Origin of the sequence: Mesorhizobium sp. C416B, assembly GCF_030323165.1 — a bacterium.
Classification (GTDB): Bacteria; Pseudomonadota; Alphaproteobacteria; order Rhizobiales; family Rhizobiaceae; genus Mesorhizobium.
In genome coordinates this window covers 952,282-1,009,952 of the sequence record NZ_CP100471.1, presented here as the reverse complement: position 1 = coordinate 1,009,952, position 57,671 = coordinate 952,282, and the positions used below count along the sequence as shown (strand labels likewise).

The window sequence follows — 57,671 nt, the reverse complement described above, 5'->3', positions numbered from 1 at the left end:
ATACGTCATCACCGCCTGTTGCGTGGTCACCATGATGCCGTCGATCTGCTGATCCTTCGTGATCTTTATTCCTGTGTCCGAACAGAGTTCGGCCGACAGCACCGATTGGCACTCGATCGTCATTCCGCTCGATCCGGTATCGAGCAGCAAAGGCTGGTTTACTGTGTGATCGCCGAGCGAAAGGATTTTCACATAAAGCATGCGAATGTTCCTTGGCTCTCCGGGATACTCCAATTTGATCAAAGGCACGATCAACGAGTGTGCATCTTCGCATTGGGCCGGTGGCAATGTGGCCCCGAGTGCCGCGGCAATTGCCATCAGGCGTGCAAACCATTGAAAGCGAATCCCCAATGCATCCCTCCCGCAGAGCTGAACTACTGGAGGAAAGTCTAGTTTCCGCATGCCAAAGTAAAGCTCTGAAGCTGGCCGACTCCGCAAATTGCGGCGAACCAAGGCCAGATGGTCATGCCGCCCTAGACTTCGACAGGCTTCGCCCACCGAGTGTCATGCGGCAACAGCGTGCCGAAGAAATCTACCGGCGCCGCAGCGATTCAAGCACCAGAAGCGGACAGCGTTCAGCCAGCCCATAGGTCCCTGTCGGCGCGAGGCGGACACTGTCAAAAAACCGGCTCGCCTCTTCGACCAGCGTCGCCGCCGGGGCGAAACTGTAGACAGTCTGCGAATTCGCATAGACATCGATGGTGCCGATGACCGGCATCTCCCATCCGGTCGTCGCGGCAAGGGCCTCCCGGTCGGCAAACAGCGCATCGAAGGCGTCGAGGATCGCCCGCACCGGAATGGCGCGGTCGGGATCGCCGCCGGCACAAGCCATGGCAATGCGCCATTTGAGTTCGTGGAAGGTCGCGACACCACCGGACAGCGTCAGCGCCCGGACCTCCTGCAGATCGTCCGGCACCTGAGGGCTTGCATAGGCGCGCAATGCAGCCCGCCCATCGGACTTCAGCACACGCGCGATCTCGGCAAGCAGCGCCTGCCGTGTAACCGAGGAGTCCAGCGCCGACAGACAGCCGTCGCCGATCACCGCCCCGGCGCTTTCGTCGCCCAGCGGCAACTCCAGCCAGTTGCCGATCACCGCCTTGCGTGAGGCGGTATCGCCCGGCCAGATGCCCGATATCATGGCAGTGGACTCGTCGATCGCGAGCATGGTCCTTCCGAGGCCGGCAAGCTCCGGCGTGACCCCGAGCAGCACCACATCGACTGATTGCAGGCTAAGTTCGCGCTCATAGGCGGCGACAGCTTCCGGGGGCGGACACAGCGGCGACCCGAGAAGCCGCCAATGACGGCGAATTGCGTCCCAATGCTCAGTCATGCGGAACGGTTTGGGGAAAGGCTGGACATATTTCCTTCCAGGCTGTTGGTTGCCTTGCGAGTTACCTCATGCAGGAAAGGCCATGGCCCGCATTGCCGTCATAACGCATGAATTTGACCGCTTCCAGAGCCGGCGGGGCCTCCTGCTGCGCCAGGACAGCCCCTACATGCTGTTCGACGTCCTGGCGGAGCTGAAACGGCGCGGTCACTCCGTGCAGATCATGCGTGGACCCTCGGCAAGTCATAGCGCCGATATTGCCGTCCTGCATGTCGACGCGACAGTGACGCCATCGGACTATGTCGACTACGCGCGCGGATTTCCGATTTGTCTCAATCTTGGTGCAACCGACATTTCCAAGCGCCGCATCAGCGGTGCTATCCTCGAGGAGGGTGCCAACTGGAGCGGCCAGGTCATCGTCAAGAGCAACCTCAATCATTGGGGGACGCCCGAGGAGCAGCTCAACCGAAAATCCGTTCGCGCCGGCAAGGCAGTGCCTTTCCCGGGCGCGCAGACCTTCGACCGTTATCAGGTGCATGCCTCGCTGGCCGATGTGGCGCCGGAGATTTTCAGGCGTGCCGACCTGATCGTGGAAAAATTCATTCCCGAAATCGAGCCCGACGGGTTTGCGGCGCGGTTCTGGATATTCTGCGGCGATCGGGAGCGCTGCACCCGCTATGTCTCGCCGCAGCGCCTGGTCAAGGGCGACGACACCATCCGCCGGGAGCCGGTTGCGGTTCCCGACGAATTGCGCGCCTTGCGTCGGAAGCTGGGCTTCGACTATGGCAAATTCGACTTTGTCGTGCATGAGGGCAGGGCCGTGCTGCTCGATGCCAACAAGACCCCGGGTCGCGCCAGAAACCTGTCGAAGATCGTCGCCGCCGGCGCCGCAAACCTGGCCGACGGCTTCGAAAACCTCATCCACCAGACCGGACGGGGTCGAATCGGGCGCTAGAGAAACAACCCCAGCTGCGTATGGATGATCGACCGGTAGTCCTCGATGGTGTGGCGGCTTTCCTCCTGGTCCTGGGTCAGCGCCATGCGCACGACGCCGCCGGCCAGCTGGAAGATCAGGAAAACCATACGGCCGAACTCATTGCGTCGCTCTGGCGCGAGAAAGGGGCCGACATGGTCGCAGAACATCGTCGCCTGGTGCCGGGTTTCGGCGATGTCGAGATTCTTCAGCGCCTTGTCAGCCTGGATGGCGTTTTGCAGGTCCTGAATGGCGGGGTCGCCGGCGACGCGCTCATAGTAGTCGTCGAGCAGCCGGTCGGCCGCAGCGATAACGTCGCTCAGCCCGCCGACGTCGGCAACGATCGCGGCAAGCCGGGCGCGGCTCACTTCGGAGAATCGCTCGTAGAGCATCGCCAGGATCGCCGACTTGTTGGGGAAGTAATGATAGACGGTGGCGATCGGCCCGCCGGCCTGTGCGCCGACTTCCTTCATGGTGACGGCGTCGATGCCTTTCTCGCCGATCAGCCGCATGGTCGTCGACAGGATGGCGTCGATGCGCTCGCGGCTGCGCTCCTGTTTGGGCCTGCGCCTCGGTTCGGTCGTCATCTGCACTGCTTCGTTCATGCCGCCATCCTCTCGATCGCCCAGACCATTCGATCGCCAAGACCATCCCCAGCCTTGTTGGTGCCAAGTCCCGCTACTGATTGACAAACGAATATGATCGAGTATCAGTTTCTAAATGCTGACAGACTGTCAGTTTTTTTGCCGCCAGGCAAGGACGTTGGGAGGCGACCGTGACTTCTGCTGGTAACGCCGATGCCGGGAACGGCGACTGGCTGGTCGGCAACCCCACTGGGGCGCAACTCGCCTCGGCATTGTGGATCGGCTCGGTCGGCCTGCTCATTCTCGGGCTGCAGCCGGTGCTGCTCGGCGCGCTCTATACCGAGGGGCATGTCAGCGGCGACGAACTCGCGCTGGTCGCCACGGCCGAGATGATTGCCATCGGCATCGGATCGGCGGTCATCGCCATGATGCTGTCCGCCCACAATATGCGCTCGAAAAGTGCCTGCCTTTTGCTCTTGCTGGCGCTGGCTAACTGCGCGACCGCCTATGCGCTGACCTCGACCTCGCTGATTGCCGCCCGCGCGGTGGCGGGCCTCGCCGAGGGTGGGCTGGTGGCGGTCGCCACGGAACTGATCGCCCGTTCGCGCCGGGCCGAGCGCATCGGCGGCTTCTTCGTCACCCTTCAGACCCTGGCGCAATGCGCCCTTGCCCTGCTGCTGGCGCTTTACGTCATCCCGGCCGCCGGATCGGCAGGCGGCTTCATCGTCCTTGCCGTCGTCTGCATCGCTTCGGTGGCGGTCGCCTTCATCGTCCCCGATAGCTATGCCGACCTGCCCAAGGAGGAACAGTTCAGCAATGTGCTGACCGTTCCTTCGCTTGCCGCTTTGCTGTGCGTCTTCTGCTACTTCATGTTCTTCGGCTCGGTCTGGGCGTTTCTCGAGCCGCTTGGCGCACAATACGGCATCGATGGCCGCAGCGTCGGCCTGATCGTCTCGGCCAGCCTCGCATTGCAGGTGCTGGGCGCAATGACGGCTACCGTCTTCGAGGCGCGTATCGACTACCGCTTCGTCATCGTGGCGATCGGCGTGGTCGCCGTCGCCAGTTCCGTGGTGCTCGCCGGCAGCCCCGGCCTGACGGTTTTCTGGGTCGCGGCCTTGATCATGGGCTTCATCCTTCTGTTCATCGTGCCCTATCAGATCCGGCTGGCGATCACCGCTGACGAGACGCGCACGGCCGTGCTTCTGGTGCCGGCGGCCCAGCTTTTCGGTCTGGCGATCGGCCCGGTCGCGGCATCGCTGCTGATCGACGGCAAGGATTTTCGGCCGGTGCCGGAATTTGCCGCCGCCAGTGCTGCGGCTAGCGTCGTGCTGCTCGGCCTGTTCGTCCTGATCGCACGGCGCCGCCGCGCCATCGCCTGAGACACGACCGGGGGAGCATCTCCTCGATACTTGACTAAGTCAAATAAATGACCGATCGTTGATGGGCAGGAGGCTTCCCATGACGATCCATCATCAACCCGGCAAGGAACGCATCGACGCGGTGCGGGCTTTCAACCGCTTCTACACCCGCCAGATAGGTCTGCTCGACGAAGGCCTGCTGAAAAGCGCCTTCTCGCTGACCGAGGCGCGGGTGCTCTACGAACTGGCGCATCGCGATGGCCTGACCGCCAGCGATCTCATCCGCGATCTCGGCCTCGACGCCGGTTATGTCAGCCGGCTCCTGAAGAAGTTCGAGCACCTGCAGTTGATAGCGCGCGCGCCGCTGGCGTCGGATGCGCGGCAGTCGTCGATCACGCTGACGCCGGTGGGGCGGCAGGCCTTCGCGCCGCTGAACCGGGCTTCGCACGACCAGGTCGCGGCCTTGCTGGAGCGGCTTCCTGCTGCCGAACAGGACCGGCTGGTCAAGGCCATGCAGACGGTGCAGCAACTCCTGGGCGACAGCCCGGAGTCCAAAGTGCCGTATATGCTGCGCCCCTTGCAGGTCGGCGACATCGGCTGGGTGGTGCGCCGCCAAGGACAGATCTACGCACAGGACTATGGCTGGGACGAAACCTACGAGGCGCTGGTCGCCGAAATCCTCGGCGCCTTCGTAAAATCCTTCGATCCAGAATGGGAACGCAGCTGGATTGCCGAACGGCAAGGGGAGGTGGTCGGCTCGGTCTTCGTCGTGCGCAAATCCGACGCGGTGGCGAAGCTGCGCCTGCTCTATGTCGAACCATCGGCGCGCGGCCTCGGCATCGGCAAGCGGCTGGTTCAGGAGTGCATCGGCTTTGCTCGTGCCAAGGGCTACACGACGCTGACCCTATGGACCAACGACATCCTGACCGCCGCCCGCCACATCTACGAGAGTGCCGGCTTCAGGCTGGTGGACGAAGAGCGCCATCACGCCTTCGGCAAGGATCTGGTCGGCCAGAACTGGAACCTGGAGCTGTAGCGGCGTTCAGGCCACCGGGACCCATATCTCCAGTCCGCCATTGCCGCTGCGCGGATCGAACTCCGGGCCGTAGCGCTCGAATTCGGGGCCGTCGGCTATATCGTGCCCCGAGGCCGGCAGCCATTTGTTCCAGATCGTGTTGACGGTGCGGCGGATGGTGGAGATGTGCTCGGCATGGGTGAACACGGCGTATTTCTGCGCCGGCACCCGCACCCGCGAAAGCTCCTTCGGCAGGTCCGAGAAATCCGAAACTTCGACCCCGGCGATATAGTCGAAATTGCCGGCATCGTCGCCATTGACGCAGACGCCATAGGCGACGTCGCCGGTCTCGCCCGGAATGTTGCCGATATATGGACCGAAACGCTGCCACTGCATCGGAATGGCAGCGCTGGTCTCGCAGCTGTAGCGTTCACCGAGCCCGGCAATGAGGAAGGGGCGGCCGGTCTCGAAGCGCGGCGGCGGCAGTGAGGCGAGGAAGGACTGGTCCATCAGGATCGGCTCCACGAGGTCGAGATTGCTGAGGCTGCCCTGCGCGCGCACCAGTTCCGGCGTCGTGCCGAACTGGTCGCGGAAGGCACGGGTGAAGGCTTCGTGCGAGGCGTAACCGGCATCGAGCGCGACCGCGAGGATGTCGGGCGCGCCGGAGGCCAGCTTGCGCGCCGCTTCGGTCAGCCGGCGCGCGCGCATATAGCCCATCACCGAACGGCCGGTGGCGGCGCTAAAGGCGCGCGTCACATGAAAGCGCGAGACGCCGCTGCTTTGCGCGACATCTTCAAGCGAGATCGCTTCCGGCAGATGGCTCTCGACAAACCACAGCGCTTTCTCGGTCGGGTTCATAGGTCTCCTCGCATTTGGCGGCACATTTTGTCGGCTTTTTGCGAGGCCAGTTTGATCGAAATTGCGCCTGTCGTAAAATCGAAGGCGCTGGTCGACTGTGGCAGGTCACCATCGTGGAAAGCCGTTGCTGGGCGGCCTCGGCCTGGCTCGCTGGGACAATATCTGGGCGCGCTAGGTGCGGGCACCACCCTTGCCTATGCGCTGTGGAACCACCGCCGGCTCGATGCCTTCGCCGCCGGCGAAATGCCGCCGAAAGCCTAGGTGTGCCGGTGGCGAGGACGCGCAAGACGACATTTCTTCTCACGGCGTTCTCGACGGCAATTCACGTCTCGGTCGGGAGGTCATCCGCAACCGTCATTGCCTGTGCCATGACCGCATCTGCATGGCTGCCATCCCTCTTTTTCGGCTCTGGTGCAATGCGGCGCCTTGAATGGTAAGCACGCTTAAAATATATACCGCTCATGATTTCCGACGGCATAGATAGATTGGGCTTTTTGATCCACGACGTGCAGCGCCTTATGCGCAAGCGCTTCGAGGCGCGCGCCAGCGGACTTGGCCTTTCCTCGGCACAATGGCGGCTTCTGGTTCGCGTTGCCAAGGAGGCGGGCGTCGCCCAGGCTCGCCTCGCCGAACTTCTCGAAATCGAGCCGATCAGCGTTTCACGCCTCGTCGACCGGATGGAGGAGGGCGGCTGGATCGAGCGGCGCTCCGACGCAACTGACCGGCGCGTGCGTATGATCTTCCCGACAGCCAAGGCGAACGCGGCCTATGCCGAGGTCAAAAGCCTTGCTGGCGAAGTTTATGAGGAATCGCTGGTCGGCGTTTCGCCGGACGACCGCCGCGTCCTTATCCGGGCGCTGGACACCATCGTGCAAAACCTGGCGGACGGCGAGACGTCGTCCTTGAAGAGTACGGAAGGGGCAGCAGCATGAACGCGGCAGCCAAGCTAGACGAGAATGTAACCAAGATCGAGACGCCGGCAAAGCCGGCCGCCGAAGCGCCTGCACAGCCGGCCGCAGCACCTGTCGCGGTGGCTCCCCCGGTGCAGCCCACTCCGGCTCCGGTCAAGAAGCGCCGCCTCGGCCGCTTGCTGCTGATGGTCGTCCTGCCGGCCGCGCTGGCCATTGGTGGCGGTTATGTCTGGGTGACCGGCGGCCGCTATCAGGAAACCGAGAACGCCAATTTGCAGCAGGCCAAGGTGTCGATCGCCTCGGACACCGCCGGCCGCATCGTTCAGGTCGGCATCTCGGACAATCAGCAGGTCAAGCAGGGCGATGTGCTGTTTGCCGTCGACCCCGAGCCCTACCGGATTGCATTGGCGCAGGCCGACGCGGCGGTCGCAGTCGCACGCGTCGGTATCGAACAGCTGCGCGCCGCCTACAGCCAGGCGCTGGCGCAGGAAAAGTCCGATGCCAGCCAGGTCGACTACGCGCAGTCGCAGTATGACCGCGCCGCCGACCTTGCCCAGAAGGGCATCAACGCCAAATCGTCGCTGGACGAGGCCAAGAACGATCTCGACAAGGCCAGGCAGCAACTGGCCGTTGCCGAGCAAGGCATCATCAGCGCCAAGGCGGCTCTCGCCGGCAATCCCGATATCGAGACCGACAAGCATCCGACGGTGATGGCCGCACTCGCCGCGCGCGACAAGGCCGCCTACGATCTGGCGCAGACCACGGTCAAGGCGCCGGCCGACGGCGTCATCAGCCAGGCCTCCTCGTTCAAGATCGGCCAGTATGTCGGTTCCGGCACGCCGCTGTTTGCGTTGGTCGAGACCGGCGACACCTGGATCGATGCCAATTTCAAGGAAACCCAGCTTACCCACATGGAGCCTGGCCAGAAGGCCGAGATCGTCGTCGACACCTATCCGGGCAGAACTTTCGAGGCCACCGTCAAGGCGATCGGCGCCGGCACCGGCGCGGAGTTTTCGCTGCTGCCAGCTCAAAACGCCACCGGCAACTGGGTCAAGGTCACGCAGCGCATTCCGGTGCGCCTGGAACTGACCGATGCCGACGCCAAAATGGCGCTGCGCACCGGCATGAGCGCCTCGGTTACGGTGGATACCGGCGTTGCTCGCGGGTTCCCCGCTATCTTCGGCCACGCCACCGCAGGCGAAGCACAATAGACTGTGAATGGACCGTGATCTCGAAAAGCAGGATCACGGCCCGGCAGAACGCCCGCCGCAGGCGAGGTGAAGTTGAGATGACAGGATCGGTCCGACGGCAGGTTGAACGAGGGGTGGATTGGACCGGGCCGCATCGCGGCCTGCCCAGAACCTGGACCATCTCGGCGCCCATCCTTCGGACCTTGGATTTCCGGGCGGCAAGCGCCTGATGTGTCGAGACCTTCGATCGATGTAACCCCCACATCGATAGATCGCGTCCCACCGCGATGAGGGTCTCTTCACCAGAGAAGGCCTCGCCGCCCGGAAACCTAATGTACACGTTTTTGTAACCTGTCGGAAGTTCCGCATCATGACCACACCAGAACCTTTCAAGGAAGTGCCGCATCGCGGCCTGATCACCGTGGCGCTGATGCTGGCGACGGTCATGCAGGCGCTCGACACCACGATTGCCAATGTCGCGCTGCCGACCATGACCGGCGACCTCGGCGCGTCGCCCGACAACATAAACTGGGTGTTGACCTCCTACATCGTTGCCGCCGCGATCATGACGCCGGTGACCGGCTGGCTGGCCGACCGCTTCGGCCGCAAGGAACTGTTCCTGGCGGCGGTTGTCGGCTTCACCGTGTTCTCGATGCTGTGCGGCATTGCCTGGAGCCTGGAGAGCATAGTGTTCTTCCGGCTGATGCAGGGCGTGTTCGGCGCAGCCATCGTGCCGCTGTCGCAGACCTTCCTGCTCGACATCAACCCCAGGGAACGCCACGGCCAGGCGATGGCCATCTGGGGCGCCGGCATCATGCTGGGGCCGATCCTGGGTCCGACGCTGGGCGGTTGGCTGACCGAGAATTTCAACTGGCGCTGGGTGTTCTTCATCAATTTGCCGGTCGGCATCATCGCCTTCCTCGGCATGGCAGCCTATTTGCCGGTCGTTGCCCGGCGGATCCGCAGCTTCGATTTCTTCGGTTTCGCCATGATTTCGCTCGGCGTCGGCGCGCTGCAGCTGCTGCTCGACCGCGGCGGCGAGGTCGACTGGTTTTCCTCGGTCGAAATCTGGATCGAGCTTGCTCTTTCGATCACCGGCTTCTGGGTTTTCATCATCCATACACTGACGGCGGAACGTCCTTTCATCGACCCCAAGATCTTCCTCGACCGCAATTTCGTCACCGGTCTGGCTTTCATCTTCGTCATGGGCGTGCTGATCCTGGCCTCGATGTCGCTGCTGCCGCCGATGCTGTCGACCATCTTCGGCTATCCGACCGTCACCATCGGCGTCGTCCTGGGGCCGCGCGGTGTCGGCACGATGATTTCGATGCTTGTCGTTGGACGGCTCATGAGCAGGATCGACGCCCGCATCCTCGTCGTCATCGGCTTTCTGCTCACCGCGCAGTCGCTCTACACCATGTCCTCCTTCACGCCGCAGATGGACAATTGGCTGATCCTCAGCTCCGGCGTCATCCAGGGCCTCGGCATGGGCATGGTGTTCGTGCCGCTGTCGACGGTGGCCTTCGCCACGCTCGACGTGCGCTTCCGCACCGACGCCACGGCCCTGTTCAGCCTGGTTCGAAATCTCGGTTCGTCGATCGGCGTGTCGGTGGTGACGGTTCTCATGGTGCGCAACACGCAGGTCAATCACACCGAACTGTCGGCTTTCATCAACCCGTTCAACCCCAATTTGTGGGCGGCCTCGCCGGCGGCAGCAGGCGGCGATCCGACGGCACTTTCGCAGGTGGACCGCATGGTCAACATCCAGGCGATGATGATCTCCTACGTCAACGACTTCAAACTGCTGATGGTGATGACGCTGGTTGCCATTCCGTTTGTCTTCCTGCTGCGCAAGCCGAAGACCGCTCCGGCCGGCGCGGCCGCTCCTGCCGCGCATATGGATTGAGGCGGGCGCCGGTAGCGCTGGCAGCAAGCTGGTTGCCCCTGATGATTGTTGCTCGGATGATCGTCAAAACCCGCGTGTGCAAAAGAATATCGATAATGAGCCGTTGGAAGTTGATTTGAAATGACATTTGCACCTTTGGTATCTGGTTGCTGACGCCTCCAATTCCGTTACAGTTCATCTTGAATTAGCACATCTGTAACATTGTCAGTCGACTTTCGTCTGGCACGACAGAGGCCCTTTCTTGTTTCAGGTGCCAAACCGGAGGAGGTCTGTTTGGTCACGAAGTCATCCAGAAGATCCGTCGGGGCGCGCCGGCCGGTGGGCGTAGCCGCATTGGCAAGACTGGCTGACGTTTCCTACGATACGCTCGAGGGAGAACTTCGCACGACCATTGCGGGTCTCGAAGGGCAGACCCTGCGCTTCGAGACTGCGATCGAGAATATTTCGCAAGGCATCTGCTTTTTCGATGCCGATGAACGGCTGATCCTGAGCAACCGGCGCTATGCGGAAATCTACCGCATTGCGCCCGAGGAATTGCGGCCTGGCGTGACACTGAGCGAAATAGTCGAACGCCGCGTTGCCGCCGGCACGGCGGCGACGGCCGCCGACACCTATCTCGCAACGGCTCGCTCGATCAATTCGGCCAAGGCTTCGCGGCTCTGGACCGCCAAACTTGTCGATGGTCGCACAATCCAGATCCGTAACCAGCCCATGCCCGATGGCAGTTGGATCGCCACGCATGAGGACATCACTGAACTCCTCGCCAATCGGCAGATCGTCGACGAGCGCATTTCGCTGCAGGCGCTGATCGACTGGGTGCCCGATTATCTCTGGGTCAAGGATACGCAAAGCCGTTTCGTCGTGGTCAACAGCGCCCTTGCGACCGATAGCGGCCGCAACAAGACCAGCGACATGATCGGTTTGACCGATTTTGATCTCCACCCCCCGGAATTTGCGCGGAAATTTCGCCTGGTCGAGCAGCGCCTGCTCAAGAGCGGACAACCAATGATCGACGCGGAAGAGTTTGTCGTCGATGCGTCGGGCGCCGGCAAATGGCTTTCGTCGACGAAGGTGCCGCTGCGCAATCGTCAAAATGAAATCTTCGGCCTGGTTGGCATCGCCCACGACATCACCGCCCGCAAGCAGGCGGATGTCCTTCGCAGCGGGCAGGCGCAGATCCTCGAAATGATTGCCACGAGCGCGCCGCTGGAGGACGTGCTCGACCGCCTCATGCGCTTCGTCGAGTCTCAGTTGAAGGGGATATTCGGTTCCGTCCTGCTGCTCGACAAGGACGGCATTCATTTGCGTCACGGTGCGGCGCCGGGCCTGGCGAAAGCCTATACGAGCGCCATCGATGGGGCCGCCATCGGTCCCAAGGTGGGATCCTGCGGAACCGCCATCTACCGGCGGGAACCGGTCATTGTTACCGATATTCTGCAGGATCCGCTTTGGGACGATTACCGCGAACTGGCGGCACCCCATGGCTATCGTTCGTGCTGGTCAACCCCGATCCTGTCGCATCGGGGCGTCGTGTTGGGCGCCTTTGCCATGTATTCGATGACCGTGCGCGAACCCACCCATGCCGAGACCCGCCTGATCGAATTCACCACACACATTGCCGGCATCGCAATCGAGCGCAAATTGGCGGAAGACCAGATCCACTTCATGGCCAACCATGATGCGCTGACCGGCCTGCCCAATCGCGCTTTGCTGGAGGATCGGCTTTCCCAGGCGGTCCTCTACGCGCAGCGATACAATCGCTGGATGACGGTGGTGTTCATCGATCTCGACAATTTCAAACTGGTGAACGATACGTTTGGCCACAATGCCGGCGACGAACTCCTCAAGACCGTCGCCAGCCGTTTGGTTGGATGCGTGAAGGCCACCGACACCGTCGTGCGGCTTGGCGGCGACGAATTTGTCATCGTCCTGTTCGACCAAACCACCAATGTCGATGTGGTCTCGGAAACCCTGCAGACGATCAGGGATGCGATCGCGGAACCGGTTCTTGTCGGAGAGCATCGGCTGAGAACGACGGCCAGCATCGGCATCGCAAATTACCCGAAGGACGGGACCAGCCCGGATACGCTGTTGGCCAATGCCGACGCCGCCATGTATCGCGCCAAGGAATTCGGCCGCGACAATTTCCAGTTCTATGCCCCGGGGTTCAACTCAACGGCACATGAAAAATTCCTGCTTCAGGAGGAATTGCGAAACGCGCTCGCCCGGTCGGAATTCGCTCTGCACTATCAGCCACAGGTGGATCTGCGATCGGGGCAGGTTTTCGCCGTCGAAGCGCTGGTGCGCTGGAACCACCCGACGCGAGGCCTGGTTTCGCCGGCGATGTTCATCCCGACCGCCGAGGAGACCGGGCTGATCGTGCCGCTCGGCGACTGGATCCTGCACGAAGCCTGCCGGCAGAACAAAGCCTGGCAGCGCGCCGGTCTGTCGCCCGTAACCGTCTGCGTCAACGTGTCGGCGCGGCAGTTCCGGGAGAAGAACCTGATCGACCGCGTCGTCAACGCATTGAAGGAAAGCGGCCTGGAGGCGAGGTATCTCGAGCTCGAAGTGACGGAAAGCCTGATCATGCAGGATTCGAGCTGGCGGTCGCAACGATGAACGGACTGCAAAAGCTCGGCGTGCAGATATCGATCGACGATTTCGGAACAGGCTATTCCAGTCTCAGCGCCCTCAAGACGTTTCCGGTGGCGCGGCTGAAGATCGACAAGTCCTTCATCAACGATCTCGCGACCGACGAGAACGATCAGGCGGTCACTGGCGCCGTGATTTCCCTAGGGCAGAAGTTGAACCTTCGGGTGCTGGCCGAAGGTGTCGAAACGGAAGACCAGGTCGCCTTCCTGCGCAAGAACAATTGTGACGAGGTGCAGGGCAATTATTTCAGCAAACCCCTGTCGGCTGGGGATATCGGCGAGCTGATCGCGAAAGGCTGACGGCTGGCTCGCGCCGTAACCGCTGGCTGCTATTTTCCGAGCACCAGGCTCCAGTAGCGGATGGCGCTGTCGCGTCCGTCGCGTACATAGGCGAGGCCGAAGCGGCTAAAATCCGGATCGAGCATGTTGCGGCGGTGGCCAGCCGAATGCATCCATATGTCGAACAGTTTCTGCTGGTCGAAGCGGCCCTCGGCGATGTTCTCGGCGGCGGCGCCCCGCACGCCATTGTCCTTCATCCGCGACGCGAAATCCTTTCCCCAGCCCGTCGTGTGGCTCATGCGTTCGCGTGAGGCCATATAGCCGGCCTGCTGCCGAGCGGCCTGCTCGAGCTGGGCGTCCGGCACCAGCGCCGGCAGTCCGGCCGAAGCTCGGATGCCGGCCAGCGTCGCGGTGGCGGAGGACGAGACACCGGCGCCTTCGCCGGTCGGCACCGAGACCGTGCTGCAAGCAGCGAGGCCGGCCATGGCTGCAAGGCCGATCAGCAGCAGGCGCCTGTTTGGTTTTGGACTTGCTGCGCCAGAGCGGGTTTGCGCGAGCGGATGATTGGTGGTGCAGATCATTGTCATGCCTGCCTGACTTAGCGGCGATCATGGCTTTTGCCGGGCAGGGCCGCGAAAATCTCAATCGCTGGCCTCCGTGCAGGTTCGGCCGATCGATTGAATGGGAAGGTCGGCGGCCGATGTAGTCTCGGCGCGCTGCGTCCGATCAGCGTTGCGCGTCGGTCGCCATTTTAAGCGCCAGCGCGGCGAGCACCGTGCCCATCATCCAGCGCTGGATGACCATCCATAGCGGCCGTCCGGCAAGGAAGGTGGCGATCGAACCGGCCGTTACCGCGATGATGGCATTGGCGGTCAGGCTGATCGAGATCTGCGTGGCGCCGAGCACCAGAAGCTGCGACAGCACATGGCCGTTGCCCAGCGAGATGAACTGCGGCAGCAGCGACAGATAAAGCACCGCCACCTTGGGATTGAGGAGATTGGTCATCAGGCCCATCGCGAACAGCTTGCGCGGCCTGTCCTTCGGCAGTTCGCGCACCTGGAATGGTGAGCGCCCGCCGGGCCGCACCGCTTGCCAGGCGAGCCATAGCAGATAGAGCGCGCCGGCAATGCGCAGTGCGTCATAGGCAAACGGCACGGCAAGCAGCAGCGCGGTGATGCCCAGCGCAGCCGATACGACATAGAACAGAAAGCCGGCCGCCACGCCGCCGAGCGAGATCAGCCCGGCCTTCGGGCCTTGCGACAGCGAGCGCGAGATCAGGTAGATCATGTTCGGCCCGGGCGTCAGCACCATGCCCAGGCAGACCAGCGCGAAGGCGAGATGGTTGGCGGTTTCGGGCACTGGCAATCTCCGGGAAGCGGTGACGATACCCACCACGCGTTTTGACTCACCGCAAGAGCATGATGGCCGGAGACTTTGCGCCAGCGTCGAAAAAAGACGAAAGCGAAGCCGCCAATTTCCCCCGCAAGGCGGGGAAGATCAGCAGCTTCAACCCTCAGCTCACCACGCGCAGGTTCGAGAGCTCGTTGGCGATTTCCTTGAAATTGTCGGACAGCGTGGCGCCGGTCGCGTTCCAGAACAGTTTTGCAGGCTTGCTCGGGTCGGCCGGATCCTTGCGGAAGCGCGAGTCCGACGAGCACGTCTTCAGTGCCTCCATCGCGCTCTTGTCGCCGGCGTCGGTCGTCGACATATCGAGCGCCACCGTCATCACCATGATGTTGGCCGCCTTGGCGTTGTTGCACAGCGTCGCCATCTGCTCGTTGAGCGCGGCGGTGTAGTTGCTCGACGAATAGTTGAGCTGGCCGATGGCGCTCGACGTGCCGCCGAACAGGCGGGTGACCGCAGTGCCGTTGTAGCCGACGCCGGTATAGCCATAGCCGGCATAGGTCGACTTGTTGCCGGCGGGGTCGGAACTCACCGTCGAATAGGTGTTCTCGCCGTCGGTGAGCACGATGACCACCTTGTCATTGCCGCGCTCCGTCTCAGGACGTCCTCCTGTGAAAGGCTCCGTGCTGGAGACGGTGCGCCAGCCCCAGGCCATGCCTTCCGGCACATTGGTGTTGCCGTTAGGCGCCATAAGGTCGATCGCAGCCTTGATCTTGGTCAGCCCCGCGGCGTTGGCGACGTCGGTCAGGGGTGTGATCGGCGTGGTGGTGCAGCTGTAGTTCGGACCGGCACCCGTCCCCAGCACCGGCGCGTTCATCGGCCGTGGCTGAAAATACTTGGCCATGTTGGACTGGCGCGTCTTGCCGGTGGTGCTCGCCGGATCGTCGTTCCACCAGCTGTTGGCTGCGCCATAGGTCTTGGGAGCCACCTCGTCGGGGTCCTGCGTTATGTACCAATGATTGCCCGGCTCATCCGGCGCGAACATCGGCACGAACATGGTCGCGGGATCGCCGGTGCCGGTGCCGGTGTTGTTCGGTCCGCCGGAGGCCGGCGCGTCGGTGACATTATAGGGGTAGGGACGGACCTCGACGCAGCCCTGCCAGCTGGCGAACGGTCCGTATGTGTCGTTGTAGTCGTATTCGTTGTGGCTGTCCGAGCATGTATGATTGGCACGATATTTGTCGCACACCACGCGTTTGCTGCCGACGATGCGCTCGTGGCTGGTGACCACCTTCATGTCGCGGTAGAGCGAGAAGCGGGTCAGCATCTGCCCCTCCTGCTCACCCCAGCCAGTGCCTTTCTTGTACCAGATGCCGCCGATCTTCTGGGCATATTTGTCGGCTGCATTAAGCGTGGACCAGGCGAAATTCTCATTGTGGATGGGCGACAGCCCGTAGGCGTCGATCCACGACGCGTTGTCGTTGCTGGCGCCGACATTGACCGAGGCGGCGAACGGCACAAGGCTGAACTGGACCGGCTTGTCGATCTGCTTGATCATCGCGGCCTGCAAGGCAAGCGTGTCGACGAGCTGCTTGGCGGCTTGCTTGAGAAGGTCGATGCGCTTTTGTCCGGCACCCGTGCCCGTGTTCGACATCGACCCCGAATTGTCGAGCACCATGGCCACTTCCAGCGTGTTCTTCAGCCGGACTTGCGAACACACGGAGTAGGTGACGTTTTCCGACGTCCTGCCGATCAGCATCGCCGCTGCCGGCAGGAAATAGGGCTTGTAGACCAGGCTGGCGCACAGCTTGACGATGCCGCCGCCGGTCGTGCTGCTGGGCAGCGTAACGCTGAGCGTCGTGTCGGCGGGATCGACGTGGTTGAGGTTTGCCTTGAAGAAGTCGAGCGCATAGGCCCGCAACTGGTCGTCGGTGGCGCCTTCCACCAGCCGGCGCGCTGTGGCGAAGTTGGCGGCGTCGAGCGCGTTGACCACCCTCTGCTTCTCGCTGACCACGCCGGTGTAGTCGACAGCCATTGCCACGCCGCCCATCAGTGGCACCATCGCCACAACGGTCATCAGAGCGTAATTGCCGCGGCGGTCACGCCAGAAGTCACGCCGGAATGTGCGCCAGAGTTCACGCATGTGATGTAAGCGGCCCCGCCTGCGGATTCTTCAATGCCGCCACACTTTCACAAAACGTTGAAGGACGGGTTGGGGAAACTGCTCGATTGCGCGGATAGCGCTTCACCAGGCGCTAACCAAATGCACGGACACGTGAGCAACGCCGCAACAAAACGCCTCGCGAGGCGGAGCGCCTTGTTCGAAAGATCGCGCCGATCAGCTGACGATGCGCAGGTTCGACAGTTCGTCGGCGATTTCCTTGAAACTTTGCGACAAGGTGGCGCCGGTCGCGTTCCAGTACAGCTTCGCCGGCTTGCTCGGGTCGGTCGGATCCTTGCGGAAGCGCGAATCCGAGGAGCATTTCTTGAGCGCGTCTATGGCAGTCTTTTCCGCCGGCTTGGTGGTAACCAGGTCAAGCGAGACCGTCATCAAGAGAATGTTCGAATTCTTCGCATTGGTGCAAAGCGTTTGCATCTGCTGGTCAAGCGCGGTTGTGTAGTTGGCCGCCGTATAAGTTGTCTTGGCGACGGTCGTGTTGACGAACAGGCGGGTCGCAGGCTCGACTGGCTTCGGAAAATTAGGGCCGGTGTAGCCGTAGGCGGCGTAGGTCGATCCATTCTTGGCGTAGTTGCTGGTCATGTCGTTGCTAGGGCCGATGCTATAGGTGTTTGCGCCGTCGGTCAGGACGATGACCACTTTGTCGTTGCCTCTTTCGGTGTTCGGCCGGCCTTGCGTAAAAGGCTCGTTGCTCGACACCGTCCGCCAGCCCCAGGCCAGCCCTTCCGGCACGTTGGTGTTGCCCGTCGGGGCCATGGCATTGATGGCATCCGTCAGGATTTTCTTGCCATCGGTGGTGGTTATGTCCTGCAACGGCGTGATCGCGGCGGTCGTGCATGCCGAATTGGGTCCATCATCGGCCGCAGCGGCTGCTGCGTCCCAGGGCTTTGTCAGAAAATACTTTCGCATATCCGCTTGGCGTTTGGGGACAGTCAGCGTGTCGGAATAATCGATCCACCAATTGTTCGCGTAACCCCACGTCGATGTGCTGGTGCGAGTTGTGTCGGTCCAGAAATTGCCAGCTTCGTCCGGCGCGAACATCGGCACGAACATGGTGGCGGGCGTGCCCGTGGTCGGCGATGTGTCGTCGTCATTATAGGGATACGGCCTCGCCTCCACGCAGCCCTTCCAGGCTTCGTATTTGGCGACGACGGAGGTCTTGCAAGTGCCGTTCGGGTTTTTCGTCGTACAGGTCGTTGCCGTCATGTCCTGATAGAGAGTGAAACGCGTCATCTCCTTGTCTTTGTCAGTGCCCCAGCCCGTGCCGCGCTGGTAGTAAACGCTGCCTACTTTTTCGATCCATTTGGTGGCATTTGCCGCCGCTGTCATCGTCGACCAATCGAAGTTCTGATGATGGATCGGGGAAATGCCGGTCGTGTCCAGCCACGTCGGCAATGGAGCCGGGGGGATCGGAGCGCCGACATTGACCGACGCAGAAAACGGGACCAGCGAGAACTGCACCGGCCTGGTGACCTGCCTCATTTGTGCGGCTTGGAGCGCCATCGTGTTGACAAGCTCGGTAGCGGCCTTCTTGAGCAAATCTATTCGTGGCTGGCCGGTGCCGGAGCCGTTGATGCTCATGGAGCCGGAATTGTCGAGCACGAGAGACACTTCCAGCGTGTTTTTGAGGCGGATCTCCGAGCATGCCGACGTTGTGACGTCGGCGGCGGTTCTTCCGATCATCATGGCCGCTGCCGGCAGGAAATAGGGGTGGTACGTCAATTCGGCGCACAGCTTCAGCGTGCCACCACCTGCGTTGTTGTTGGGCAGCGTCACCGTCAGCGCCGTATCGGCCGGACTGACGGCTCTGAGATTGGCCTCGAAGAAATCCTTCGCATAGGCCTTGGATGCCGTGTCGGTCGCCCCGGTGACGATCTGCTGTGCCGTGGCAATTCCGGCGGCATCCAGCGCGTTCAGCATGTTCTGTTTTTGGCGCAGGAGGTCGGTGTAGTCGATGGCAATCGCCAGCGCGCCCATCAAGGGCACCATGGTGATCACTGTCATCAAGGCATAGTTGCCGCGTCTGTCGTTCAGAAATCTGCGGATCATGCCTTCAGCACCCCTGCCAGGACCCAATATCGGTCCGAAGATGCCCACAAATCGTTAAATTTCAGGTTGCTGAAATGCGTTCAACATAGGCCCATCTTTTCAAGGCTCGTTAACCACTCGGCCCTGGTGATCAGCGGTGCGACATTGTTTCGATCGACCGAAGCTCGGAGAAGGGTGGTTCCTGCCTGTGCAACCTTCGATCAGCCCGTTGCGCAACAGCCTGGCAAGTGCCGAAAAGCTGGTGACAGGATGAAACGCTTCGGTTAATGCGGGGCCGGTTGCGGCGGACCGTCGGCTGCAGCTCTCGCAATGATCGTCACAGCAGGAAAACGGCATGGCGGATTCGCCTGACATCATCGGCTCGCTCGCGGATTTGTCGGGCGCCTACTCGGCCATCCTGTGCGATGTCTGGGGCGTGATCCACAATGGCGAATGGCATTTTCCGGCGGCTGCCGAAGCGCTTGCCGCCGCGCGTGCGGCGAAGGTCCCGGTCGTCCTGATCACCAACTCGCCGCGCCGCAATGCCGATGTGGTGGCGCAGATGAATGCGATCGGCGTTCCCGCCGCCGCCTACGATCGCGTCGTCACCTCAGGCGATGTGACCCGCGACCTTATCGCCGAAGGCCCACGAAAAATCTTCCATATCGGCGCCGACCGCGATTTCACCCTCTATGACGGTCTGGACGTCGAGCTCGTCGAGGAGTTCGAGGCCTCCGGCGCGGTCTGCACCGGGCTGTTCGACGACGAGGTGGAAACGCCTGAGGATTACGCCGATCTGCTGCGCCGGCTGCGCGCCAGGAACCTGCCTTTCATCTGCGCCAATCCCGACATCGTGGTCGAACGCGGCGAGCGCATGATCTGGTGCGCCGGCGCCTTGGCGCGCGACTATGCCCAGCTTGGCGGCCGCACGCTGATCGCCGGAAAACCTTATGCGCCGGTCTATGACGTAGCGCTGCGGGAGGTTGCCGTGCTTCTAGGCCGAGACGTCGCGCGCACCGAGGTGCTGGCCATCGGCGACGGCATGATGACCGACGTCAAGGGCGCCGCCGACAACGGCATCGACGTGCTTTACGTCTCGGGCGGCATTCACGCGCGCGACTATGGCGATCCCATGCAGCCGGACCCCGCCAGGCTTGCAGCCTTTCTGCAAAAGCACGGCTACCGGCCGGTCGCCGTCATTCCGAGACTGCGGTAGGGTTGCTGCATGAGCGCAGCTTTCGAACACATTTCAGCAACCGCGCCGCTGCCGCCGCATTTGCGCGGCGGCGTGGTGGCGATCGGCAATTTCGACGGCGTCCATCGCGGCCACCAGGCGGTGCTCGATCGCGCGCTTGCCGAAGCCGGGCGGCGAGGCGTGCCGGCGCTAGTGCTGAGCTTCGAGCCGCATCCGCGCAAGGTGTTCAGGCCCGATATGCCGCTGTTCGTATTGACGCCGCCGCCGATGAAGGCGCGGCTGCTGTCGCATCTGGGCTTTGCCGCACTCGTCGAACAGCCGTTCACGCGCGCCTTTGCCGGCCTGTCGGCCGAGGCTTTCGTGACCGATGTGCTGGAGACGAACCTCGGCATCACCCATGCCGTCACCGGCTTCGATTTTCACTTCGGCAAGGACCGGCAGGGCGGTCCTGCGTTTCTGATGGCGGCAGGCGAGCGCCATGGTTTCGGCGTCACCCTGGTCGACGCCTTTCGCGACGAGGGCGCCGAGGTGGTGTCGTCGAGCCGTATCCGCGAGCTGCTCTGCGAGGGAGAGGTCGCCGAGGCCGCAGGCCTGCTCGGCTACCGCTTCACCGTCGAAAGCGAAGTGATCGGCGGCCAGCAGCTCGGCCGCACGCTCGGCTTCCCGACAGCCAACATGAGGCTTTCGCCGGAAACAACTCTGAAGGAAGGGATTTATGCCGTCCGCTTTCGCCGCGCCGACGGCACGCTCTACGATGGTGTCGCCAGCTTCGGGCGTCGCCCGACTGTCGACGACAATGGCGCGCCGCTGCTCGAAACCTTCGTCTTCGACTTTGCCGGCGATCTTTACGGCGAGATCTGCGACGTATCGTTCTTCGGCTTTTTGCGCCCCGAGGTGAAGTTCGATGGGCTCGATGGGCTGGTGGCACAAATGAAGCGCGACGAGGCGGAGGCGCGCGCGCTGCTGGCCGGCGTCAGGCCGCTTTCGGATCTGGACGGCGCCATCGCTTTTTGAGCCTTCCGGCCGCTTACCTCTTCAAGCCCCTACTTCTTCAACGCCAGTCCGAGAGCGATGAAGCTCCAGCCCTGGAAGATCAGGTCGATGGCCAGGAACAGGCCGAGCACCCACAGGCTGTTGACCGGCCAGCCCATGGCGATGGTCAGCCCCGCCAGCACGCTGATCAGGCCCGCCGCGACGACCCAGCCCCAGCCCTTTTCCGGTCGGTGGCTATAGCCGACCCAGGCCCTGAGCGCGCCTGAAGCGACCAGCGCCACCGCCAGCAGCAAGGTCAGCACCGTCGAGGCCAGCAGCGGATTGTCGAGGGCAAAGAAACCGGCAACGGCATAAAGTAGACCGCTGAGCAGCCAATAGAAGAAGCGACTCCAGGTCTTCACGCCGAAGGCATGCACGATCTCGATGATGCCGGCCATCAGCATCAGCCAGCCCACGACATAGACCGAGGCGACGGTGGCGATGAACAGATTGCCGAAGGCAATGCCGCCGAAGATGAGCAGCAGCACGCCGAGCGCGACGAACCACCCCCATTTGTCCCGTGTCCGGCCGATCGCATCTTTCAGGGTATCACCGTGCAGGGTCATTGCTGCATCTCCTCGAAATCGCCTGGCACCTTGCCGGGAGGTTAGCCCCGGCTATAGCGGACGTCCAGCCGATGGCGACGGCTAGCAAACAAACAAAGCGTCGGTGGCTTGAGGCTCGCGCGTACGTGTCAATTTATGGCAGCCCACCCAGTCACAAGGACGAGGACAAGCGTGACGATCGCTCCAGAGACGTAGACGATCGTTCTGACACTGCCACCCTTGGCGGCATTGCCGCCGCGTAGGTAAACCCCCAGGTGAAGCAGGCGTATCGCCACATGAACCCAGACAATGGTCGCCAACGTGGCCGACCCAACGCCAACCATCATGGCCAGCACCGCCGGGACGACAAAAGGCGCCAGCGCCTCGACCGAGTTCATATGCACGCGGTCGATCCTGTAGAGGAGATTGGCGTCGTCGGCCGGGATCACCGGACCGGAAAGCGCTCCGGCAAATCCCTTGGACGAACCCGAGTAAACCGCCAGCGCGACTGACAAAAGACAGAGGATCAGTACACCGAGGATGCTTAGCCAATAGGGTTCCATAATTGTGCTCCTTCAGGTCACCTTGCTGGCAAAAAGATCTTGGAATCGCCTGAGATACAGCGGCCAGCCTTGATCACCGTCAATCCCAAAGCGCACGCCTTCCCAGCCTTCGCCATGACGTTCGAGATTGCGATGCTCGATCTCGACGCAGGTCCGGCTATTCGTCTCCGCCGTAAACCGGACTTCCCACTCGCTGGTCCTGTCCGGATTGGTCTCGATCTGCCATTGAGGGCTGATATCCCAACTCAGAAGCAGTCGGTTCGGCGGCTCGTAGGCCAGCACCCGTGCCCAGCGGCACTCGCTGCCATCCACACCGCGGTCGTAGACGTGACCGCCAACGCGGGGTTCGAAGATCGTCTCCGCGATCGGCACCGCAAGCAGGTTATGCTCTTTGGGTTTGAAACTGCCGAAGTCCTCGGTGAAGACCTTGAAGGCATGTGCGATCGTAGCCTCGACAAGGATGGAGTGCCTCACGGGCGGTTGATGCGTGCTCATTCCTGCTCCTTCAAGGGCTGTTCGACGACCACTTTGTAGGCCGCCAAGGTCTTGCTCCAGAACCGGTCGAGTTCGGCGCGCAGGCTGGCCAAGCCTTCCGGTTCGACCCGGTAGATGCGTTGCTTGCCTAGCCGTGTGTTGGCCACGAGGCCGGCGTCCTTGAGCACCTTCAGGTGCTGCGAGACCGCCGGCCGGGTGACAGGAAGCGCACGAGCCAATTCCCCGACCGAACAGGGTTGTTCGACCAGCAGTTCGAAGATCGTCCGCCTGGTCGGGTCGCCAAGCGCTGTCCATCTGTTCATGTTAGTCTGCACTAACGCGAATTTAGGCAACCTCGCTATTTCTGTCAACTCGCCACAGGCCCGGCGGCGCCCTGTTCAAATGGGCCACAGCGCAAAAAACAGGGTCGCAGTTGCCGCCACTGCTGTAGATTTTAAGTCAAATTTTACCGAACCGGCGCCATGGCTTTGGCTGCCGGGTGTTCTCTCCGTTTTGTTTCGCGTATGGGGTGATGATGCGTATTGTCTGGACGATTCCGCTGTTTCTCGCCTCGGCGCTGCTCACTGTGTCCACCGCCAATGCGGGCGAGGGTGCCTTCGGCTGGATGTCCGGCGACTGGTACCTGACGCTTGGCGCCACCGGCATGGTCGCGCCGAAATTCGAGGGCTCCAACAGCTATCTGCTCAGCGCATCGCCGATCATCTCGCTGGGCAAGGCCGGCCCGGCCGCACGCTTTAGCTCGCGCAACGACAACATCTCGCTGGCGCTGGTCGACGATGGCGGCGTCCGCGCCGGCCTGACCGGAAAATTCCTGTTTTCCCGCGACAGCAAGGATGAGCTCAAGGGCCTCGACCCGGTGCGCTGGGGCGGTGAGGTCGGCGGCTTCTTCGAAATCTATCCGACGGACTGGCTGCGCGCCCGCGCCGAACTGCGCCATGGCATTCGTGCCCATGATGGCTTTGTCGCCGACATCGCCGCCGATGCTTTCTACGACGTGACGCCGACTGTCAGAATTTCGGGCGGACCACGCGTGTCCTTTGCCTCGTCGGGCTATTTCGACTCTTATTATGGTGTCAACGCCAAGGAGGCTGCGGCCTCGGGCCTGAGCGAATACCATCCTGGCGGCGGCCTGAAATCGACCGGCCTTGGTGGCGCCATCACCTGGAAGGTGACCGATCCGATGACCGCCAGCCTGTTCGGCGAATATGCGCGCCTGACGGGCCCGGCCGCCGATTCCAGCCTGGTCAAGGAGCGCGGCGACCGTAACCAGTTCACGGTCGGCGTCTCGACCACCTATCGCTTCGACTTCGCGATGTAAGTGAATCGAACAAGAGACGCTTTATTCCTGCGGCTTTCTCGGCTAAAAGCCCGGCAATGACGAGCTTTTCGCGCCTTCGCGCGCTGACGATACGAATTACAGGCCCGGTGTTCCGGGCGGCCTGAGCGCCGCCGGAGCCGCCGGGAGTTTTGCGCGCGCCCTCGCGCTTTTTCCAAATCATGATAGTTCACGCCCGAGCTTTTACGCCCGCCGGGCAATGCACATGGCAGACCAATGACCGACACTGTTGAAACGATCGACTATTCCAAGACGCTTTACCTGCCGCAGACGGATTTCCCGATGCGCGCCGGCTTGCCTGAAAAAGAGCCGCTGCTGGTCAAGCGCTGGCAGGATATGGACCTTTACGCCAAGCTGCGCGAGGCGGCCGCCGGCCGCGAAAAATACGTGCTGCATGACGGCCCGCCCTACGCCAACGGCAACATCCATATCGGCCACGCGCTGAACAAGATCCTTAAGGACGTCATCACCCGCTCGTTCCAGATGCGCGGCTATGACTCCAATTACGTGCCCGGCTGGGACTGCCACGGCCTGCCGATCGAATGGAAGATCGAGGAACAGTACCGCGCCAAGGGCAAGAACAAGGACGAGGTGCCGGTCAACGAGTTTCGCAAGGAATGCCGCGACTTCGCCGCGAACTGGATCACGGTGCAGGGTGGCGAGTTCCAGCGGCTCGGCGTCGTCGGCGACTTCAAGAACCCCTATACGACGATGGCTTTCCACTCGGAGTCGCGCATCGCCGGGGAGTTGTTGAAGTTCGCCATGTCGGGCCAGCTCTATCGCGGCTCCAAGCCGGTAATGTGGAGCGTCGTCGAGCGCACCGCACTGGCCGAGGCCGAGATCGAATACCATGATTATGAGAGCGACACGATCTGGGTGAAGTTTCCAGTTGTGTCAGGATTTTGGAGCGTTGAGCACTTTGTATCAGACGCTGCACCGTCCATGCGCGTTCCGGAAAGCGTTGCACTTTTGGACAACGCCCACGTCGTCATCTGGACGACAACCCCGTGGACGATCCCCGGCAACCGTGCCGTCAATTATTCGTCACGGATCGGCTACGGCCTTTATGAAGTTACCGCAGCCGAAAATTCGTTCGGTCCACAGCCCGGTGAAAAGCTGATCTTTGCAGATGCGCTTGCCGAAGACTCCTCGGCCAAGGCCAAGGTCACCTTGAATCGGCTTCGCAGCGTTTCGGTCGAAGAGCTTGGAAGCCTTACACTTTCACATCCCTTCAAAGGTCTCGGCGGCGGCTACGAATTCGCCGTGCCGATGCTGGCCGGCGAGCATGTCACCGACGACGCCGGCACCGGCTTCGTCCACACCGCGCCCGGCCATGGCCGCGAGGACTTTGATGCCTGGATGGATGCGGCATCGGATTTGCGCGCACGTGGCATCGACCCTGCCATCCCCTTCACTGTAGATGATGCCGGCTTCTTCACCAGGGACGCGCCGGGTTTTGGCCCGGATCGCGAAGGCGGGGCGGCGCGCGTCATCGACGACAACGGCAAGAAGGGCAATGCCAACCAGGCGGTCATCGACGAACTGATCAAGCGCAACGCGCTGTTCGCGCGCGGCCGGCTGAAGCACAGCTATCCGCACTCGTGGCGGTCGAAGAAGCCGATCATCTTCCGCAACACGCCGCAATGGTTCGTCTATATGGACAAGGACCTCGGCGACGGCACGACGCTGCGCAGCCGTGCGCTGAAGGCGATCGACGACACACGCTTCGTGCCGGCGGCCGGCCAGAACCGCATCCGCGCCATGATCGAGGAGCGCCCGGATTGGGTCTTGTCGCGCCAGCGCGCCTGGGGCGTGCCGATCGCCGTCTTTGCCGACGAGGACGGCAATGTGCTGAAGGACGAATCCGTCAACCAGCGCATCATGGACGCATTCGAGAAGGAAGGCGCCGACGCCTGGTTCGCTGCCGGCGCCAAGGAGCGTTTCCTCGGCAATCACGATGCCTCTAAATGGAAGCAGGTGATGGACATCCTCGACGTCTGGTTCGATTCGGGCTCGACGCATGTCTTCACGCTGGAAGACCGTCCGGACCTGAAATGGCCGGCCGACGTCTATCTCGAAGGCTCCGACCAGCATCGCGGCTGGTTCCACTCCTCGCTGCTCGAAAGCTGCGGCACCAGGGGCAGGGCACCTTACGACACCGTCGTCACCCATGGCTTCACCATGGATGAGGAGGGGCGCAAGATGTCGAAATCGCTCGGCAACACCGTCGTGCCGCAGGACGTCATCAAGCAGTCCGGCGCCGACATTCTGCGGCTATGGGTGGTGACGACCGACTATTGGGAAGACCAGCGTCTCGGCAAGAACGTGCTGCAGACCAACATCGATGCCTATCGCAAGCTCAGGAACACCATCCGCTGGATGCTGGGCACGCTCGCCCATGACGATGGCGAGGAAGTGCCGCTCGAAAAGATGCCGGAGCTGGAGCGGCTGATGCTGCATCGGCTGGCCGAGCTCGATGAGGTCGTGCGCTCGGGCTACGACGCGTTCGAGTTCAAACGCATCACCCGCACTTTGCTGGACTTTATGGTGGTCGAGCTGTCGGCCTTCTATTTCGACATCAGGAAGGACGCGCTCTATTGCGAGGGGCCCGCCAGCGTGAAGCGCAAGGGCTCGGTGCAAGTGGTGCGCCACCTCTTCGACTGCCTGGTGAAATGGCTGGCCCCGATGCTGCCCTTCACTACGGAAGAAGCCTGGCTCGACCGTCATCCGGATGCTGTCTCGCTGCATCTCGACCAGTTCCCCGAGATTCCGGCCGACTGGAAGAACGAGGCGCTGGCGGAAAAATGGCGCAAGGTGCGGCAGGTTCGCCGTGTCGTCACCGGCGCGCTCGAGATCGCACGCGCTCAGAAGGTCATCGGTGCCTCGCTGGAAGCCGTGCCGGTCGTGACCCTCGACGATGCCGCGCTTGAAGCCGCGATCGCCGATGTCGACATGGCCGAAATGGCGATCACCAGCGATCTCGTCATCGCCCATGGCAAGGCGCCGGAAGGCGCCTTTGCGCTCGACGACGTCAAGGGTGTCGCGGTGGTGGTCGAAAAAGCCGAGGACCGCGGCTTGGTCAAATGCGCGCGTTCGTGGCGCTATACCGCCGATGTCGGGCAGGACGTGGAATTCCCCGACGTGTCTGCCCGCGATGCCGCCGTCCTGCATGAACTCAAGGCTCTGGGACGTTTGTGACTGCTCATAAGCCGGTGCACAAATGCCACGCCGCGTGGGCGAAAACCGCCCGCGCGTTGCCCTTAACGAGTGGTTGAGATAAACACGCGAAACTCCGGAAGACAAATTGTCGCCGGAATTCCGTCGCAAGAGCGTGGACGATGGGGACCGGGCCTTTGGCCGGTGACGATCGAGAGGCTGTCTAGAGTGGGACTTTTTGGCATGATCGACAGAACTTCCGTGCGCGTTGCGCTGCTGGCGCCGCTTGTCGCGTCCGGCCTCGCTCTGTCCGGTTGCATGGGCTCGCCTACCTACGGCACCGACAAGACGGCTGGCGAGCAGCTTGCCGGAGACCTTTCCGGCGCCTTCGCGATCACGCCCAAGCACAAGGAACAGATCGACTACAGGCCGCGTCCGGAGCTGGTAAAGCCGGCGCCGGGGCAGAAGGAAGTGCTGCCGCCGCCGCAGGAAAGCATCGAGACGGCGAGCACCGATTGGCCCGAATCGCCCGAGCAGCGCCGCGCCCGCCTGCGTGCCGACGCCACTGCCCACCAGGACGACCCGTCCTATCAGTCGGGGATCGTCGATGACGTGCAGACCGATCCGGCTTCCGTGAAGAAGGCGCTGGCGGATTCGGGCTCCAGCCACCCGCCGGCCTGGTCGCCGAAGGATTCAGACAAGGGCCGCGCCGCCGAGATCCAGCGCCGCACCGCAGAGCAAAAGCAGGGCGACCCCAACACTCGCAGATATCTGAGCGAGCCGCCTCTGGCCTATCGAGCTGCCTCCGACACGGCGCCGCAGGGCGAACTCGGCGAGGATGAATACAAGAAGGAACGCCGCCTCAAGAAGGAAGCGGCCGCCAAGGGCAAGAGCGGCGGGCTCTTCGACTGGCTGCCCTCCTGGTAGGAACCGTCGCCTTCGGTAGCTGAAGGCTCTACGTTTCGCGTCTTTCCCGAAAGAATTCCCTGAGCAGCACCGCCGCGTCGGCCTCGGCCATGCCCGGATAGATGTCGGGCGTATGGTGGCAGGTCGGCGAGGCGAAGAAGCGCACGCCGTTGACCACCGCGCCGCCCTTCTCGTCGGCCGCGCCGAAATAGAGCCGGCGCAGCCTGGCGAAGGAAATGGCGCCTGCGCACATGGCGCAGGGTTCCAGCGTCACATAGAGGTCGTGGCCGGTCAGCCGCTCCCTGGAGAGCGTTTGGCAGGCCGCGCGGATGGCCAGCATTTCGGCATGCGCCGTCGGATCGGCAAGTTCGCGGGTGCGGTTACCGGCGGATGCCACCACCGTGTCGCCGCTGGCGATGACGGCGCCAACTGGAACTTCTCCACGCAAGGCGGCGGCTTGCGCCTCTTTCAGCGCCAGCGCCATGAAATCCGGCCGCTTCACGCGGTTTCCATTCCGATTATCTCCTCGCCACTTGGCGGTGATCCTGTTATGGAGCGCGTCAACCCGAATATCGGAACAGATTTTCGGAAATGATCATGCGCCAAATCAAAGTGCTATAGCGTCCTTTGCGCGTCCGAAAGGATGCGCCACGCTGTAGCAGCGCAACAAGGCAAAGGCCACATGGACGACAACGACAAGAAATCTCCGCGCCACAAAGGCCCGGGCAAAAGCGGCCCTGGAGCCGCGGGGCCGCGCCGCGATGGCGCCGCCGGCAAAAGCGGCAAACCCTCCTTCGGGGCCAAGAAACCCTATTCACCGCGAGGCGCCCGGCCCGCAGCGGCTGAGGGCGAGCGGCCCAAGCGCGATTTCAAAAGTGGCGACCGGCCATTCAGCAAAGGTCCGCGTTCCGAAGGCAAGCCCTTCGAAAAGCGCGAGGGACCGCGCAAGCCATATGCACCACGCGGTGACCGGCCGATGGCAGCCGAAGGCGAGCGCAAGCCGTATGAAAAGCGCGAAGGGCCGCGCAAACCCTATGCGCCGCGTGGGGATCGCCCTATGGCGGCCGAGGGTGAACGCAAGCCGTATGAAAAGCGCGAGGGGCCGCGCAAGCCTTATGCACCGCGCGGCGATCGGCCGGTTGCGGCCGATGGCGAGCGGCCAAAGCGCGATTTCAAGGGCGGCGATCGGCCATTCAGCAAGGGGCCGCGTCCCGAAGGCAAGCCTTTCGAAAAGCGTGAAGGGCCGCGCAAGCCCTACGCACCGCGTGGCGATCGGCCTGCTTCCGCCGAGGGCGAAAAGCGTTTTGACCGGCCAAAGCGCGATTTTGGCGATCGCCCGCAGCGCGACGCCGGAGATCGTCCCAAGCGTGACTTCAGCGATCGCCCCAAGCGCGATTTCGGTGGTGACCGGCCGCAAGCATCTGGCGGCGCCTTCAAGCCGCGCCCGCGTCCGGCAGATGCGGAAGAAGCCGGCGAGCGTATCGCCAAGCGGTTGGCCCGCGCCGGCCTGGCGTCGCGCCGCGACGCCGAAGACCTGATCGCGGCGGGCCGTGTCAAGGTCAACAACCGGGCTTTGACCTCGCCGGCCTTCAACGTCATGCCGGGCGACATCATCCATCTCGACGGCATGGAGATCCCGCCGATCGAGCGCACCCGCCTGTTCCTGTTTCACAAGCCGGCCGGCGTCGTTACCACCAACCGCGACCCCGAGGGCCGCAAGACCGTGTTCGACGTGCTGCCGGCCGAATTGCCGCGGCTGATGACCATCGGCCGCCTCGACATCAACACCGAAGGCCTGCTGCTGCTCACCAATGATGGCGGTCTGTCGCGCGTGCTCGAACTGCCTGCCACTGGCTGGCTGCGCCGTTACCGCGTGCGCGTTCATGGCAAGGTCGAGGAAAGCATGCTCGCAGGCCTGCGTGAAGGCATTGCCGTCGACGGCGTCTTCTACGGCGCCATCGAGGCGACGCTCGATCGTGAACAAGGCACCAACGCGTGGCTGACGATCGGCCTGCGCGAAGGCAAGAACCGCGAAGTGAAGAACATCCTTGGATCGCTCGGCCTCGACGTGACGCGGCTGATCCGTATCTCCTACGGACCGTTCCAGCTCGACGATCTCGCCGAAGGCCATGTGCTGGAGATCAAGGGCCGCGTCTTGCGCGACCAGCTCGGCGAGCGACTGGTCGAGGAATCCGGCGCCAATTTCGACGCCGAGATCATCAAGCCGTTTTCCAACCAGCCGGTGCGGCGAGAGCGTGACGTGGAGCCGGAACGGCCGAAAGTCACCCGCGAGGGTGACCATCGGCCGATCGGCGAGGGCGGTCTGATCAAGAACCGCAAGCGCCGCGAAGGCAGCCGCGACGAAGCGCTCGGCAAGCTGTCGACCAGTCCCGAAAGGGGCGCGAGGCCGGAAAAGAGCTTTGGCGAACGCGGCCCGAGACCTGAGCGCAGCGAGTTTTCGGACAAGCCGCGCAGCGAGTTTCGCGAAAAGCCGCGCGGCGATTTTGGCGACAAGCCCCGTGGAGGCTTCGGCGACAAGCCGCGCGGCGCCTTTGGTGACAAACCGCGCGGCGGCAAGAAGCCCGAGCGCGAGCAGCGGCCGATCGATCCGCCGGGCCAGCGCAAGGCTAATGTCTGGATGGCGCCGGGCGCGCGTCCGATCGGCAAGGGCAGGGCGGAAGCCGATGCCGCCAAGGCGGCTGAGGCCAAGGCGCGCAAGGCGTCGTTCAAGCCGTCCTATGGCAAGCCGGGCGGAGCCAAGCCGTTCGGCAAGCCGGGTGGCGAGCGTCCGGATGGCGGTCGGGGCGGCGAGCGGCCACGCAACGGTCCCAAGGGCCTGAGGACCAGATGATGCCGGGACTTAAATGAGATCCGGCCTTAAATGAGACCCGGGCATAAATGAGAATCGTCGGCGGCCAATTTCGCGGGCGTCCGCTGGCGACGCCGCGCGACCATGCCATCCGCCCGACGACCGACCGCGCCCGCGAGGCCGTCTTCAACGTGTTGGCGCACCGCTTTGCCGACAAGCTCGACGGCGCGCGTGTGCTCGACCTTTTCGCCGGCACCGGCGCTCTCGGCCTCGAAGCGCTGTCGCGCGGCGCTTCCTATGGCGTCTTTATCGAAGAATCGGCCGAAGGGCGCGGCCTGATCCGCACCAATGTCGAAGCTTTTGGCCTTACCGGCCGCACCAAGATCTTCCGCCGCGACGCGACCGCCCTGGGTGAGGCCGGTACGCTTGCGGCATTCGGCCTGGTCTTCGCCGATCCGCCCTATGGCAAGGGCCTTGGCGAGCGCGCCCTGCGCTCGGCCAGGGATGGCGGCTGGTTGCTGCCCGGCGCGCTCTGCGTGGTCGAGGAAGCCGCCTCGGCGCCCTTCGAGATTGGGCCGGAATTCTCGGTGGTTGATGAACGAAACTACGGCGAGACGGTGGTCCGGTTCATCGAGCTTGCGTAAGGGTGGGGCGATCGGCGCCTTCAAAATGACGCACAATTCACTTTGCCTCCGCGGCTAACCTTGCCTATCGTCGCGCGATAACAACCGGAGCCATCAATGACATTTCATACTGAATGGCTGCGGAGAGCCTTGCTCGCCACCGCGCTGACCATGGCCGGCCCGGCCCTGGCCGCGGATGATGGCAAGGTGGCCAACTTCCTGCTCGACAATGGCATGGAGGTGGTGGTCATTCCCGATCATCGCGCCCCCATCGTCACCCATATGGTGTGGTACAAGATCGGCAGCGCCGACGAGCCGCCAGGCAAGTCCGGCATAGCGCACTTCTTCGAACACCTGATGTTCAAGGCCACGACCAACCACGCCGCGGGCGAGTTCGACCGCGCCATATCGGCCATCGGCGGCTCCAACAACGCCTTCACCTCATATGACTACACTGCCTTCCACGAGACGGTGGCGCCCTCGGCACTTGGTGAGATGATGAGCTTCGAGGCCGATCGCATGCGCAACCTCATCTTGACCGACGAGGTCATCAAGACCGAGCGCGACGTGATCCTGGAAGAGCGCCGCGCGCGCATCGACAGCAATCCGCAGGCGGTGCTCGACGAAGAGGTCGACGCGACGCTCTGGCAGAACCAGCCCTACCGCATTCCGGTGATCGGCTGGATGCAGGAGATGGAGCAGTTGAACCGCACCGATGCGGTTGCCTTCTATGACAAATACTACCGCCCCAATAATGCGGTGCTGATCGTGGCCGGCGATGTCGAGCCGGAGGTCGTGAAGGCGCTGGCCGAAAAAACCTATGGCAAGGTCGCGCGCGGTCCCGACCTGCCCCCGCGCATCCGCCCGGTCGAGCCGGAGCAGAACACCAAGCGCACGGTGACGCTCACCGATGGGCGCGTTTCGGTGCCGAGCTTTTCGACGCAATGGGTGGTTCCGTCCTACCACACGGCAAAACCCGGCGAGGCCGAGGCGCTCGACCTGCTGGGAGAGATCCTTGGCGGCGGCAGCCGCAGCAGGCTCTACCAGCAACTCGTGGTCAAGCAAGGCATCGCATCGGCGACCGGCGCCTTCTTCCAGGGTACGATGCTCGACGCCACCAATTTCACCGTCTATGGCGCGCCGCGCGGCGACGCCAAGCTGAGCGACGTCGAGGCGGCCGTCGAGGCCGAGATCGCCCGCATCGTCAAGGACGGCGTCACCGCGGACGAGCTGGAGAAGGCCAAGGCCCGCTATATCAGGGCCATGATCTTCGCCCGCGACAAGCAGGACGAGATGGCCAATCTCTACGGCGCCGAGCTCGCCACCGGCGGCAACGTCAGGGATATCGAGGAATGGCCGGACCGCATTCGCAAGGTCACCGCCGATGAGATCAAGGCGGTCGCCGCACGCTATCTGCTGCTCGATCGTACGACGACCGGCTATCTCTTGCCGCAGCAACAGGCGGGGAATTGATGATGACGAGATTGAGCGTTAGCGCTGCCCCTCACCTGCCTGCCGGCATCCTCTCCCCCTATAGTGACGGGGAGAGGGGCGCTGTCATCGTCGATTTCGCCAACCATCAGCGTCGTAAGAAGAGCGCCAGCGTCGCGGCGAGACCCCTTCTCCCCGTCACTATACGGGGAGAAGTGCCCGGCAGCGCGATGAGGGGCGGAGCTGACCTTGGCGATCAATGGCCTGATGGGATTACTCATAGGCGCATCGCGGTTCTCCACGTCTTCGCCACACTGTTCCTCGGCATCTTCTTCCTCATCCTGCCGGCGCTTGCCGCGCACGCGATGGACATTCAGCCGGTGACCTCATCGAAAGGCGTCAACGCCTGGCTGGTCGAGGACCACTCCATTCCGATCGTCGCCATCCGCTTCGTCTTCGATGGCGGCTCGACGCAGGATCCGGCGGGGCGGGAAGGGCTGGTCAATCTGATGACCGGCCTATTCGACGAGGGCGCCGGCGACCTCGACAGCGAGGCCTTCCAGATCAAGCTTGACGATGCCGGCGCCGAAATGGGCTTCGAAGCGGCGCGCGACGGCACCTATGGCGCGATGCGGATGCTGGCCGAGCAGAAGGATGCGGCCTTCGACCTGCTCAGGCTGGCGGTCACCAGCCCGCGCTTCGACCAGGCGCCGATCGACCGTATCCGCGCCCAGATCCTGTCCGGCATCATCGCCAATGAGCGTGACCCCAACACCGTCGCGCAAACCAAATGGCTGCGCGCCATCTATGGCGAACATCCGTATTCCAGGCCCGACCAGGGCACCAAGGACAGCATCGCCACCATCACGGCGGCGGATCTGGCTGCCTTCCACAAGGCCAATTTCGCCCGCAGCGGCCTGCATGTTGCGGTGGTCGGCGACATAGATGCCGCGACGCTGAAACGGAAGCTCGACGAGGTCTTCGGCGATCTGCCGGAAAAGCAGGTGCTGCAACCGGTTGCCGATACCGAGCTGAAGCTCGGCCAGCAGCTCGAGGTCGACTACGACCTGCCGCAGACCTCGCTGCAGTTTGCCTATCCCGGTGTGAAGCGCGATGCGCCGGATTTCTTCCCTGCGGTGCTGATGAACCAGATTCTCGGCGGCGGCACCTTCACCTCGCGCCTCTATGACGAGGTGCGGGAAAAGCGCGGCTTGGCCTACTCCGTCGATTCCAACCTGGTCGACCACCAGCATTCCAATGCGCTGATCATCACCACGGCGACGCGTTCCGACCGCGCCGCCGAGACGCTCGGCATCGTCAAGGAGGTGGTCAAGAAGATGGCGCAGGAGGGGCCGACCGAGGCCGAGCTGGACGCGACCAAGAAATACATGGTCGGCTCCTATGCTATCAGCAATCTGGATTCTTCCAGCGCCATTGCCGGGACCCTGGTGGAATTGCAGCTCGACAATCTCGGCATCGACTACGTGCAGCGCCGCGCGGCGCTCATCAACGGCGTGACGCTCGATCAGGTCAAGGCAGCGGCGAAGAAGCTGCTGACGCCGGCGCCCGCGATCATGAGCATCGGGCCGAAGCTGGAGGCCAAATGACAGGTCCGACTTTCGGTATCGCCTTTGGCGGCGGCGGCGCGCGCGGCCTCGCCCATATCCACATCGTCGAGGCGCTGGACGAGCTCGGCATCAAGCCCGTGGCCATCGCCGGCTCCTCGATCGGCGCCATCATGGGCGCCGGCATGGCCTCGGGCATGAGCGGCAAGGACATCGAGGACTACGCCCGCTCGATCCTCGGCCGCCGCGCCGAGGTGGCGGCGCGCATGTGGCGCTCGCGTCCCGGCACCATCGCCGAGGCGATGCAGGGCGGCATCCGAGTCAGCCAGTTCAACATAGAGCGCATCTTGAAGGCGTTCCTGCCGGAAGCCATCCCGGAAACCTTCGCCGAGCTGAAAATCCCGCTGAAGGTGACGGCGACGGACTATTTCGGTCACAAGCTGGCCGTCTTCGACGAGGGCGACCTGCATTCGGCGCTCGCCGCCTCGGCTGCCATTCCCGCCGTGTTCCGCCCGGTGACGCGCGACGACCGCGTGCTGATCGACGGCGGCATCTACAATCCGGTGCCGTTCGACCTCATCGAAAACGACGCCGACATCATCATCGCCATCGACGTCGTCGGCGCGCCGAGCGAGGCCGAGCGCAAGCACCCGACCACGGTCGACCTGATGTACGGCGCGACGCAATTGATGATGCAGTCGATCATCGCCCACAAGCTGAACCAGCGCCCACCAGACATATTGATCCGCCCGCCAGTGTCGAAATACCGCGTGCTCGATTTCATGAAGATCGACACGCTGATGGCCGAGACGCAGGAGGTCAAGGACGAACTGAAGCGCGAGGTGGAAAGAGTGGTCGAGGCGCGTGCCAAGGGCAAGCGGGGGAAGAAAGTAGGGTGAGCTGCCGATCTCCCCCCTCGAGGGGGAGATGGCCGGCAGGCCAGAGGGGGTCGTTTCGCGTGAAGCTAGACCTCCTACTGTCGATAGGAGGTTGCGTCAGGACGGACCGACCGCCTCTGTCGCCTTCGGCGACATCTCCCCTAAAGGGGAGATTACCCCACCAGCGTCTCACACCCTCCCAGCCGCATATTCCAGCGCCACCACGCCATTGCTGAACTGTACGGTCGAGATCGGCTCCAACGCCACCGGCATATCGGGCGGGAACAGCTTCTTGCCCTCCCCGACGGAGCCAGGGTAGCTCAGCAGCCTGACGCGATCGACCAGACCATGGCGCAGCAATTCCCGCGCGACGCTCAGGCTGCCATGCACATAGATGTTGCCGCCGCTGCCTTGCTTCAGCGCCCGAACCGCTTCCGGCAACACACCCTTCAGCAACTCGGCCGGTTTCCAGTCGAGTGCCTTCGGGCTTGTCGACGCGACATATTTCGGCAGCGCATTGAACCGGTCGGCGAAGTCTCCGGTTTCCTTGGGCCAAGAGCCGGCAAAAATCTCGTAGGTCGTGCGCCCCAGAAGCATGGCCCCGCTGTCGGCAAGCTCGTCCTCCTTGAACCTTTGCATCTCATCGTTCCAGGTCACGCTGGGCAGCTTCTCGACCTCGGCGATGCCATCGATGCTGATGAATTCGGTGACAATAAGGTTTCTCATGGCGCTCTCCTTCTTCTGTCAAAGGACGAACCGTGTGAGCCTTTTGCGACCGCTCTGCGAAAAAAATGCGCTTTGTTGAGCAGCTGTCGGGCGCTGGCCCATCGCGCTTAAAGGGGGGCGCTTCGGACACCATCGACAAACGCCAGAACGACCACACACGGAGCAACGCAGTAAACCAGTCTCGCTCTGCGGCCCGTCTTCGTCACAGCGTCGCTTGCGTCGAGATCGACGGTGATGTCCTCATAGCCCAGCACTTCGCCATCAAGCGGGTAGGCGGCCTTGTAGACAGCTTCCTTGGCGGCAAAAAGGATGCGACCGGCAAGATACAAGTCGGTTGCGTCGATCCGGTCAGCGGGGGCTGCAACCAGCGCGAAGATGTCGTCGGGCAGGGGCAAAGCGGGCTCGATATCGATGCCGAGCGAGGCGACGTGGGAGAGCGGCGCGACGGCCGCCACGGCCATCTCGTCGTCGTGAGCCAGCGACCCCGTTACTCCATGAGGCCATACCGGTGCGCCGGAGGAGCCGCGGAGGATAGCGACGTCGTTCAAGCCCATATCCGCCAGCAGCTCGTGCGCGATCCACCGCGCCGCGCCACTCGCCCGCCGCATCAGCGGCAGGCGTGACGGGATGGAGCGTGCTTCCTGCGGCAGCAAATGGTTCTCATCGCCTTCGCGGATCGTGCGGCATCCGATCCGAACGCCGGCCGGTGCCATGGCGGCCATCGCCGCCAGCAACTGCGCCGACAGGCTGGCACCGGCATCGAGCCGGCGCGTCATGGCTGTTCGCCCCGCAGAGCGAGGTCGGCGATCATTTCCCCGTCCTCGTCGGGCCCTTCTTCGACGAAACCGGCAGCGCGATAGAGGCGGCGTGCCGCTTCATTCCCAGGTTCGTAGCAGATCGAAACGTGGCTGATGTGGCCGAGCCGCATGATTTCATCCAGCACTTCGCGCAAAGCGGCCTTGCCGTAGCCTTGGCCCTGATGGACGCGATCGATCATGAAGCGGTAGATCCGCGCCTCGTCGTCGTCCTGCGGCGCCTCGTACATCAGGAAACCGACGACGCGATCCCCTGCCATGACGACGCGCGGCCGAGCGTCCCCGTCGCTTTCGGCTTCGTCCAGCGACTCCGCATTGCTGGCGACGAAATCCATCTGATCCGCAGCCAGTTCCAGAGCCGCGACCAGGGCCCGGTTGGCCCCGGTCACCGAAACGAGGCGGATGTCTGCGCTCATCAAGCCGTTGCCTTGACGCTATCCTCCGGCACCGGCGTGACGAAGCGATGCAGCTTGGCCGGGTTGCCCCGCCAGATCGAGTTGGGCTCCAGCTCTTCGCCCTTCATCACGAAGGAGTCCGCATCGACCATCGACCCTTCACCCATCACCACGCCGTAGTGGACAAAGGCGGACGGTCCGAGCGTGCAGCCCTTGCCGATACGGATGAAATCGGACTTGAACGCACCTTCTTCCAGCGAATGGGCCTGGATGACGCAGCCTTCGTTTAGCGTGACGTCGTCGCCGATCTCGACCAGCGAACGCTCGGTCAGGTTGCTGCCGCCATCATAGACCCGCCTGCCGACCTTGACGCCGAGCAGGCGCAGGATCATCGGCCGGAACGGCGTGCCGGCAAACAGGCGCACGATCGGCGAATCCGCCAGCTTCCAGTGGCGTTCGTGGCGCCAGAAGGCGACGTCGTAGATCGTCGTCATCTGCGGCTTCAGCCGGCCAAAGCCAAGGCTTGCCCGCTCGACCAGAATGTAGAACGGAATGGTGATCGCCGAGGTCAAAAGCACGGCGGCGAACAGGGCGACCTCCGCCCATTCCGTATAGTAGTTCAGCGCCCGGTCCCAGATCGCCAGCGTGACGAACAGCATGACCCATTGCGTTGCCAGGAACAGAAGAATGGTCACCAGGTTGTGGCGGTTCTTGAACGGGATGCGCCGGCGCCGGTCTGCCTCGTCGACGCCCGCGATAAGCTCCTTGTCGCGGTTCACCATGCGCGGGATTTCAAAGGCGGGCGAACCGAGAAGGCCGACATTCTCGCGCAACGGCCCGTCGATGGGGATCATCACCTTGGTGCCGAGCAGGACGTTGTCGCCCGTGCGCCCGTCCGGCGGATAATAGATGTTGTTGCCGAGATAGTTGCGCTCGCCGATGCGCGTCGGCTCGAGCCTGAAGGCCGAGGCGGACTTGTGCATGTTGATCATGAACAGCCCGTCCGACACCATGGTCTCGGTGCCGATCTCGCACAGAAGCGGGTTTTCGTGCTGCTGGTTGGAGCCGAAATTGGAACCGGTCTGCACCACTCTGTTGAGGTTCCAGCCGATGGCGCGCATGTAGTGCACGATCGCCGAGCTGTCGCCGGCCAGGAGCCCGAGCACGCGGGAATTGCTGGCGAATTCGGCGACGGTCTGCAGCCAGTAGCGGAAACCGTAAAGCGTGTAGGTGCGGCCCGGCTTCAAGATCAGGCTCGTCAGGCGCGGCACCAGCGTCGCTGCCAGGAAAGCCGCCGCGATATAGCCGAAAAGCGTGACCGTGGTGCCGATTGCGACAAGGCCGATCGTCTCCTGATAGTCGTCGCCGACATATTCCCAGTAGCTGTGGAACAGGAGCGGCAGCGGGGTGACGAGGCCAAACAGGCCGACCAGCTGCAGCGCTTCATAGAGGAAGCGCCGGACCTGGTAAGGATTGACATTGCGCACCTTGCAATAGTCCGCCGTGGTCGGCACCGCCGGCGATCCATGCCAGTGCTCGCCGTCGGGAATGCTTTGCCCGCGATGCAGCGAGGACGAATGGCCGAGCTGGGCGCCGTTGCCGATCCTGGTGTCGATGTCGAGCGTGGAGCCGACGCCGACGAAGGCATCGCGGCCGATGGTCAGCGGCCCGGTGTGGATATAACCGGACTGGGCCCTGAAGCCGAGGATCATCGATTCCTTGCGCAGGATGGTGTTGGCGCCGATGGAAATAAGATCCGTGCAGACGGGCACGGACTTCGATTCGATGACGGCGTTTTTCCCGAGTTTGGTGCCGAGCAGCTGCAGATAGAGGCTGTAGAGCGGGCTGCCGCGGAACAGCACGACGGGTGCGGTGCGGATCAACGTCTTGACCACCCAGAAGCGGAAGTAGCGCACGCCCCAGATCGGAAACGCCTCGGCCTTCCAGCGGCCGATGAGCACCCATTTCGCCAGGACTGCAAAGCCCGACATGCCGAAGAACACGGCGGCCGAGAGCGCCACGCACCGGATATAGAGCTGCAGCGGATCGTCGAGCGCGTCATACATCCAGTTGAGGCCGTCATTGATCGCCCAGAGGGCCACGTAGCTGTAGAGGCCGTAGAACGAAAGCTGCGCCGCGCCGCAGGTCCAGTAGGCGAAATTCGAGGCCCGGCGGGTGAGGACCGGCTCGTTGGTTGCCGTCGTCATCTCCTCCGCTACCCCCAGATGCAGCGCCAGGCGCGCCACTGTGGGATAGAGATAGATGTCGCGCATCGACGTCGTCGCCCATTCCTTCCTGGTGCGCACGCGCGCGCAGAAATGCGCCATCAGCAAGGAGTTGGCGCCGAGATCGTCGAAGAAGTGATCCTCGACCGACACCGCGCCGAATTTCAGCACCGTGGCCAGCGCTTCCGCCAGGAAACGCTCGTCCTCATTGGCGGGCGGCACCATCGTGCGATCGGCCGAAAGCCGGATGCTCGTCGGCTTCGGCAGCTGGCGCAGGTCTACCTTGTTGGAGACGGTCATCGGGATGGCAGGCAGTTCCTCCAGATAGGCGGGCACCATGTAGTCGGGCAGCCGCCGCTTCATCGTCTGGGCGAGATCCGCACGGGAAACCGCCGCTACGCCGGTTTTAAGCGCGTAATAGGCAACGAGTTCGACGCGGCCGGGCTCGATCTCCCAGGTGGTCACGGCGGCCTGGGCGATCTCGGGCTGGTCGAGCAGCACCGCCTCGATCTCGCCGAGTTCGATGCGATATCCGCGAATCTTCACCTGCGTGTCGATGCGCCCGGCATACTCGATCTCGCCGCTATCGTTGATCCGGCCAAGATCGCCGGTGCGGTAGATGCGCTGCGACGGGTTGTTCGGCAGGCCGACGAAATCGGCGATGAATTTCTGGTCGGTCAGGTCCGGCCGGTTCAGATAACCGACGGCGAGCCCGATGCCGGCAATGCCGATCTCGCCCAGTTCACCGGGCTCGGCAAGTTGCGGCAGCGAAGCGTCGAGAATGACGATCGAGTAAGTCGGCAACGGCGCGCCGATTGTGACGGGACGGTCCGGCGTCAGCGCCCCCATCGTTGCGGTGACGGTCGCCTCGGTCGGCCCGTAGGTGTTGAGGATCTGCCGGCCCGGCTTCGACCAGCGCACCACCAGATTGTGCGGGCAGGCCTCGCCGCCCACCAAAAGCGTGCGCAGGCTGGGAACGTCCGATGTCATCGATGACAACAATGTCGGGCTGCAGGCCATGCAGGTGATGTCATGGAGGCGCAGGAAATCCGCCAGTTCCTCGCCCACCAGCGGCATCTGGCCAGGTGCCGGCACCACCGTCGCGCCGGCGACGAACGGCACCCAGATCTCTTCGGAGGAAAAGTCGAAGGCAATGGTCATGCCCTGATACGCCCGGTCGCCCGGCCGGTAGCCGTAGGAGGCGGCCGCGACGTGTATGAAATTGACGAAGCTCTGGTGCGTGATGACCACGCCCTTGGGCTTGCCAGTGGTGCCCGAGGTATAGAGGATGTAGCAAATGTCGTCGGCCGCCTGCGGCTTCAGCGGCGCGGGCGACTGCGCGGAAATCTCGGCGGCGGCGCTGTCGATCAGCACATGCGGAACGGGCAGTTGACCGGCGCGCGACGCATAGGCGGCGATGGTGACGATCATGCTGACGGCGGCGTCTTCGATGATCAGCGCCATCCGCTCCTGCGGAAACGCGGTGGCCAGCGGCACGAAGGCAGCCCCCGCCTTCATCACCGCCAGCAACGCGACATAGGTTTCCGCCGATCGGTCGAGAATGAGCCCGACCCGGTGGCCCGGCCGCACGCCGTGCTTGATCAGCATGCGGGCGAACTGGTTGGCGCGGCTGTTCAGCTCCTGATAGGTCCACACGCGCCCTTCGGAGATCACCGCCGGCAGTGCGGCAAACGTTACGGCGAGCTGCTCGAACACCGTATCGAGCCGCTCACCCGGCTGCCGGGCAAAGTCGGCGCCCGTCAGGACCTGGCCGTTCCTTGTCGGGCCGCGAGCGATCCGTGCCAGCGCATCGATGCCTGGCAGGCCGCCGATCGGTGTTGCCGCGTCGCTGTCCAGTTCGGCGATATCGTAGTCCATGTCCATACTTTCTCGTCCTCGCCGGGCATCGCCCGGCTGTTCGTGCCGCCGCTGGAGGAGGCACTGCGCCGCCGCTGCGATTTTGTTGGTGGAGGGCTTCCAAAAAGGAAGTGCCCGGAATCCCGACGGGGAAGCTTATGCCACCCGATCTTTTCGCCGGTTTTTCCGAACTGTTGAATTTTGTTTCTGGAGTGTGTCTGGGGGCAGCGTGCGCGGCCGCTCTTTGGCCCTTGCGGGGGGATGCGCCCTTCCGCGGTATCAAGGGAGAGAGAGCGTCATGCAGACGGCGCCGGTGCTCTCGGCGCAGCCGATTTTCTATCGCTCGCGGCGGCGCTTACCTTCGCGTTGATGGCGCTGCTGACCTGTGCTTTCGGTGGCGATGCAGCCATGCTTTGCATGGGCGGGCAGGGCGATGGGCCACTGGCCGCATGGTGCCGATGTATCTGCCGGTGAGCGCCTTTCATTTGGCGCGCTGGCTGAAGGTCTGCCGCAGCGGAGGCTTCGTGCGGATGGTCAGCGGACAAGGCCCCCCGCGTCAAGGAAATGAATACTGCGCTGACTAAGATTGAGCTCGCCGTAGCTCTTCTCGCGGTTCCAGATTCTTAGGTCGACGGTCCACCCGACCGCAAGTGAAAGCCGATCAGCAGCGGTAACAATGTCAACTGCTCTCATTTCACTGAGGCACCCGCATCGCGTGTTGCCACCTCTTGCATAGAGGGGTGTCCAGTGATCATTCCAGGTGCGCCATCGCCCAACCGGTACCGTCCCCTTTTCGGTCAAGATCGCTCGGTCTGTGCATTTGTAGGAAATGGGAGCGTCGAAGGAGTAAGAGGCCGGCAGGTTAAGCCCCAGTTGAAAAAGATCGCTATGCCAATAGCCGAAAGGCCATGGGAGGATGCTGACACAGAGCGGCAGACACTTGCCGCTCAAGCATGGACGAAAGCGGTCCGCAACCTCCAGTGGGCGAGCCGGGCCCGAGAAAAGAGCACCGGACGGAAGAGCCCAATAGGCAGCGCCTAAACTAAAGGGATCGCCATCGTTCAAAGGCACGTAGTCTTCACTCATAAGGACGCAGGCAATCGTAAGGGTCGCGAATTCTGCGACGTCTAATGAAAGCGGAATATCAAGATAGACTGGGAGGAAACCTTCTGGAGTAGAGCCTGCTCTCAAGATTTCGCGAACAAGGGACTCTAGCGGTGCCCCGCTGGCGGAGCACGCATCCGGGCGATCACCCAACCACGTGGGTCGATCAATGGGCTCAATCTCGATGAGGCCTCGATTCAAAGGGAGGCATCGGACCGAACTTTCGCATGCCACGTCTTTGGGCATCTCCCAATTTTCTACCGCGCAGTGAAGGGTTCGAAGATATGCCGATCGGAAGATATCTCCTTGTCGTTGGTCTATTTGGGCCGAAATCCCCGAGCGTTCTAGGGACGGTTCGATGAAGTGGTACGGAAAGCCAGACAGAGGTGCATCGGCTGTACTTTTGACTCGTTGCCATTCGAATGCCCACTGTTTCATGAATGGATAGCCGGAGACGCGCTCAAGACGGCCCATCTCTTCCGCAAAAGACGGAGGTACTTGGGCCGAGCGCTGATTGGCGAAATAGGCAGTCGGTTCAAATGATGGCGGAGCTTCCCCAGAGTGATTTGTGATCCAAGTACCAGTGACGGCCACCGGGCCGTACATCTCCTTAAGCATGAACTCCGCCATTACTGATGGGGCCTGCACGCATCCAGCGACAGAATCAAGCTTGGGCAAGGCAGTCGGTTCCATGCCGAACAACACGGCCAGCCCGGAGCAAACTTCATTCTCCGTTTTGCGGCATCCGAGCCACGAGAGATACCTGTGGAGTGCGGCTTGCCCGCAGATTGGATCGCTCAGTAGCCGGGCATACTCGCGAGCGGCGTTTAGCCTCGCCAAGCGCACAGGCCAACTCAGCCGCTCCAAAATAAATTCGAATGAAGTAGAGGCTAACTGAACCATGGGCACGCTGGTATTGGCTGGTCTGACACTTCTGAAACCAGTATCGAGACAAACTTGGCCGCTATATCGGATGCCAGTTCCTCCTGCCCTACCAACAGCAGAAAATGGACGAGGTATCTAAAACCGATTGAAAAGGAGTAGCCCAGCCGCTTCCAGTACAGCGCGGGGTCCGAAGTGTCTTTGATATAGTCTTTCCATTTCTCAGGAAATTCTTCGGCGGCTGCTTTCAGGCGCCGCTTCACCTCGACCTCGGAGGTCCAGCTTGTCTGCCAACCGCGCCGAGCGATGTGAGCTCGGACGAGCCAGCCATAGGCTGCATCCCGACCCTCTGCGGCGAGGCTCACCTCGAACGCGTCATTAAGAACTTCCTCCGCTAAACTTGAATGTTCCTCGCGGTCAAAATACTTGCGCATGGCCTCGAGTGCCTGCTTTGCACGCCCCTTTGACACCCAGTGCTTCAACCAAATTGTTGGGGCAGCTCTTTGCGTGTCGTAGCCAATTTGGAAGTCCGAATAGTCGGAAACGAGCCGTCCGAACTCTGAAACCTTGTATTTGGAAGGGGCGGGTGTGGTCAGCTTTCCCGGGGGCATCGGGGAATCGGAGGGGCGGTAGCGATGGTCTTTTGGCATCCCACCAAGAAGGCGGACTTGAGCTGCGGCGACATTCTTTCCCACAGGATCCGACCGTGAGCGCAGCGCTGCGACATCGCTGAACTCAACAAGGGTTCTGGCGAGCGCGCGCCCGTCAGGTGTTGAAAAATCGGCGATCTTTATGTGCTCAAGGAGCGCCACCTCTGCAAGGTGGTAGTCGTCCTGCAAAATGTGGTGTGCATAGAACTGGACAAGGGACTTGGGGTGTATGAGGGCAATAGTCTTTAGGAGAGCGGTTCTCGCGTGGTTTGTGCCTTTGCCATCTGTAAACTCAGTGATCTGCTCAACAAGAGGGACTATCTGTCGAAGAAGCGGCATCACATCCGTTCCGCCGGCGATGTGGACGTCCTCAACCGCATCGAGGACGTCATAGATCCAAGCGTCCTTGCGCCATCCATACCCGATAATGCAGTTAGCCGCTCTTGTGAGGAGCTGTTTCGCTGGAAGATTGTAGAGAACGGCATACCTTGATAGCTCAATCCAGCGATCAGCTCGTTCGTTAAACACGCTGATGATCGACGCTTCCTCGTCAACCGCCTTCTTCAGGGACACCTTAGCAAGCGACTGTTCGAGCAGTGGCAAATTGCCGGCAATCTGTTCTGCCATCCACAACGCCTCGTTCCAATGTTCGGACGATTTAGCGGTGGCGAGATCGGCTGGCTGGATCTTAAGGGTGCGTCCGGCAGGGCTCTTGATGGCGTGAAGCCTTAGCGCGATCTCGCGCAGAGCATGAACAAATGAGATGTATTGCACGCCATCGGGGTCAGTCAGTCGCCGATTTTCAACGGGCTTGATCGCGCGAGCAGCGTAATAAGGCGCTGCGAAAGAAAGTTGTGCTCGGCCCGATGTAATGTCTTTGGCGAGCCCCGTCAGAAACTGGAACGCTTCTCCGGCCCATCCTCCGGGTGGTTGATAAGTCGGAGGTTGTTGCCCACTAAGATTGTTGGACAGCGTGGCGAAGAACACGGTAACGAAGTAGTTCTCAACATCGTTGTGCCGTCCGTAATCGTAGTCCTGTCGAATTGGGCCGCTCGCGTCGGGTAGAGCCGATGAATTTTGCTTGCCGGTCGCCTTGTGGAAGTGACGCCAGCACGAGAGGAGGGCGCTGACCTGTAACCGGGGACGATAGCAGACCGAAAGGTCGAGTCCCGTGACGCACGCGACGACCACCAACGCATCTTCAATGACAAATCGCCAGGAAACATTGGTCCTGCCTTTGAGCCGCTTGGCGGCCTCTATGAGGAGGTCGGATCGCCGCTCCCGACGTAAACTAGCGACGAACGTTCGGAACGAAGCATTGCGGGCGTCAAGGCTGCGAAATCCCTTCAGAAAGGCGAGCACGCGCTGAACGTTGGTTTTAGGGAAGATCGCGGCGATCTCTAGGAAGTGGTGGACAAGGCGTTCGAAGTCCTGGTCAGGGTGGTGACGAAGCTCGATCCAAAGGTTGACGCGACGCCGGAGCTCCTCGAATGCTTGCTCGATGATGTCAGACGAGCGATCTGGAACAGTTTTCACGAGGGTGACGATCTCGTTCGAACTCAGCGAGCCGAGTTGATCGGCGGAGAAGGTCACGCTTTCGAGGTTGGAAGCAGATCGTATTGCTACCTCCGCGAAGTCGCCAAAACTAGCCAATTGGTATTCCGGTCCATTGTCGACGCGTGTCTTGAGAGCTCGCAACTCGACAGTGCGAACGTAGTCGGTTCTTGCGAACGCCAACTCCTCGGCTCCAGCCAGGATTTCTATGATTTGTTCCGGCGGCCATCCTTCGACCAGAGATTCTATGACCCAATGTCGCGTTGTGCGGGAAAGCAGCTCAGTTCCGTCGCCGTTCTTGGCCTTCATGATCCACAACCACCCCCAACTCTGGAGACGCGGCGCTTCGTTCTCCAGCCAATTCACAATCTGCGGTAGCAGAGCATCAAAGGTGGCCTGGTGATCACGGCGCTCTTTGGCGAAAGCCAGGAGGCTACCGTGAAACGGGGCGATACCAGAGCGCTGAAATTCCAGTAGATGGTCGATCTCCTCGATAGGTCCGAAGCATCGTCTGAGCCCTGGCTCGGTCCATCGAAAACCCGAACCCGCGATGACGTGAATGATTTGCTTCGCCGACGGAGATAGGTCCCTCCAAAGCCCGGCATAATACTTACGGATGTCACCGTCGGGACAACTCGGCAGCCTAGCTATCTCGTCAGCAGAAAAGACGAGCCCGCGCCGGACCATCGCCTCGAATGAATAGATCAGGTGAAGCGGGTGGCCGAGGGAGATCATGTAGAATGCGTCTCCGATCGCGCCGAGTTCGTGTTTGTCCGACGTTCGTGCGTGGAGTTCACTCAGCAGCAGCCGTCCTGCTTGATGCTGAAGCGCGACCCATCTCTGGACAGCGTCTCGGTCCATTCGTGGAACCTCGATCCAGTCCTCTTCTGACGTATTTTGAATCAGTCGGAGCGGAAGATACCTCTCGGCCACCCGCTGCGTGCCGACGAGAACTGTGGTGTTGTCGGGACATGGAAGGAGAGCCTTGAAAAGCTGATTCATCTGGCTCAGATCAGCGTACTCCCTCGCGACATGATCTAGCCCGTCGATGATGACGACAAAGGGTTTCCCCAGCGCAGCGAAATGTGCCGCGCACGCGGTTATCCAATTGCGAAGTTCGGTCGGCTTGTCCTCGAGGCCTTTCACAGGCTCGGGGTATCTAACCATAATCTGATCCATCAGTGACGACGCAATATCGGTATAGGAGTTGCGGTCGCTGGAGTCGGCTAACGAAAGAAAGTAGTGATGCCGCACCGTTGGGGTGCCCCTGTCTCGGAGCTGGTTGACGGCATAGCTTAGGTATGTGCTCTTCCCGCGCCCAGGCGAGCCCCATAGCGCCAGTATTCCCCTATCGGCAGTTAGTCGATTCATGAGATCGCTATGGAAGCTTTGGCTGGGAGGCTCATATCCGTCTGGTACGCGAAACTCTTGGGAGAGCGGCTGTGGCCTCTTCTTATTGATGATCTGCGCAAGGTGCTTGTGGGTAATTCGTCCGTCCGGCTCGGGCTGTTGACGTACGGATGCCCACCGCCTCGCTTGGTGGAGCAGTAGAAGCCATCCCTCACTGTCGGTAGCTGAAGGGACGAGTTGTGCCCTAAGGTTGGCCTCAAGGCGATCGATCATCGGCTCTGAATGTTTGAATTCGAAAGACGAAAAGAATTCTGCCGCAGGCGCACTTCCACCTAAGTCCCTCTCAAGAGCAAAGCGGACTGCCGGCTCGACTTTGGTAAAATCGACGACCGAGCCGTTTAACGACTTGGCAAATTCTGAATCGGGGCGTCGGTTGGTCCGTAGGCACGCCGATCGCAATTTCCTATCCAACGTGAGGGCCTCTAGGGATGAAGCCCACTTGTGAATTCGAGACGTTCCTCTTGTCTTCTTCTCGAGTAGCCAATCCCAGTTCAGTGTGTAGAGGTCGGGCCGGGGTGTGAATTTGACCTGCGTGACCTCAAAAGTGCCGTCAGGCATGGCGGCTACTACATCATCTAGAGCTCCAAAATCGTCGTCTTCGGCCTCCAGCTGAACCCATTGGTATTTGCCTGGGTCCCGATAGTATTCAATTAGGAGCTCAATACCGATGAGGTCCTGATAGTCGAATCCTCTGCGTGTAGTCGCAGCAATCTTGATTGAAAATTCCGGCACGTGCCCTCCAATGTGCGGAATTGTTGCCGGTTATCGTGCCCCTGCCAACAAAATAGTGGCGATTCCGAGTTTATTTTTGACCGAACCGCCGTGCGTATTGCTTGCTCCGGGCTGGACGTCGGCCGCTGACGAAAGGCGGCCGGCGAAGTATTCGATAATCGCCCCACTTGCCATCCTTAAATTCTCATCCTAATCTCCCACTGAGAAAACCTTTTCCCAACTCTCTCAGCATCCGCCGTCCACCCACATGGACACGTCGCAGCCCAGTAAGAGAAAACCTTTTCCCAACTGAAGGAACTCGCCGCCAACAATGCCCTCCGACACGCCAGCACCCGCCAAACAACCCGTCACCCTGCGTGAAGTGGCGGCGATGGCTGGCGTTAGTGTGGCCACGGCGTCGAAGGCGTTGAACGGGCAGGGGCGGATGACCGCCGAGACGCGGCAGCGCATTCGCGAGACGGCGCAGCGGCTCGGCTTTCGCCCCAACAGCCTGGCGCAGAGCCTGCTTCGGCGGCGCTCCTTCACGGTCGGCCTGTTGACCAACGATACCTATGGCCGCTTTTCCCTGCCGGTCATGTCGGGCATTTCGGATGCGCTGGTCGATGCCGGCGTGTCGGTGTTCCTGTGCAATGTCGAGGACGATCCGCGGCTGGCGCAGCTGCATGTCGAGGCGATGCTGGACAAGCGCATCGACGGCATCATCGCCAGCGGCAAGCGCATCGACCGCCATTTGCCGGTCGACCTCGCCAATCTCGGCGTGCCCGTCATCTACGCCTTCAGCCAGCCCGATCCCGATGCCATCGCCTTCGTCTCCGACGATGCCGGCGGGGCGCGGCTGGCGGTCGAGCATTTTTGCCGCCTCGGGCGGCGGCGCATCGCCCATGTCAGCGGTCCCGCCAGTTTTGCCGTGGTGAATGAGCGGGCACAGGCTTTTCGCGATGTGCTGGCCGCGCACGCCCTGCAGGTGACCGAGCCCTTGCTCGGCTCGTGGTCGGAAGCCTGGGGGCATGAAGCCGTCGGAAAGCTGTTCGACGGCCCAATGCTCTTCAACAAGAAGGGGGAGAAACCCGACGCCGTGTTCTGCGGCAACGACCAGATCGCGCGCGGCGTCATCGATGCGCTGCGCGAGCGCGGCTTGGGCGTGCCCGGCGATGTCGGCGTCATCGGCTTCGACAATTGGGAGATCGTGGCCGAGGCGACCCGCCCGCCGCTGACCTCGGTCGACATGAACCTGGCGGCGCTCGGCCGCGAGGCCGGCCTCACACTGCTTTCGCTCGTCGGCGGCCAACCCGCCGCGCCGGGCATTCGAAAACTGCCGTGCCGGCTGGTGGTGCGTCAGTCATGCGGCCGTCCATTGGGCGGCTAGGAGAACGCGCGGCGCGATCTGCGCCGCAACAGGGAGGAGAACAGAACCATGAGGAGGAAAACCATGAAGACCATGATTACCGGGTTCGCGCTCGCCGCGAGCATCATTGCCTTGCCTGCAATGGCCGCCGACACCGCCAACATTTGGGTTCGCGCCGACGGCTCGAACTTCATGCCGCGCATCGTCGATGCTTTCAACAAGGGCCATGAGAACCAGGTCAAGCTGGACATCATTCCCAATGCCGAGATCATCCCGAAATATGGCGCCGCCGCCGCCGGCGGCACGGCGCCCGACGCGCTGTCGCTCGACCTGATCTATACGCCGTCCTTTGCCGCCGCCGGCCAGCTCGAAGACATCACCGACTGGGCGAAATCGCTGCCCTATTTCGCCAGCCTGTCGCCGGCGCATGTCAAGACCGGCACCTACAAGGACCACATTTACGGGCTGCCGTTCTCGGCCGACGCCTCGGTGCTGATCTGGAACAAGAAATTGTTCAAGCAGGCGGGGCTCGATCCCGACAAGGGGCCGGCCAACTGGGCCGAGATCGAGGCCGATGCCGAAAAGGTCAACGCGCTTGGCGGCGACATCAAGGGCTTTTATTTCTCCGGCAATTGCGGCGGCTGCAACATCTTCACCTTCACGCCGCTGGTGTGGGCCTCGGGCGGCGATATCCTCTCTGAAGACGGCTCGAAGGCGACGCTGGACAGCCCGCAGCTGCGCGGCGCCATCGACCTCTACCGCTCGATGGTCAAGAAGGATCTGGTGCCGGCCGGCGCGCAGACGGACACCGGCGCCAACTTCTTTGCCGCCTTCGCCACCGGCAATATCGGCATTTCGCCGTCCGGCGCCTTCGCCATCGGCGCGCTCAACACGCAGTATCCGGACATCGACTATGGCGTCACTTTCCTGCCGGGCAAGGACAGCGGCTGGTCTTCGTTTGCCGGTGGCGACAATTTCGTCGTCACCAAGGGCACCAAGAAGCTCGCCGTGGTGAAGGAGTTTCTCGACTTCGCCTATTCGCTCGAAGGCCAGACCATCCTGGCCAAATACGGCAGCCTGCCGGTGCGCGGCGACATCGCCAAGGAGGCGCTGAAAGATCTCGATCCGCGCTACCAGATCGCCGCCGAAGCCATGGCCAAGGGCCGCACGCCCTATTCCGTGGTGTTCAACGATTTGATCAACTCGGCCAACGGTCCGTGGACGCAGATGATCAACGAGGTCGTCTTCGGCGACGACGTCGATGGCGCCATCGCCAATGCACAAGAGACCATGCAGTCGATCATCGACCAGGCGCAGAAATAAGGACTGGCCGGCGGCGAGGGCGCATGACGCCCCTGCCGTCGCAGGTCCTGATCCGGCCGCCCGATCCGTCTCCCTGGACGGGCGGCCGGCGCTCCTTACCCTCCCACTTGTGGGGAGGGTCGCTGCGCAGCAGCGGGGTGGGGGAGGTGTGTCCCACCGCCCTACGAGATCCAACGGAAGAGCAGCATGACCCCTGGCATTCTCAATCATCGCACCGACGCCCTACCTCTCCCTTGTGGGGAGGTCGGACCGCAGGTTCGGGTGGGGGGCCGGCGCCGCACCCCCACCCCGCTGCTGCGCAGCGACCCTCCCCACAAGGGGGAGGGTAAATGACCGCCATCACCACCACCCCGCCACGCGCCAGAAAACTCGTCGGCGCCGGCCGCCGGCAGTGGATCGGCCTGCTCTATGTCGCGCCGGCAGTGGCACTGGTCGTCGTCTTCTTCATCATCCCGCTCGGCATGACCGCGTGGATGTCGCTGCACAACTGGCCGCTGATGGGCGAGCATTTTTATATCGGCTTCGACAATTACCGGGCGATCCTGCGCGATAACCGTTTTTGGAACGCGCTGAGCTTCACCGCCTACTACACCGTGATCGTCACCATCGTGATCTTCGCCGTCGCCTTTCCGCTGGCGCTGTTCATCGAAAAGCCCAGGCGGCTGACCGGTTTTTACCGGACATCCTTCTTCATGCCGGCGGTCGTCGGTTTTGCCTCGGCCAGCCTGCTGTGGTCGTGGCTGCTCAATGTCGATTCCGGCCTGTTCAGCCCTGCCGCCTACGATTTCGGCCTGACGGCGAAAAAGTTCAACCTCCTGGCGACGTTCCAGCCGGCCTTCTGGTCGATCATCGCCATGGTCGTCTGGAAGGTGGCGGGCTTCACCATGATCATCCTGATGACCGGCCTGCAGTCGATCCCGACCGACCTGCAGGAAGCCGCGATGATCGACGGGGCAGGGCCGTTCGCGCGCTTTCGCGCCATCACCCTGCCGCTGATGCGCCGCACGCTGGCGCTGGCGCTGATCCTGTCGATCGCCGGCTCGATCCTCGCCTTCGACCAGTTCTACATCATCCTGCGCGGCGGCCCGCGCAACCAGACGCTGACCGCCGTCTACTGGATCTTCAACCAGTCCTTCGTCTCGTTCAAGCTCGGCTATGGCGCCGCTTTGTCGATGATCCTGCTGGCCATATTGGTGGCGCTCAGCCTGGTCCAGCTGTGGCTGCTGCGCAAGCCGGAGGGCATCGACTGATGGCGCAGGCAAGAAGCCGCAGCAGCCGCCTCTGGCTCAGGATCGCCGAGCATTCGACCGGCATGATCGCCTCAGTGCTGTTCATCGCGCCGATCGTCTGGGCCGTGCTGTCGACCTTCAAGCCGGCGCAGGAGGCGCGCCAGCCGCCGCTGCCGCCATGGCCGACGACAGGCTTTTCGGTCGAGAACTACCGCACGCTCGACACCTTTGGCGACGGCCTCTGGCTGCCGGCGCAAAACAGCCTCTATGTCGCGTCGATGACGGTGATCCTGTCGGTCATCGTCAGCGTGCTGGCCGGCTATGGCTTTTCGCGCTTCCGCTTTCCCATGAAGGATGTGCTCTTCATTGTCATCCTGTCGACGATCATGATCCCGTTCCAGTCGATCCTGACGCCGATCTTCCTGGTGCTGACCAAGGTCGGCCTGCACAACACGCTGACCGGGCTGGTCCTGGTCTACACCACGCTGCAATTGCCGTTCTCGATCTTCATGATGCGCAACGCCTTCGACGCGGTGCCGCGCGAGATCGAGGAGGCCGCGCGCATGGACGGCGCCAACAACGTCACCATGCTGCTGAAGGTGATGCTGCCGCTGGTCTGGCCGGGCATCGTCACCATCGCGCTGTTTGCCTTCCTCGGCGCCTGGAACGAATTCCTGGCCGCCCTGGTGCTGATGACCGACCAGTCCAAATTCACGCTGCCTATCATGATGACCGCACTTCAGTCGGGCCGCTTCGGCGCCATCGACTGGGGCGCCGTGCAGGCGGGCGTCACCGTGATGATGGTGCCGTGCCTGGTGCTCTTCCTGTTGCTGCAGCGCTTCTACATCCGCGGCCTGATGGCCGGCGCGGTGAAATGACCAATATCCAACGGAGTGACACGATGACCGTTCAACCATCCGCCAAGCCCGGCAAACTCGCCTTCCGCCCGCTGCCGGTGCCGCAGGTCGATGTCCGCGGCTTCTGGGGCGACCGTGTCGATGCCGTGGCGTCGCGCACCGCCGACATCCTCTACGAGCGCTGCGTCGAGGCGCGCATGCTGGAGCAGATCGACCCGGACCGGCCCTCGCCGGGCGTCGTCATTCCGTTCCATTCGCCGTCGCCCGACGAGGCTGCCAGCCCCGGCTTCACCGGCTCGACGGTGACGACGCAGATGTTCTGGGACTCCGATTGGGGCAAGACCATCGAGACCGCGGCCTATTCGCTCTACCGGCGCAAGAACGCGGCGCTCGAGAAGAAGATCGATGCCGTCATCGACCTCTACGGCAGACTGCAGCAGGAAGACGGTTATCTCTCCAGCTGGTACCAGCGTATCCAGCCCGGCAAGCGCTGGACCAATCTGCGCGATTGCCACGAGCTCTATTGCGCCGGCCATCTGATCGAAGGCGCGGTCGCCTACTACCAGGCCACCGGCAAGCGCAAGCTGCTGGATATCATGTGCCGCTACGTCGACCATATCGCCGACACCTTCGGTCCGGAGCCGGGCAAGAAGAAGGGCTATTGCGGCCATGAGGAGATCGAGCTGGCGCTGGTCAAGCTGGCGCGGGCGACCGGCGAGCAGAAATACATGGACCTGGCCAGGTATTTCATCGACCAGCGCGGGCAGCAGCCGCATTATTTCGACGAGGAGGCGCGTGCGCGCGGCGCCGACCCGAAGGCCTATCATTTCAAGACTTATGAGTACAACCAGTCGCACAAGCCGGTGCGCGAGCAGGACAAGGTCGTCGGCCATGCGGTCAGGGCGATGTACCTCTATTCCGGCATGGCCGACATCGCCACCGAATATGGCGACGATACGCTCAGGGTAGCGCTCGACCGGCTCTGGAACGATCTCACCACCAAAAACCTCTATATCACCGGCGGCCTCGGGCCATCGGCGCACAATGAGGGCTTTACCAGCGACTACGATCTGCCCAACGAAACCGCCTATGCCGAGACCTGCGCCTCGGTCGGCCTCGTGTTCTGGGCCAGCCGCATGCTCGGCATGGGTCCCAACGCCCGCTACGCCGACATGATGGAGCGGGCACTCTACAACGGCTCGATCTCCGGCCTGTCGCTCGACGGCTCGCTGTTCTTCTACGAGAACCCGTTGGAGAGCCGGGGCAGGCACAATCGCTGGAAATGGCATCGCTGCCCCTGTTGCCCGCCCAATATCGGCCGCATGGTCGCCTCCATCGGCAGCTATTTCTACAGCCTGTCGGACGACGCGCTGGCCGTTCATCTCTACGGCGACAGCACCGCGCGCTTCGACATATCGAACCGGGCGGTCAGTCTGATTCAGACCAGCAATTATCCCTGGGATGGCGCGGTCTCGATCCGGATCGAAGCCGACGCTCCGGTGGAATTCACCTTGCACCTGCGCGTCCCGTCCTGGTGCGGCAAGGCGGCGCTCAAGATCAACGGCGCCGCCGTCGATCTGGACGGCATCACCAGCGACGGCTATGCCGCGATCCGGCGCGAGTGGCGCCAGGGCGACCGGGTCGAACTCGATCTCGAAATGTCGATCGCCCGTCTGTTCGCCAATCCGGAGGTGCGTCAGGACATCGGCCGCGTCGCACTTGCGCGCGGTCCGCTGATCTATTGCGTCGAGGAGACCGACAATGCCGGCCAGTTGCATCGGATCGCTCTGCCGCGAACGGCAAAAATCGAGGCGCATGCCGAGCCGAACCTGCTCGGCGGCATCGTCACGCTTTCGGCACTTGCCAGCAAGGAAGCGCAGGAAAACTGGGAACCCGGGCTCTATCGCACCGATCCGCCGGCGGTGAGCGAAACGAAAATCACCGCTGTCCCGTACTTTGCCTGGGACAACCGCGAACCTGGTGAGATGCTGGTCTGGCTGCGGGACGGATGAGTTACAGGCTGACGAACGCCGTCAGCGGCAAATGATCCGACGCAACCCGCGACAGCGGCGTGTCATGGGCTTCCACCGACGAGACCATGCCGTGCCGGTTGGCCATGATCCGGTCGAGCGCCAGCACCGGCAGGCCTGAGGGAAAAGTCGGCACCGCCGCCGGCGTGAAACCAAAGGTGGCGTGCAGCGTCTTGAGCGCCGAGCGGTTGCCCAGCCGCCATTCGTTGAGGTCGCCGAGCAGCAAGGTCGGCCTTTCATCCTGGTTGCTCATGATGTCGAGCACGACGCGGGCCTGCTCCGAGCGCGAGCGGCGCAACAGGCCGAGATGCGCGGCGATGACGCGCAGAGTGCGCGTTTCGTCGAGGTCGATCTCGGCAACCAGCGCGCCGCGGGGCTCCAGTCCCGGAAGCTTGATCTGATGGACGTCGCGCACGGTGCCGCGCTTGAACAAAAGCACGTTGCCGCGCCAGCCATGGCCCTTGCCGCTTCCGGAAACCGGCACCGGCACAAGCCCGGTTTCGTGTTCGATCCGGGCAAGGTCGAGCAGCCCGGCGCGATCGCCGAAGCGGTTGTCGGCCTCCTGCAGCGCGATGACGTCGGGGCCGATCTCGCGGATGACGCGGGCGGTGCGTTCGGGGTCGAACCTGCGGTCGGTGCCGATGCATTTGTGGACGTTGTAGGAGGCGACCACCATCTGGGCGCCTTCAATGTGCTTGCGCGGCGTCGCGTTCGCCTTGCGCGCTTTCCTGCCGCGGATCGACAGGAGCACTGTTTCAGGAAGGCTGCGTCCGTTTATGTCCATAGGCCTGCTATTCGATGTCCTGATTCTTTGTTCTATGCATATCGTTCTCTCACAACCGGGACCACTTCGAGGCGGTATGCATTAGAGATAGGGCGATCCCAGCCATAACAACCGGTCAAAAACCCGGATGAGAAATGGCCGCGCTTTCAAGGTTGCGAGTGTGACGGGTTTGGCGGAAGCGATTGCCGCTCCGATGCGCCCTTCGATCTCGGCGGCAAAGCCGGTATCCAGCACCTCCAGGTCGATTTCGAAATTCAGCCGCAGCGACCGGGCGTCGAGGTTGGAAGAGCCGACATAGGCCCAGACGCCATCGACCGACAACAGCTTCGAATGGTCGAACGACCCCTCATGCCGCCAGACGCGGCAATAGTGCTTCAGCACCTGGTCGTACTGCGCCGTCATGGCGCGGCCGACCAGGAAGAGATTGTTGACCGCGGGCACGACGATGTCGATCTCGACGCCGCGCCGGGCCGCCGTGACCAGCGCGCTGACAAATTCCCGGTCCGGCAGGAAATAGGGCGACATGATGCGGATCGATTTGCGGGCGACGGAAAATGCCCCCATCAGCAATTTATGGTTGGTTTCGATGCTGGCGTCAGGCCCCGAGGCCACCGCCCGCACCAGGATCGGTTGACCGGGAGGCGGCGAGGGCTTTTCCACGTGCCAGACCTCGTCCTTGAGGGCCTCGTTGCCGGCAAAACGCCAGTCTTCGGCGGCAACCGCGAAAAGGTCGGCCACGACGGGCCCCGTGACCTGGAAATGCGTATCCGCCGAACTGGCGCTGCCGGCGAATTCGGCCGAAAATCCCTTGCGGATGTTCATGCCTCCCGTGAACGCCACCACACCGTCGACGATCAGGATTTTCCTGTGCGTCCTCAAATTCGCATAGGGAAGTCTCAGGCCCATGACGATGTTGCCGTTGAACAGATCGACGGTGACGCCGGCTTCCCGGAGTGTCCCAAGGATGCTGGGCACGGAATAGCGCACGCCGACCGCATCGATCAGCACGCGAACCGTCACACCGCGCCGGACCGCGCCGGCCAGCGATTCCACAAAACGTCGTCCGATCTCGTCATTGTCGAAGATGTAGGTCTCGAGCAGAATGCTGCGCTGTGCGCTGTCTATCGCCCGGCACATTGCTGCGTAAGCTTCGTCGCCGGTCCTGAGGATCGTGATCGCGTTTGCCGACGTCAGTGCGCGCCGCGCCACCCTGTCGCCTAGCGTCTTCAGGCCGGCAAAGCGCTGGCCGAATTCGGCTGAGATGAGTGTTTCGAGCGCAATGTCGTGGTCGTGTTTGGCTGTCTCGGCTTCACCGGCGACGGGCCGCATGGCGCTGATCGTGGCGCGGCGGATGCGGTTGATGCCGGCAATGGCATAGATGATCGCGCCAAGGAACGGCGACAAGATCATCACGCCGACCCAGCCGGTGGCGGCGCGCACGTCTTCCTTGGTCATGATTGCGTGGACGATGCCGATGGCGGCCATCAGCATCGGAATGATCACAAGGATCAGAGGCCAGTAGGTCACAAAGGTCTGCCACATCGGCAGGACTATCGAGCCAGCGGCCGCAGAAGGCAATGTGGGGGATTAGTACCGGGCAAGGGATTAACCAGGACGGAGGCGCTCGCGCCTCAGTCCTTCGCCCGCTCCACATAGGCCCCGTCAGCCGTCATCACCACCACGCGGGTACCCGGCGCGATGTGCGGCGGCACCAGCGTGCGCACGCCGTTGGAAAGCACGGCCGGCTTGTATGACGAGGACGCCGTCTGGCCTTTGGTCGTCGGCTCCGTCTCGACCACTTCGAAAGTAGCGCGCTGCGGCAGCACCAGGGCTATGGCGATGCCGTTGAACTGCGAAATCTGCACCGCCATGCCTTCGAGCAGGTAGGGCGCCATGTCGCCGACCACGCTTTCCGGCACCGCGACCTGGTCGTAGCTTTCCGGGTTCATGAAGTGATACCCCTCGGCGTCGGCGTAGAGGAAGGTGTGCTCGCGCTCCTCGACATAGGCGCGCTCGACCTGCTCGGTGGTGCGGTAGCGCTCCGAAACCTTCACCCCGTCGGAGATGCGGCGCATGTCGAGCTGGGTGACCGGCGTACCCTTGCCAGGGTGGATGTTTTCGGCAAAGAGGATCACGTAAAGCTTGCCGTCCTTGTCGACGACATTGCCTTTACGGAGCGAACTGGCGATGACCTTCACCACGGTTTTCAATCCTAGACTTCGTTGGCCTGAAACGATCGTTCGGCGCAAATCGGCTGCGAGAGCCGTCGCCGTAGCGCATCTTGGCCCGAACCGCCAGCCCTGTCAGCAATTCCGTTGCCCGGCAAACCCATGACTGGCGCTTCGCCCTGGTGGACGCCGGATGTTCACGCCGACCGCCGGCCGCGGCTGATGGCCCGCAACGCCATAGCTGCCGCAATGCGCGGCTGGTTTGGCGAGCGGGACTTCATCGAGGTCGAGACGGCGGCATTGCAGATTTCGCCCGGCAACGAGGCGCATCTCTCAGCCTTCGCCACCGAGGCGATCGGCGCCGACGGCGCGCGCCGGCCGCTTTATCTCCACACCTCGCCGGAGTTCGCCTGCAAGAAGCTGCTGGCCGCCGGTGAGCGGCGCATCT

The 57,671-nt window shown here is 62.5% G+C and carries 43 protein-coding genes and 2 pseudogenes (2 of these 45 only partly in view); 24 read left to right on the top strand and 21 right to left on the bottom strand.

Going from position 1 to position 57,671, the window contains the following annotated elements; translation table 11 throughout:
• A protein-coding gene (locus NLY43_RS05085) for a hypothetical protein (protein ID WP_023712749.1) crosses the window boundary here: on the bottom strand, positions 1–201 show its start. The gene continues 723 nt to the left of window position 1, outside the view; only the first 201 of its 924 coding nucleotides appear in the window; its start codon is at positions 199–201; its stop codon lies off the left edge, out of view.
• A gap of 331 nt (positions 202–532) precedes the next feature.
• Positions 533–1,330 carry a class I SAM-dependent methyltransferase gene (locus NLY43_RS05080; RefSeq protein WP_023712750.1) on the bottom strand — a complete coding sequence of 266 codons (798 nt, stop codon included), beginning with the start codon at positions 1,328–1,330 and terminating at the stop codon, positions 533–535.
• 82 nt (positions 1,331–1,412) lie between these two features.
• Between NLY43_RS05080 and NLY43_RS05075 the strand changes: the two genes are divergently transcribed.
• Positions 1,413–2,282 (top strand): hypothetical protein, encoded by an 870-nt coding sequence (locus NLY43_RS05075; protein ID WP_023712751.1) that lies wholly within the window; start codon positions 1,413–1,415, stop codon positions 2,280–2,282.
• Here NLY43_RS05075 and NLY43_RS05070 read toward each other — a convergent pair.
• Complete coding sequence (locus NLY43_RS05070) at positions 2,279–2,905, bottom strand: TetR/AcrR family transcriptional regulator (protein ID WP_023712752.1); 627 nt, start codon at positions 2,903–2,905, stop codon at positions 2,279–2,281. The genes NLY43_RS05075 and NLY43_RS05070 overlap by 4 nt on opposite strands.
• A 170-nt stretch (positions 2,906–3,075) precedes the next feature.
• Between NLY43_RS05070 and NLY43_RS05065 the strand changes: the two genes are divergently transcribed.
• Together NLY43_RS05065 and NLY43_RS05060 are read left to right on the top strand one after the other, a co-directional pair.
• On the top strand, positions 3,076–4,263 hold the full coding sequence (locus NLY43_RS05065; protein ID WP_023723606.1) for an MFS transporter: 1,188 nt from the start codon (positions 3,076–3,078) through the stop codon (positions 4,261–4,263).
• A gap of 79 nt (positions 4,264–4,342) precedes the next feature.
• Positions 4,343–5,278, top strand: a complete 936-nt coding sequence (locus NLY43_RS05060) for a bifunctional helix-turn-helix transcriptional regulator/GNAT family N-acetyltransferase (RefSeq protein WP_023712754.1) — start codon at positions 4,343–4,345, stop codon at positions 5,276–5,278.
• 6 nt (positions 5,279–5,284) lie between these two features.
• Here NLY43_RS05060 and NLY43_RS05055 read toward each other — a convergent pair whose 3' ends face one another.
• Positions 5,285–6,115, bottom strand: a complete 831-nt coding sequence (locus tag NLY43_RS05055; RefSeq protein ID WP_023712755.1) for an AraC family transcriptional regulator — start codon at positions 6,113–6,115, stop codon at positions 5,285–5,287.
• A gap of 127 nt (positions 6,116–6,242) precedes the next feature.
• Here NLY43_RS05055 and NLY43_RS05050 point away from each other — a divergent pair.
• From NLY43_RS05050 to NLY43_RS05030, 5 genes and pseudogenes are all read left to right on the top strand, one after another.
• A pseudogene (locus NLY43_RS05050) lies at positions 6,243–6,450 on the top strand (iron chelate uptake ABC transporter family permease subunit); the annotation flags it as partial.
• A 126-nt stretch (positions 6,451–6,576) separates the two neighbouring features.
• On the top strand, positions 6,577–7,047 hold the full coding sequence (locus NLY43_RS05045; RefSeq protein WP_023682981.1) for a MarR family winged helix-turn-helix transcriptional regulator: 471 nt from the start codon (positions 6,577–6,579) through the stop codon (positions 7,045–7,047).
• Entirely contained in the window at positions 7,044–8,237 is a 1,194-nt protein-coding gene (locus NLY43_RS05040; RefSeq protein ID WP_023682980.1) for an HlyD family secretion protein, read from the top strand. The genes NLY43_RS05045 and NLY43_RS05040 overlap by 4 nt, the downstream gene beginning before the upstream one ends.
• Before the next feature lie 349 nt (positions 8,238–8,586).
• A complete protein-coding gene (locus tag NLY43_RS05035) occupies positions 8,587–10,122 on the top strand; it encodes a DHA2 family efflux MFS transporter permease subunit (RefSeq protein WP_023671527.1) in 1,536 nt (511 codons plus the stop codon).
• A 273-nt stretch (positions 10,123–10,395) separates the two neighbouring features.
• Positions 10,396–13,073: pseudogene (locus NLY43_RS05030) on the top strand (EAL domain-containing protein).
• A gap of 29 nt (positions 13,074–13,102) precedes the next feature.
• Here the strand turns inward: NLY43_RS05030 and NLY43_RS05020 are convergent.
• From NLY43_RS05020 to NLY43_RS05005, 4 genes are all read right to left on the bottom strand, one after another.
• On the bottom strand, positions 13,103–13,633 hold the full coding sequence (locus NLY43_RS05020) for a CAP domain-containing protein (RefSeq protein ID WP_023671529.1): 531 nt from the start codon (positions 13,631–13,633) through the stop codon (positions 13,103–13,105).
• A gap of 145 nt (positions 13,634–13,778) precedes the next feature.
• Positions 13,779–14,411 carry a LysE family translocator gene (locus tag NLY43_RS05015; protein WP_023671530.1) on the bottom strand — a complete coding sequence of 211 codons (633 nt, stop codon included), beginning with the start codon at positions 14,409–14,411 and terminating at the stop codon, positions 13,779–13,781.
• 154 nt (positions 14,412–14,565) lie between these two features.
• The gene (locus tag NLY43_RS05010; protein ID WP_023712759.1) at positions 14,566–16,539 is read right to left on the bottom strand and encodes a pilus assembly protein; all 1,974 of its coding nucleotides are present in this window, start codon (positions 16,537–16,539) and stop codon (positions 14,566–14,568) included.
• Between the two features lie 195 nt (positions 16,540–16,734).
• Positions 16,735–18,624: a pilus assembly protein gene (locus NLY43_RS05005; RefSeq protein ID WP_023712760.1), complete on the bottom strand. Its 1,890-nt coding sequence runs from the start codon at positions 18,622–18,624 to the stop codon at positions 16,735–16,737.
• A 334-nt stretch (positions 18,625–18,958) separates the two neighbouring features.
• On the opposite strand from NLY43_RS05005, the gene NLY43_RS05000 reads away from it, so the two are divergent.
• Together NLY43_RS05000 and NLY43_RS04995 are read left to right on the top strand one after the other, a co-directional pair.
• Positions 18,959–19,819 (top strand): TIGR01459 family HAD-type hydrolase, encoded by an 861-nt coding sequence (locus NLY43_RS05000; RefSeq protein WP_023671533.1) that lies wholly within the window; start codon positions 18,959–18,961, stop codon positions 19,817–19,819.
• A 9-nt stretch (positions 19,820–19,828) separates the two neighbouring features.
• Positions 19,829–20,812, top strand: coding sequence for a bifunctional riboflavin kinase/FAD synthetase (locus NLY43_RS04995; RefSeq protein WP_023712761.1), 984 nt, complete (start codon positions 19,829–19,831; stop codon positions 20,810–20,812).
• Positions 20,813–20,841: 29 nt separating this feature from the next.
• Here the strand turns inward: NLY43_RS04995 and NLY43_RS04990 are convergent, their stop codons facing one another.
• The 4 genes from NLY43_RS04990 to NLY43_RS04975 all read right to left on the bottom strand — a co-directional run bounded on the left by NLY43_RS04990 (position 20,842) and on the right by NLY43_RS04975 (position 22,735).
• Complete coding sequence (locus NLY43_RS04990) at positions 20,842–21,396, bottom strand: HdeD family acid-resistance protein (RefSeq protein WP_023712762.1); 555 nt, start codon at positions 21,394–21,396, stop codon at positions 20,842–20,844.
• 128 nt (positions 21,397–21,524) lie between these two features.
• On the bottom strand, positions 21,525–21,938 hold the full coding sequence (locus tag NLY43_RS04985; protein WP_023671536.1) for an MAPEG family protein: 414 nt from the start codon (positions 21,936–21,938) through the stop codon (positions 21,525–21,527).
• 12 nt (positions 21,939–21,950) lie between these two features.
• The gene (locus NLY43_RS04980) at positions 21,951–22,433 is read right to left on the bottom strand and encodes an SRPBCC family protein (RefSeq protein WP_023694759.1); all 483 of its coding nucleotides are present in this window, start codon (positions 22,431–22,433) and stop codon (positions 21,951–21,953) included.
• Positions 22,430–22,735 carry an ArsR/SmtB family transcription factor gene (locus NLY43_RS04975; protein ID WP_023689559.1) on the bottom strand — a complete coding sequence of 102 codons (306 nt, stop codon included), beginning with the start codon at positions 22,733–22,735 and terminating at the stop codon, positions 22,430–22,432. The genes NLY43_RS04980 and NLY43_RS04975 overlap by 4 nt, the downstream gene beginning before the upstream one ends.
• A 212-nt stretch (positions 22,736–22,947) precedes the next feature.
• On the opposite strand from NLY43_RS04975, the gene NLY43_RS04970 reads away from it, so the two are divergent.
• From NLY43_RS04970 to NLY43_RS04960, 3 genes are all read left to right on the top strand, one after another.
• The gene (locus tag NLY43_RS04970; RefSeq protein WP_023734252.1) at positions 22,948–23,751 is read left to right on the top strand and encodes a MipA/OmpV family protein; all 804 of its coding nucleotides are present in this window, start codon (positions 22,948–22,950) and stop codon (positions 23,749–23,751) included.
• A 234-nt stretch (positions 23,752–23,985) separates the two neighbouring features.
• A complete protein-coding gene (gene ileS / locus NLY43_RS04965) occupies positions 23,986–26,967 on the top strand; it encodes an isoleucine--tRNA ligase (protein WP_023712763.1) in 2,982 nt (993 codons plus the stop codon).
• A 201-nt stretch (positions 26,968–27,168) separates the two neighbouring features.
• Positions 27,169–27,852 carry a hypothetical protein gene (locus NLY43_RS04960; RefSeq protein ID WP_023682973.1) on the top strand — a complete coding sequence of 228 codons (684 nt, stop codon included), beginning with the start codon at positions 27,169–27,171 and terminating at the stop codon, positions 27,850–27,852.
• Positions 27,853–27,880: 28 nt separating this feature from the next.
• Here the strand turns inward: NLY43_RS04960 and NLY43_RS04955 are convergent, their stop codons facing one another.
• Positions 27,881–28,333 (bottom strand): nucleoside deaminase, encoded by a 453-nt coding sequence (locus NLY43_RS04955; RefSeq protein WP_023712764.1) that lies wholly within the window; start codon positions 28,331–28,333, stop codon positions 27,881–27,883.
• Between the two features lie 180 nt (positions 28,334–28,513).
• On the opposite strand from NLY43_RS04955, the gene NLY43_RS04950 reads away from it, so the two are divergent.
• From NLY43_RS04950 to NLY43_RS04930, 5 genes are all read left to right on the top strand, one after another.
• Positions 28,514–30,682, top strand: coding sequence for a pseudouridine synthase (locus tag NLY43_RS04950; protein WP_023712765.1), 2,169 nt, complete (start codon positions 28,514–28,516; stop codon positions 30,680–30,682).
• A gap of 47 nt (positions 30,683–30,729) precedes the next feature.
• A complete protein-coding gene (rsmD, locus tag NLY43_RS04945; RefSeq protein ID WP_023671544.1) occupies positions 30,730–31,284 on the top strand; it encodes a 16S rRNA (guanine(966)-N(2))-methyltransferase RsmD in 555 nt (184 codons plus the stop codon).
• Positions 31,285–31,380: 96 nt separating this feature from the next.
• Complete coding sequence (locus NLY43_RS04940) at positions 31,381–32,736, top strand: M16 family metallopeptidase (protein ID WP_023747744.1); 1,356 nt, start codon at positions 31,381–31,383, stop codon at positions 32,734–32,736.
• 188 nt (positions 32,737–32,924) lie between these two features.
• Positions 32,925–34,301: a M16 family metallopeptidase gene (locus tag NLY43_RS04935; RefSeq protein ID WP_023712766.1), complete on the top strand. Its 1,377-nt coding sequence runs from the start codon at positions 32,925–32,927 to the stop codon at positions 34,299–34,301.
• Complete coding sequence (locus NLY43_RS04930; protein ID WP_023712767.1) at positions 34,298–35,158, top strand: patatin-like phospholipase family protein; 861 nt, start codon at positions 34,298–34,300, stop codon at positions 35,156–35,158. Before NLY43_RS04935 ends, NLY43_RS04930 begins: the two co-directional genes overlap by 4 nt.
• A 168-nt stretch (positions 35,159–35,326) precedes the next feature.
• On the opposite strand, the gene NLY43_RS04925 is transcribed toward NLY43_RS04930, so the two are convergent.
• The 5 genes from NLY43_RS04925 to NLY43_RS04900 form a co-directional block, all read right to left on the bottom strand.
• A complete protein-coding gene (locus tag NLY43_RS04925; RefSeq protein WP_023712768.1) occupies positions 35,327–35,863 on the bottom strand; it encodes a dihydrofolate reductase family protein in 537 nt (178 codons plus the stop codon).
• Positions 35,864–35,970: 107 nt separating this feature from the next.
• Positions 35,971–36,639 (bottom strand): 4'-phosphopantetheinyl transferase family protein, encoded by a 669-nt coding sequence (locus NLY43_RS04920; protein ID WP_023712769.1) that lies wholly within the window; start codon positions 36,637–36,639, stop codon positions 35,971–35,973.
• Positions 36,636–37,094, bottom strand: coding sequence for a GNAT family N-acetyltransferase (locus NLY43_RS04915; protein ID WP_023697683.1), 459 nt, complete (start codon positions 37,092–37,094; stop codon positions 36,636–36,638). Before NLY43_RS04915 ends, NLY43_RS04920 begins: the two co-directional genes overlap by 4 nt.
• The gene (locus tag NLY43_RS04910) at positions 37,094–41,182 is read right to left on the bottom strand and encodes a Pls/PosA family non-ribosomal peptide synthetase (protein ID WP_023712770.1); all 4,089 of its coding nucleotides are present in this window, start codon (positions 41,180–41,182) and stop codon (positions 37,094–37,096) included. The genes NLY43_RS04915 and NLY43_RS04910 overlap by 1 nt, the downstream gene beginning before the upstream one ends.
• A 1,967-nt stretch (positions 41,183–43,149) precedes the next feature.
• Positions 43,150–47,487, bottom strand: coding sequence for a P-loop domain-containing protein (locus NLY43_RS04900; protein ID WP_023712771.1), 4,338 nt, complete (start codon positions 47,485–47,487; stop codon positions 43,150–43,152).
• Between the two features lie 310 nt (positions 47,488–47,797).
• Between NLY43_RS04900 and NLY43_RS04895 the strand changes: the two genes are divergently transcribed.
• From NLY43_RS04895 to NLY43_RS04875, 5 genes are all read left to right on the top strand, one after another.
• Positions 47,798–48,853 carry a LacI family DNA-binding transcriptional regulator gene (locus NLY43_RS04895; RefSeq protein ID WP_031199702.1) on the top strand — a complete coding sequence of 352 codons (1,056 nt, stop codon included), beginning with the start codon at positions 47,798–47,800 and terminating at the stop codon, positions 48,851–48,853.
• Positions 48,854–48,916: 63 nt separating this feature from the next.
• Positions 48,917–50,155, top strand: a complete 1,239-nt coding sequence (locus NLY43_RS04890; RefSeq protein ID WP_023712774.1) for an ABC transporter substrate-binding protein — start codon at positions 48,917–48,919, stop codon at positions 50,153–50,155.
• Between the two features lie 329 nt (positions 50,156–50,484).
• The gene (locus tag NLY43_RS04885) at positions 50,485–51,405 is read left to right on the top strand and encodes a carbohydrate ABC transporter permease (RefSeq protein WP_023705752.1); all 921 of its coding nucleotides are present in this window, start codon (positions 50,485–50,487) and stop codon (positions 51,403–51,405) included.
• On the top strand, positions 51,405–52,262 hold the full coding sequence (locus tag NLY43_RS04880; protein WP_023712775.1) for a carbohydrate ABC transporter permease: 858 nt from the start codon (positions 51,405–51,407) through the stop codon (positions 52,260–52,262). The genes NLY43_RS04885 and NLY43_RS04880 overlap by 1 nt, the downstream gene beginning before the upstream one ends.
• A gap of 23 nt (positions 52,263–52,285) precedes the next feature.
• Positions 52,286–54,253: a glycoside hydrolase family 127 protein gene (locus NLY43_RS04875; protein WP_023712776.1), complete on the top strand. Its 1,968-nt coding sequence runs from the start codon at positions 52,286–52,288 to the stop codon at positions 54,251–54,253.
• 1 nt (position 54,254) lies between these two features.
• Here the strand turns inward: NLY43_RS04875 and NLY43_RS04870 are convergent, their stop codons facing one another.
• The 3 genes from NLY43_RS04870 to efp form a co-directional block, all read right to left on the bottom strand.
• Complete coding sequence (locus tag NLY43_RS04870; protein ID WP_023671569.1) at positions 54,255–55,055, bottom strand: endonuclease/exonuclease/phosphatase family protein; 801 nt, start codon at positions 55,053–55,055, stop codon at positions 54,255–54,257.
• An 81-nt stretch (positions 55,056–55,136) separates the two neighbouring features.
• Entirely contained in the window at positions 55,137–56,597 is a 1,461-nt protein-coding gene (locus NLY43_RS04865; RefSeq protein ID WP_023712778.1) for a phospholipase D-like domain-containing protein, read from the bottom strand.
• 89 nt (positions 56,598–56,686) lie between these two features.
• A complete protein-coding gene (gene efp / locus NLY43_RS04860; RefSeq protein WP_023682947.1) occupies positions 56,687–57,256 on the bottom strand; it encodes an elongation factor P in 570 nt (189 codons plus the stop codon).
• Between the two features lie 129 nt (positions 57,257–57,385).
• Here efp and epmA point away from each other — a divergent pair, with 129 nt between their 5' ends.
• On the top strand, positions 57,386–57,671 hold the start of the coding sequence (epmA, locus tag NLY43_RS04855; RefSeq protein ID WP_023712779.1) for an EF-P lysine aminoacylase EpmA. 761 nt of this gene lie beyond the right edge of the window; only the first 286 of its 1,047 coding nucleotides appear in the window; it begins with the start codon at positions 57,386–57,388; its stop codon lies beyond the right edge, outside the window.

Excerpts from the sequence above, each read along its gene's own strand:
- NLY43_RS05080 (WP_023712750.1), bottom strand. The coding sequence starts at position 1,330 with ATGACTGAGCATTGGGACGCAATTCGCCGTCATTGGCGGCTTCTCGGG.
- NLY43_RS05075 (WP_023712751.1), top strand. The coding sequence starts at position 1,413 with ATGGCCCGCATTGCCGTCATAACGCATGAATTTGACCGCTTCCAGAGC.
- NLY43_RS05070 (WP_023712752.1), bottom strand. The coding sequence starts at position 2,905 with ATGAACGAAGCAGTGCAGATGACGACCGAACCGAGGCGCAGGCCCAAA.
- NLY43_RS05060 (WP_023712754.1), top strand. The coding sequence starts at position 4,343 with ATGACGATCCATCATCAACCCGGCAAGGAACGCATCGACGCGGTGCGG.
- NLY43_RS05055 (WP_023712755.1), bottom strand. The coding sequence starts at position 6,115 with ATGAACCCGACCGAGAAAGCGCTGTGGTTTGTCGAGAGCCATCTGCCG.
- NLY43_RS05045 (WP_023682981.1), top strand. The coding sequence starts at position 6,577 with ATGATTTCCGACGGCATAGATAGATTGGGCTTTTTGATCCACGACGTG.
- NLY43_RS05040 (WP_023682980.1), top strand. The coding sequence starts at position 7,044 with ATGAACGCGGCAGCCAAGCTAGACGAGAATGTAACCAAGATCGAGACG.
- NLY43_RS05035 (WP_023671527.1), top strand. The coding sequence starts at position 8,587 with ATGACCACACCAGAACCTTTCAAGGAAGTGCCGCATCGCGGCCTGATC.
- NLY43_RS05020 (WP_023671529.1), bottom strand. The coding sequence starts at position 13,633 with ATGATCTGCACCACCAATCATCCGCTCGCGCAAACCCGCTCTGGCGCA.
- NLY43_RS05010 (WP_023712759.1), bottom strand. The coding sequence starts at position 16,539 with ATGCGTGAACTCTGGCGCACATTCCGGCGTGACTTCTGGCGTGACCGC.
- NLY43_RS05005 (WP_023712760.1), bottom strand. The coding sequence starts at position 18,624 with ATGATCCGCAGATTTCTGAACGACAGACGCGGCAACTATGCCTTGATG.
- NLY43_RS05000 (WP_023671533.1), top strand. The coding sequence starts at position 18,959 with ATGGCGGATTCGCCTGACATCATCGGCTCGCTCGCGGATTTGTCGGGC.
- NLY43_RS04995 (WP_023712761.1), top strand. The coding sequence starts at position 19,829 with ATGAGCGCAGCTTTCGAACACATTTCAGCAACCGCGCCGCTGCCGCCG.
- NLY43_RS04990 (WP_023712762.1), bottom strand. The coding sequence starts at position 21,396 with ATGACCCTGCACGGTGATACCCTGAAAGATGCGATCGGCCGGACACGG.
- NLY43_RS04985 (WP_023671536.1), bottom strand. The coding sequence starts at position 21,938 with ATGGAACCCTATTGGCTAAGCATCCTCGGTGTACTGATCCTCTGTCTT.
- NLY43_RS04980 (WP_023694759.1), bottom strand. The coding sequence starts at position 22,433 with ATGAGCACGCATCAACCGCCCGTGAGGCACTCCATCCTTGTCGAGGCT.
- NLY43_RS04975 (WP_023689559.1), bottom strand. The coding sequence starts at position 22,735 with ATGAACAGATGGACAGCGCTTGGCGACCCGACCAGGCGGACGATCTTC.
- NLY43_RS04970 (WP_023734252.1), top strand. The coding sequence starts at position 22,948 with ATGCGTATTGTCTGGACGATTCCGCTGTTTCTCGCCTCGGCGCTGCTC.
- ileS (WP_023712763.1), top strand. The coding sequence starts at position 23,986 with ATGACCGACACTGTTGAAACGATCGACTATTCCAAGACGCTTTACCTG.
- NLY43_RS04960 (WP_023682973.1), top strand. The coding sequence starts at position 27,169 with ATGATCGACAGAACTTCCGTGCGCGTTGCGCTGCTGGCGCCGCTTGTC.
- NLY43_RS04950 (WP_023712765.1), top strand. The coding sequence starts at position 28,514 with ATGGACGACAACGACAAGAAATCTCCGCGCCACAAAGGCCCGGGCAAA.
- rsmD (WP_023671544.1), top strand. The coding sequence starts at position 30,730 with ATGAGAATCGTCGGCGGCCAATTTCGCGGGCGTCCGCTGGCGACGCCG.
- NLY43_RS04940 (WP_023747744.1), top strand. The coding sequence starts at position 31,381 with ATGACATTTCATACTGAATGGCTGCGGAGAGCCTTGCTCGCCACCGCG.
- NLY43_RS04935 (WP_023712766.1), top strand. The coding sequence starts at position 32,925 with ATGAGGGGCGGAGCTGACCTTGGCGATCAATGGCCTGATGGGATTACT.
- NLY43_RS04930 (WP_023712767.1), top strand. The coding sequence starts at position 34,298 with ATGACAGGTCCGACTTTCGGTATCGCCTTTGGCGGCGGCGGCGCGCGC.
- NLY43_RS04925 (WP_023712768.1), bottom strand. The coding sequence starts at position 35,863 with ATGAGAAACCTTATTGTCACCGAATTCATCAGCATCGATGGCATCGCC.
- NLY43_RS04920 (WP_023712769.1), bottom strand. The coding sequence starts at position 36,639 with ATGACGCGCCGGCTCGATGCCGGTGCCAGCCTGTCGGCGCAGTTGCTG.
- NLY43_RS04915 (WP_023697683.1), bottom strand. The coding sequence starts at position 37,094 with ATGAGCGCAGACATCCGCCTCGTTTCGGTGACCGGGGCCAACCGGGCC.
- NLY43_RS04910 (WP_023712770.1), bottom strand. The coding sequence starts at position 41,182 with ATGGACATGGACTACGATATCGCCGAACTGGACAGCGACGCGGCAACA.
- NLY43_RS04895 (WP_031199702.1), top strand. The coding sequence starts at position 47,798 with ATGCCCTCCGACACGCCAGCACCCGCCAAACAACCCGTCACCCTGCGT.
- NLY43_RS04890 (WP_023712774.1), top strand. The coding sequence starts at position 48,917 with ATGAAGACCATGATTACCGGGTTCGCGCTCGCCGCGAGCATCATTGCC.
- NLY43_RS04885 (WP_023705752.1), top strand. The coding sequence starts at position 50,485 with ATGACCGCCATCACCACCACCCCGCCACGCGCCAGAAAACTCGTCGGC.
- NLY43_RS04880 (WP_023712775.1), top strand. The coding sequence starts at position 51,405 with ATGGCGCAGGCAAGAAGCCGCAGCAGCCGCCTCTGGCTCAGGATCGCC.
- NLY43_RS04875 (WP_023712776.1), top strand. The coding sequence starts at position 52,286 with ATGACCGTTCAACCATCCGCCAAGCCCGGCAAACTCGCCTTCCGCCCG.
- NLY43_RS04870 (WP_023671569.1), bottom strand. The coding sequence starts at position 55,055 with ATGGACATAAACGGACGCAGCCTTCCTGAAACAGTGCTCCTGTCGATC.
- NLY43_RS04865 (WP_023712778.1), bottom strand. The coding sequence starts at position 56,597 with ATGTGGCAGACCTTTGTGACCTACTGGCCTCTGATCCTTGTGATCATT.